Source organism: Metapseudomonas otitidis (genome assembly GCF_900111835.1).
GTDB classification, from domain to species: domain Bacteria; phylum Pseudomonadota; class Gammaproteobacteria; order Pseudomonadales; family Pseudomonadaceae; genus Metapseudomonas; species Metapseudomonas otitidis.
This window is the reverse complement of the sequence record NZ_FOJP01000021.1, coordinates 1-53888: the sequence shown is the minus strand read 5'-3', so window position 1 is coordinate 53888 and position 53888 is coordinate 1. Positions and strand designations below refer to the sequence as shown.

Below are 53888 nucleotides of genomic sequence, written 5' to 3'. Positions count from 1 at the left end.
ATGCCGGACAAACGCAGCTAGGCGGCGAGGTATTCAGGGCAGGGGGGCGAAGGGCGATCCGCCGTCGGCGGTCTGCAGTTCGATGAGGTAGTTGCGGAAGATCTGCCCCAGCACCTGGGTGGCGATCTCCAGCTCGTCGGCGCGCATCTGCCCGGCCACCACGTCCGCCGAGTCCATCGCCTCGTCCGAGCCGTTCACCGCCGCCATCTTCAGCACGATGTAGGCCTGTACGTTGCTGGCCGGCACGCCTTCACCCCGGAAGAACATGTTGCCCAGGCGGAATTGCGCCTGGGCGTTGCCTTTCAGCGAGGCCTGCTCGAACCAGTTGAGGGCTTGCTGCAGGTCGCGCGGGGCGCGCTTGCCGTCGTAGTAGAACTCGCCCAGCTCGTATTGCGCACCGGTGTCGCCGGCCTTGGCAGCCTGCTGGCAGTTGGAGAGGGCTTCCTGGAGGTCTTCGGGGCGTGTGTTGAGGTTGCAGCGGCCGGACGCCGGGATCAGCAGCGAGTTGCCGCCGGCTTCGGCCAGCAGGGGAGAAAGGAGCAACAGGCTGCCCAATGTCAGGATGCGGCCGGTGCGGTTCATCAGATCACAGCGCCTCGGAAAGCAGAGCGGGCTCCCGCCCGGTCGGCGAAACGCGCCGACCGTCACATTATGAAATAAGCAGGGCGCTACTTACAAAGTCTTTGCACGCTTTTCCCGCACCCGGGCGGCAAGGCCGGTGGCCTGCACGCCCGGGTGTAGGGATGGCGTAACGGATCAGCCCTTTTTCAGCTCGGCGAAGGCGCGTTCGGCGGCGTCCAGGGTGATGGCCAGTTCCTTGTCGCCGTGGGCGATGGAGGTGAAGCCGGCCTCGAAGGCGCTGGGGGCGAGGTAGACGCCGCCGTCCAGCATCAGGTGGAAGAAGCGCTTGAAGCGCTCGACGTCGCTGGCCATCACATCGTCGAAGGTGACGATGTCGTCGGCGCCGCTGAAGTACAGGCCGAACATGCCGCCCGCCTGGGTGGTCACGAAGGGAATGCCGGCGGCGTCGGCGCGCTGCTGCAGGCCATCGAGCATGCGGGTGGTGTAGTCGGTCAGCTCGGCGTGGAAGCCCGGGCGGCTGATCAGCTTCAGGGTGGTCAGGCCGGCGGCCATGGCCAGCGGGTTACCGGACAGGGTGCCGGCCTGGTAGACCGGGCCCAGCGGGGCGATGCAGGACATGATCTCGCGCTTGCCGCCGAAGCAGCCCACCGGCATGCCGCCGCCGACGATCTTGCCGAAGGTGGAGAGGTCCGGGGTCACGCCGTAGTGGGCCTGTGCGCCACCCAGGGCGACGCGGAAGCCGGTCATCACTTCGTCGAAGATCAGCACCACGCCGTGCTGGTCGCACAGGCGGCGCAGGCCTTCGAGGAAGCCGGGCGCCGGCGGTACGCAGTTCATGTTGCCGGCGACCGGCTCGACGATGATGCAGGCCACGCTCTGGCCGACTTCACCGAGGGTCTTCTCCACCGCGCCGATGTCGTTGAAGGGCAGGGTCAGGGTGTGCTTGGCGAAGTCCGCCGGCACGCCGGCCGAGCTGGGCACGCCCTGGGTCAGCAGGCCTGAGCCGGCCTTGACCAACAGGCTGTCGGAGTGACCGTGGTAGCAGCCTTCGAACTTGATGATCGCGTCGCGACCGGTGAAGCCGCGGGCCAGGCGGATGGCGCTCATGGTCGCCTCGGTGCCGGAACTGACCATGCGCACCATCTCCATGGACGGCACCAGGGAGCAGACCAGGTCGGCCATCTCGGTTTCCATGGCGGTGGGTGCGCCGTAGGAGAGGCCGTGCTGCAGCTGGTTGCGCACCGCGTCGAGCACGTCCGGGTGGCCGTGGCCGAGGATCATAGGGCCCCAGGAGCCGACGTAGTCCACGTAGCGCTTGTCGTCCTCGTCCGTCACGTAGGCGCCTTCCGCGTGCTTGAAGAACAGCGGCGTGCCGCCGACGCTCCGGAAGGCGCGGACCGGCGAGTTGACGCCGCCGGGGATGTGTTTCTGGGCGTTGGCGAACAGGGTTTCGGAACGGGACATGTCGAACTCTCTATGCAAGCGGTTGAAAGGGCTCAGGCCGGCGCGAACAGCGCACTGAAGGCGCGGGCGCGGCGTTCCACCTCGGCGGGGCCGTCGGCGGCGAACAGGGCGTGGATCACCGCCACCATGCTCGCGCCACGGGCGATCAGCGCCGGGGCGGTGTCCAGGGTGACGCCGCCGATGGCGACGATGGGCTGCTGGAAGCGCTGACGCGCCTCGTCCAGCAGCTCCACCGTGGCGGCCGGCGCACCGGGTTTGGTCTGGGAGTTGAAGAAGCGACCGAAGGCCACGTAGCTGGCGCCTTCTGCCAGGGCCGACTCGGCCAGGTCCAGGCGCGCATGGCAGGTGGCACCGATGACCGCGTGACGGCCCAGCAGGGCGCGCGCTGCCGCGATTGAGCCATCGGTCTGGCCCAGGTGCACGCCCACGCCCAGGCGGGCGGCCAGCTCGGCGTCGTCGTTGATCAGCAACTGCGCGCCGTAGCGGGTGCACAGCTCGCGCAACGCCTCGGCCTCACGCAGGCGGCGGGCCTCGTCGGAGGACTTGTCGCGGTACTGCAGCAAACGGGCGCCGCCCTTCAGGGCCGCCTCCACGTAGGGCAGCAGCCGGCCATCGGCGAGCAACTGGCTGTCGGTGATGGCGTAGAGGCCGCGCAGCTTCATGAGCAGAAGTCCAGCGGCAGGCGGCGGGGCACGAACTGGCCGTGGCCCGGTTGCTCGGCGTCACGCAGGGTGCGCCAGGTGTAGTCCAGTGCCGAGCGCACCGCGCTGGGCAGGGCCTCGCCCAGGGCCAGGCGACCGGCCAGGGTGCTGGCCAGGGTGCAGCCGGAGCCGTGGTAGCTGCCGGGCAGGCGCTGGCAGGTGAAGGTGTGGCGTTCGCCATCCTCGGTGTAGAGGCGGTTGTGGACCTCGGCCTCGTCGCCGTGGCCACCGGTGATCAGCAGGTTGCGGCAGAAGGGCAGCAGCTTCTCGGCGCATTCGTCGGCCGTGCCTTCGGGGAGTTCGGCGAGGATGCGCGCTTCCGGCAGGTTCGGCGTGGCGATGAGCGCCACCGGCAGCAGGCGCTCGCGCATCGCGTAGCCCACTTCGTCCTTGCCCAGTGCACCGCCGCCGCCGGCACGCAGCACCGGGTCGCAGACCAGCGGCACCCCCGGCAGGCCCTGCATGATCTCCAGCACGGTCTCCACCATCTCCACCGAGCCGAGCATGCCCAGCTTGACGGCGGAGACCGGCAGGTCGGCGATCACCGCACGGGCCTGGGCCAGCACCCATTCGCGGTCGAGCACGCGGAAGTCGGAAACGTTGACGGTGTCCTGGACGGTCAGGGCGGTCACGGCGGGAGCCGCGTGGCAGCCTTGGGCGATCAGGGCTTCGATGTCCGCCTGCAGACCGGCGCCGCCGCTGGGGTCGTGGCCGGAAAGACAGAGGACGATAGGGCGAGAGGGGGTCGTTTTCATGGTGCGCGAGCTTACCACCTTTCCGCCGTCGGGTCGGCCCGCCGGGCAGGGTGCCCGCCATCCGTCGAAAAGCGCCGAACAGCCTGGCGGGACAGGCCTGTAACGCCCATTCCAGAGCGGTTTTCGCGAGATGGCAGAGTGCCTCCTATGGCGCCCCGATGCTGTGCTAGAGTGTGCGCATTCGAACAACCAGGCCCTGCGTGACGCTTCGGCTCCGGGAAGGAAAGGGACTTCCCGAGGCGTGCGACGGCCTTTGCGGGGCTTCATGCGTCACGTTCTCCTTTTCCTGTCCCTTTTTCTCTCCACCGCCGTGTTCGGCGTGGAGTTCGACGAGCACACCCGCCAGCTGCCCCTCGGGCTGCACATGGACGTCTTCGAAGACGTCCGTGGCGATGCCACCCTCGCCGACATCACCTCCCCCGCGCTGGATCGCAGCTTCCGCCGCAGCGACAAGCCCGTGCTCAACGCCGGCTATTCGCGCTCGGTGTTCTGGATCCGGCTCGACCTCAGCTACCGCCCCCGCGACCTCGGCGGCCAGCAGCCCTGGCTGCTGGAGCTGGCCTACCCGCCGCTGGACCACATCGAGCTCTACCTGCCCGACAGCGAGGGCGGCTACCGGCTCGCCCAGCGCACCGGCGATGCCTTGCCCTTCGCCAGCCGCGAGATCAGGCAGAACAACTACCTGTTCAACCTCAACCTGCAGCCCAACCAGCCCCAGCGGCTGTACCTGCGGGTCAACAGCCAGGGCTCGATCCAGGTGCCGCTCACCCTCTGGTCGCCCCAGGCCTACATGGAGGAGCAGCCCGGGCGCGTGTACGTGCTCGGCATCATCTACGGCGTGCTGCTGGTGATGCTCATCTACAACCTCTTCATCTACCTCAGCGTCCGCGACACCAGCTACCTCTATTACATCCTCTATATCGCCTCGTTCGGCCTGTACCAGATCTCCGTCAACGGCGCCGGCATCCAGTACTTCTGGCCCGACAACCCCTGGTGGGCCAACGCCTCCACCCCGTTCCTGATCGGCTCGGCCGGGTTGTTCGGCTGCCAGTTCGCCCGCAGCTTCCTGCACACCGCCGACCACAGCCCCTGGATCGACCGCAGCCTGCTGGTGCTGATGGCCGTCGGCGTGCTGGTCATGGTCCTGTCCCTGGTCGCCAGCTACGCCGTCGCCCTGCGCCTGGCCACCATCCTGGCCCTGGTCTTCACCGTGGTCATCTTCGCCGCCGGCATCCTCGCCTGGCTGCGCGGCATGCGCGTGGCCCGCTACTTCATCTTCGCCTGGAGCGCCTTCCTCGCCGGCGGGGTGATCAACACCCTCATGGTGCTCGGCTACCTGCCCAACCTCTTCATCACCATGTACGCCAGCCAGATCGGCTCCGCGCTGGAAGTGGGCCTGCTGTCCCTCGCCCTGGCCGACCGCATCAACGCCATGAAGGAGGAGCGCACCCGCATCCTCCAGGAGTCCGGGCGCAAGCTGGAGGCCCTGAACCGCGAGCTGGCCGACAGCAACCGCCTCAAGGACGAATTCCTCGCCACCGTCACCCACGAGCTGCGCACCCCCATGAACGGCGTGATCGGCTCCCTCGAACTGATGCAGACCCTCCCGCTCGACGTCGAGCTGGAGCAGTACCAGAAGACCGCCGCCAGCTCCGCCAGGGACATGATGCGGCTGGTCAACGACATCCTCGCCATGACCGAACTGCAGGCCGGCAAGCTCTACCCGCGCCGCGAGACCTTCAGCCTGCGCGGCCTGTTCGACAGCCTGCGCGCCCAGTACGCCCCGCGCGCCGAGGAAAAGGGCCTGGCCTTCGCCCTGGAACTGGACGAAAGCCTGCCTGACACCCTCGAAGGCGACGCCGGCAAGCTCGGGCAGATCCTCGGCCACCTGCTGGACAACGCCGTCAAGTTCACCGCCCGGGGCGGCGTCGTGCTGCGGGTCGCCGGCCACGGCCAGGAGCCCGGCGGCCCTCTGCGCCTGCTGGTGGCCGTGGAAGACACCGGCATCGGCTTCTCCACCCCGCCCGATGGCAGCCTCTACAGCGGTTTCCGCCAGCTCGACGGCTCCATGACCCGCGCCTACGGCGGCCTCGGTATCGGCCTGGCCCTGGCGCGGCAACTGGTCGAGCTGCTCGGCGGTCAGCTCACCCACAGCTCCGAGCCCGGTCAGGGCAGTCGCTTCCAGCTGGCCCTCACCCTGACCCGCCCCGCCCAGCGCGAGGCCGCCCCGGTGCGTCGCGCCGTCGCCCAGGCCCAGCGCCGTCCCGAGCAATGCACCGTGCTGGTGGTGGAGGACAACACCATCAACCAGCTGGTGACCCGCGGCATGCTGCTCAAGCTGGGCTACCGCGTACGCACCGCCGACAACGGCGCCGAAGCCCTCGAGCTGCTGCGCCGCGAGCACATCGACGGCGTCCTGCTCGACTGCCAGATGCCGGTCATGGACGGCTTCGCCACCTGCCGCGCCCTGCGCAGCCTGCCCGAATGCGCCGAACTGCCGGTGCTCGCCGTCACCGCCCACAGCCACAGCGGCGACCGCGAACGCTGCCTGGCAGCGGGCATGAGCGACTACCTCTCCAAACCGGTGAAATTCGAAGAGCTGCGCACCCTGCTGCACGACTGGGTGCTCTGCCGCGCCGGCGAACACCCAGTCTGATCGGTCACCCACCGGCCGGAATGCCGCCTTCATCGTCGGGTTCCCCGCTTTCATCCAAAGTCTGAATCCTGATTCACTCGCTGCCAGTGAATCAGGATTCAGACCATGTCCTACCGCGTCACCGCCCAACGAATCGACCGCGACCAGGCCCTGCGCCAGCGCATCCTCGACTGCGCCCTGGCGCGGGTCGCCGAAGGCGGCTTCGCCGTTCTCACCATGCAGGCCCTGGCCGACGACGTCGGCATCGCCACCGGCAGCCTCTACCGCCACTTCCGCAACAAGGGCGAGCTGGCCGCCGAAGTCTTCGCCCGCGCCAGCCAGGTCGAAGTGGACGTGCTCAGCGAGCACCTGCGCGGCCCCGGCAGTGCTACCGAGCGCCTTGCCAGCGGCCTGCAACGCTTCGCCGAACGCGCCTGGCACAGCCGCCAGCTGGCCTTCGCCCTGATCGCCGAGCCGGTGGAGCCGGAAGTGGACGAGCAACGCCTGCGCTTTCGCGAGGCCTACGCCGAGCGCTTCATCGAACTGCTCGAAGCCGGCATCGCCAGCGGCGAATTCCAGGTCGAAGCCCCCGCCCTGGTCGCCGCCTGCCTGGTGGGCGCCATCTCCGAATCCCTGGTCGGGCCGCTCTCGCCGGCCGCCCGTGCCGCCCGCGATGCCGACCAGTCGCGCAGCGAACTCGAAGCGGTCTGCCGGCACCTCGTCATCTTCTGCCTGCGTGCCGTTGGTGCGCACCCGCCTGCTAGGAGGATTTCATGAGCCAGTCCCATTACGCCGAAACCCACGACGTGTTCAACCAGGTGCCCACCCTCGACGGCGCCAACCTCTACCGCCTCGACCTGCCCCTGCAGGAATGGACCCGCCGCTACGGCGCCGGCTGGGCCGAATCACGCTTCGACGTCTACGGTGCCCTGGCCGGTGGCCCGCTGATGCAGGCGGGCTTCCTCGCCAACGAACACAAGCCGGTGTTCAAGAGCCATGACCGCTACGGCCATCGCGTCGACCTGGTGGAATTCCACCCGGCCTACCACGAACTGATGCGCACCGCCGTCGAACACGGCCTCACCTCGCTGCCCTGGCAGGACCCGCGCGCCGGCGCCCATGTCGCCCGCGCCGGCCTCACCTACCTGCACAGCCAGGCCGAAGCCGCCAGCGGCTGCCCGCTGACCATGACCTTCGCCGCCGTGCCCGCCATCCGTCTGCAGCCCAACCTCGCCGAGCGCTGGCTGCCGAAGATCCTCGCCACCGAATACGACCCGCGCAACGTGCCCATGGAGCAGAAGCCCGGCGTCACCATCGGCATGGCCATGACCGAGAAGCAGGGCGGCACCGACGTCCGCGCCAACACCACCCGCGCCCACCCCATCGGCCTCGGCGGCCCGGGGGAGGCCTACGAACTGGTGGGTCACAAGTGGTTCTGCTCCGCGCCCATGTGCGACGCCTTCCTCACCCTCGCCTACACCGACAAGGGCCTCTCCTGCTTCCTCCTGCCGCGCCACCGCCCGGACGGCAGCCGCAACGCCTTCTACGTCCAGCGTCTGAAGAACAAGCTGGGCAACTGGGCCAACGCCTCCAGCGAAGTGGAATACCGCGGCGCCCTGGCCTGGATGGTCGGCGAGGAAGGGCGCGGCGTGCCCACCATCATCGAAATGGTCGCCATGACCCGCTTCGACTGCATGGTCGGTTCCAGTTCCCTCATGCGCCAGGCGCTCACCCAGGCCGCCCACCACTGCGCCCACCGCAAGGTCGGCGGCAAGGTCCTGGCCGACCAGCCGCTGATGCAGAACGTCCTCGCCGACCTCGCCCTGGAGAGCGAAGCCGCCCTGGCCCTCAGCCTGCGCATGGGCCGCGCCCTCGACAACCTGCACGACGAGCAGGAAGACCGCTTCGCCCGCCTGGTCACCGCTGTCGGCAAGTACTGGATCTGCAAGCGCGCCCCCGAAATGGTCTACGAGGCCAGCGAATGCATGGGCGGCGCCGGCTACGTCGAAGAGACCATCCTCCCGCGCCTGTACCGCGAAGCCCCGGTCAACTCCATCTGGGAAGGCTCCGGCAACGTCCAGTGCCTGGACGTCCTCCGCGCTCTGTCCAAGGAGCCCGGCGTGCTCGACGCCCTGTTCAGCGAACTGGGCGACGGCCACGGCGACGCCCGCCTCGCCGCGCAGATCAACAACCTCAAGGCCGCCTTCCACGACACCGCCGACATCCAGTACCGCGCCCGCCAGCTCACCGAAGACGTCGCCGTCGCCCTCCAGGCCAAGCTCCTGCTGGAGGCCGGCAACGCCACCGTCTCCGACGCCTTCATCGCCAGCCGCCTGGGCGGCAGCGGCCGGGTCTACGGCACCCTCCCGCGCGGCATCGACGTCGAAGCCCTGGTCGCCCGCAGCACCCCGCACCTGGCCTGACGCCACCCTGGCAACAAGGGAAAACAGCCGGTAGATTTTCCGCTGCCGGCTTTTCCCTCTGGGATCAGCGGGTTACGGGAAGAGTGTTCCCCACGGGTGTGGGGATGAACCGATGCTCTGCAGCACGGCTTTCAGCAGGGTCTCGTGTTCCCCACGGGTGTGGGGATGAACCGCCGTGGATACCGGACGCGAGTTTGAAGAAGCTGTGTTCCCCACGGGTGTGGGGATGAACCGGCGGCTATCGCCCGCCGTGGCATCGAGCTCCAGTGTTCCCCACGGGTGTGGGGATGAACCGTTCCCGGCCAAGCTGGAGCGTGACAGGCAGCGGTGTTCCCCACGGGTGAGGGGATGAACCGCGCCAGGGCCTCGATTGCGGCGCGCAGGGTGAGTGTTCCCCACGTGCGTGGGGACGAACCCACCCCAAACCGGAATGGCCAGCCCCCACTGCGGGGCCTGCGTAGGATGGGGTGAGCTTGGCGAACCCCATCACCCGGCCGCGCCCCGGCCCTAGGCCGCCCGCTCCGCCAGCCGGCGCTGGCCGGTCAGCGCCGTGGCCACGAACAGCGCCGCCGCCAGGCTCAGCGCCAGGGGCAGGCCGTGGGGGCCGGTGCCCATCAGCGCACCGCTCAGCAGCGGCCCCACCAGGCTGCCGATGCCCCACAACATGCCCACGCAAGCGTTGGCGGTGACCAGATCCTGCCCGCTGAAGCGCTCGCCGATGCGCACCAGCGCCAGGGTGTAGACGCCCCCCGCCACCGCCCCCAGCAACACCAGCGCCGGCCACAGCAGCGTGGGCCGGGTGATCAGCCAGGGCAGCGCCATGCCGATGCCCAGCGCCGCCACCCCGCAGACCAGGTGCAGGCGGCCGCGCTCGGTGCGGTCCGACAGCCAGCCCAGCGGCACCTGGCAGACCATGTCGCCGGCCAGGATCACCGTCACCATCAGCGCCGCGATGCCCACCGCATAGCCATGGGCACTGGCGTAGACCGGGAACAGCGACAGCACCACCGCATCGAAGAAGGCGAAGAACAGCACCCCCGTGCACAGCGCCGGCGCCACCCGCAGGAAGCCTGCCAGCGAGAAGGTGCGCACCTCATCCTCGGCGGCCTGGCCCCAGCCGCCCGGCAGCCCCCGGGCCACCGCCGCCAGGGCCAGCAGGTTGGCCAGCACCACCAGCGCCACCAGCCAGGGGCTCTGTGCCCCGAGCAGACCGATCAGCGCCGGTCCGCCCAACTGGCAGCCGGTGAAGCAGGCGGCGTAGAAGGCCACCACCTGGCCCCGCCTGGCCTCGTCGCACAGCACGTTGACCCAGGATTCCCCGAGGATCACCACCACCCCCATCGCCACCCCCAGCAGCAGCCGCGCCGCCACCAGCAGGGGCGTGGAGGCCGGCAGCTCCAGCGCCGCCACCGCCAGGGCGCAGAGCACGAAGCAACCGAGGTACAACCCACGCCCCGACAGGCGCCGGCACAGCGGTGCCACCAGAAAGGCGGCCAGGATCATCCCCGCCGCCGGCATCGCACTCAGCACCCCGATCTCCAGGCTCGACGCACCGGCCTCCATCAGCCGCAGCGACACCAGGGGCAGCGTCGCCCCCATGCTCAGCCCGACCACCGACACGGCGAAGATCAGCACCAGCAGCAACACACGATGGTTCATTTCGACTCCCGCCCGCAGGTAACCGGCCCGGGCCTGGCCATGGATCAATGGCAGAACGACACGCGCACGGACGCATGCCAGGAATGAACGAAGGGAACGCCGCGCGACAGCGCAGGGCTCAGGCGGGAAGGGTGGGAGGCGAGAAGGTGAAGGCGAACAGCACGCTGCGGCGACGCTTCAGCAGGGCATCACGCGGCCAGGCATTGGCCGCCAGCGCCGGGTCGGGCTGGGCAACAAGGGCCGGGTGCAGGGGCGTGAACATCGCAGCGGTCTTCGGTGGATAACGCGGGGCGCGCAGTCTATGCGGGGGCGGGGAGGGGGTCAATGCGTCGCAGCCGGGTGGAAACTCCTTGGAAGCGGCGGCGGTGCTGCAGTAACGTCGCCGGGTCGCCAAGCAAGGAGGCTGGATGGACACCGAACACCCCGTCGCATTTTCCGCCCTGTCGGCAGCGGCCCGTGGCCTCTGGGCCAAGAGTGGCGAGTCGACCGGCCATGGCCTGCTGGCGCACCTGCTGGATGTGGCCGCCGTGGTCGAGCGCCTGCTGGCCATCGAGCCCCCGTCCACCCGCCAATGGGCCGCCACGGCCTTCGGTCTCGACCCCGCCGCCTGCCCCCGCTGGATCGCCGCCCTGGCCGGGTTGCACGACTTCGGCAAGGGCATTCCCGGCTTCCAGGCCAAGTGGGCGGAAGGCATGCAGGCTGACCAGGCCCACGGCCTCGCCTTCACCACCCTGGCCCAGCGGGTGGATCGCCACGATCTCGCCACCGCCGCCCTGCTGGGCCCCGTCCTGCATCGCCTCGCCGTGGCCTCGCCCGGCTGGTTGAGGCAGGTTGTGCGGGCCGTCAGCGCCCACCATGGCTACCACTTCCAGCCCACCGAGGTGCAGAACGGCACCCCGCCGGCCGAAGCGCCCGCCTGGGCCGCCGCTCGGGGTGAAGTGTTCGGCGCCTTCTGGCACCTGCTCGCCCCCCAGGGGCAGCCCAGCGCCGAGCGCCTGCCCCTGGCTGCCATCAACTGGCTGGCCGGGCTCACCAGCGCCGCCGACTGGATTGCCTCCAACCCCGAGTGGTTCAGCCTGGGCCAGCGCGGCTTCGATGACCTCGACGCCTACTACGCCGATGCCGGTGAGCGCGCCCGTACCGCCCTTGCACGGATCGGCTGGCAGCCGTACCGCTGCCTTGTCTCCGAAGAGCTGGATACCGATGCCGCCCTGCGCCGCATCGTCGGCCGCGATGATCTCGACGCGCGCCCCCTGCAGCGGGCCGGTGACCGCTTGCTGCACGGGGTGAACGAGCCCGCCCTGCTGCTGGTGGAGGCGCCCATGGGCGAGGGCAAGACCGAGCTCGCCTTCCTTGCCCACCTGCGCCTGCAGACCGCCAACCAGCACCGTGGGCTCTACGTCGCCCTGCCCACCCAGGCCACCGGCAATGCCCTGTTCCAGCGCGCCGAGACCTTTCTCGAGGCCTTCCGCCAGGGCCCGCTGGACCTGCAACTGGTGCATGGCGGCGCCGCCCTGAACGACGACATCCAGCGCCTGCGCGGCATCGCCGAAGACCCGCAGGAAAGCCTCGCCGCCTCCGCCTGGTTCGCCCAGCGCCGACGCCCGCTGCTCTCGCCCTACGGCGTCGGCACCGTCGACCAGGCGCTGTTCGGCGTGCTCAACGTCAAGCACCACTTCGTCCGTCTCTGGGGCCTGGCCAACCGGGTGGTGGTGCTGGACGAGGTGCACGCCTACGACGCCTACACCAACGGTCTGATCGTCGTCCTGCTGCGCTGGCTCAAGGCCATGGGCTGCTCGGTGGTGCTGATGAGTGCCACCCTGCCCGCCGCCCGGCGCAGAGAGCTGTTGCGGGCCTGGGCGGTGGACGCCGCGAGCATTCCCGAGCAGGCCTACCCGCGCCTGCTGCTGGCGACAGGCGGCCAGGTGCAGGGCGCATCCTTCGAGGCCCGCGACCAGGCCCCCATCCAGCTCGCCGCTCTGGGGGAAAGCCTGGAGGCCCTGGCCGAAGCCACTCTCGACCTGCTGGCGGGCGGCGGCTGTGGCGCGCTGATCGTCAACACCGTGGAGCGGGCGCAGCAGCTCTACCGCCACCTGCGCGAGCAACTGGGGGAATCGGCCACCCTGCTGCTGTTCCACGCGCGCTTCCCTGCCGACCAGCGCACCCAGCGCGAGCGCGAGGTGCTGGCGGCCTTCGGCACCACGGGCGAGCGACCGGCGCGGGCGCTGCTGGTGGCCACCCAGGTGGCCGAACAATCCCTCGACATTGATTTCGACTTCATGCTCAGCGACCTGGCCCCGGTGGACCTGCTGCTGCAACGCGCCGGCCGCCTGCACCGGCACGTCCGAAGCGCTCGCCCCGAGCGCCACCAGCAGGCCCGGCTGCACGTCGCCGGGCTGGGGCGCGAGGCCCCGCCGGACCTCAAGGACACCGCCTGGGGCTACGTCTACGACCCCTACATCCTCCTGCGCACCTGGGCCTTGCTGCGGGATGAGGCGCAACTCCAGCTCCCCGGTGATATCGACCGCCTGGTGCAGGCCGTCTACGGTGACGAGCCCCTGCCCGACGATCTTGAAGAGGCGATCCAGGCGCAGATCGAGATCGAGCGCTACGGCGAATACCTGGCCCGGCTGAAGAAGGAGCGCCAGGAGGCGCAGAACATCGCCATCGACCCGCGCGACCCTTTGGATGAGGCTTACGCCAACAAGCCCAGGGGGCATGAAGAAGGCGAGGGCACCGGCTGGGAGAACAAGACCCGCCTGGGGCGCGAATCCATCACCCTGATCCCGCTGGAAGTGACCGCCGAAGGCTGGCGCCCGAGCCTGGGCGAACCCGCCTTCGACCCCGCCGGCCTGGTGCCGGATGCCTTGGCCCGACGCTTGTGCGCGCGCCAGCTCAAGGTGTCCCGTACTGCCCTGGTCAAGCGCCTCAAGGTCGAACACCCCCCCGCCTTCCAGCACCCGCTGTTGCGCAACGCCTACCCGCTGCCCCTGCAGGCCGGGCGTTATGCCGAGGCGGGGCTGCACCTGCGGCTGGATGACGAACTCGGGCTGGTCTACGAGCCCACCGAAGCCCCCAACAAGGAGCACCCATGAGCAAGGACTACTGCCTGCTGGACGAACCCTGGCTACCCGTGCGCCTGGCCGATGGCCGGGTGCTGGCGCTGGGGTTGCTGGAGGTCTTCGCCCGCAGTGGCGAGATCGTCGCCCTGGCCGACACCGCGCCGCCCAACCTGGTGGCGCAGTACCGCCTGCTGCTGGCCATCACCCACCGCGCGCTGGCGGCCCAAGGGGCCTGGAGCACCGGCGAGCGGGCCCTCTGGTACCGCGAGGGCCTGCCCCTGGAGTCGATCCGCGCCTACCTGGAGCAGTGGCGCGAGCGGTTCTGGCTGTTCCACCCGCAGTACCCCTTCATGCAGGTGGCGGCCCTGGCCCAGGCCGAGGAAACCCGTGACAAGCGCAAGCCCTGGACGCAGATCGCCCTGGCCAGCAGCAGCGGCAACACCCCGGTGGTGTTCGACCACGCCCTGGACAGCGCCCCACAGGCGATCAGCCCGGCCCAGGCCCTGTCGACCCTGCTCGGATTCCTGCAATTCACCCCGGGCGGGCTGGTGAAGTTGCTGCGCGATGCCGACAAGGCCGGCGCCCTGGTCAACACCGCTGCGCTGATTCCCGTCGGGCCGACTCTGGCCCAGAGCCTCTGCCTGGCCCTGCACCCTGCCTCCAGGGAAGGGGACGAGCCCGACCTGCCGAGCTGGGAGCGCGAACCGCCGAGCATCGCCGCATTGCGCGGCGAGCCGGTGCTGGCCAGCGGGCCCAACGACCGCTACACCCGCCTGAGCCGGGCCGTGCTGCTGTGCCGCGAGGCCGAGGGCGGCATCCGCTGGTTGCATTTCGCCGCCGGGCTGGCCCTGGGCGAAGACCCCAACGCCCCCGACCCCATGGCCAGCTTCCGCGAGGGCAGCGCGGGCCCGGTGCGCCTCACCTTCGGTGACGGGCGCGCCCTCTGGCGCGATCTGCCGGCCCTGCTGCCAGAGGCGGGGGGTACCAGCCGCGCCGCCGCCGTCATGCAGTACGCCGTCAGCCTGCACGCCGAAATGAACCCGTTCGATCCGCCCCACCAGCCCTTGCTGGTGGCCGGCCTCGCCAGTGACCAGGCCAAGCTGCTGCGTTGGCGCATGGAGCAACTGGTGCTGCCCGGTCGCCTGCTGCTGGAGCCGCAGAAGACGCAGGTGCTGCGGGACGCCGTGGCTGCTGCCGAAACCCTGTTCTTCGACCTCAAGCGCCTGGCCACCGGCCTGCTGGCCGACACCCTGCCGGACCCCGCCAGCAAGGACACCCGCGCCCGCGCCAGAAGCCTGGTGGAAAGCGGCCCGCTGGCCACCAGCTACTTCGCCACCGCCGAGCGCGGCCTGGCGCCGCTGCTGGCCGGGCTGGATGCGGGGCGCCTGGAGCAGGCCCACGCCGAATGGATGAGCACCTGCCGCCGGGCCGCCGAGTGCGCCTGGGACCACCAGTTGGCCGGCCTTGGCCGGTCCCCCCGCGCGGTGCGGGCCGATGCCCGCTACTGGCCACGCTTTCGCGCCCTGTTGAACACCCAGGCGCCCCGCCCCGAACCCGTTGCAACCGACAAGGAGGCCGTACATGAGTGATCGAGCGGACCAATACATCACGTACTTGAAAACACTTGCCGAACCTAACCGGCGTGGTGCCTTAGCCGTATTGCGTCACAGCCTGGCTTTTGCGCCGGGCTGTTACCCACGTGCTTACCCCTACGTCGAGCCTTTTGCGGGTAATACCCACGAGCGCAGTGCCTGGCGCTTGGCGCTTTATGTCGTGGCAGGGCTCTTTGCTCGCCACCCCAAACAGTCCTCAACGAGCTTTGCGAGTGCATTCGGCGAGGTGTATCGGCTCCGGAGCGTGCTGAGTGAGCCAAAAGGCATTGAAAGTCGGTTTATTGCTCTTCTGGAGGCTGATTCCGAAAACATTTCCGACTACCTAAGGCAAGCCGTCAGCTTGATCTCTACCCATGACATCGGGCTGGACTTCGGCCAACTGCTGAGAGACCTGACGACCTGGATTGGCGAGAACGTCGAGCGCCGAGAAAAGATCCGCCAGGACTGGGCCCGCGACTTCTACCGGGCTGCCCAGCCCACCCCCGACGCCCCCCTTGAAACCGCGTAAAGGATGACCCGTTCATGAGCCTGTTCCTCGAATTCCACCTGATCCAGAACTTCGCCCCCTCCAACCTCAACCGTGACGACACCGGCGCCCCCAAGGACGCGATCTTCGGCGGCCAGCGCCGCGCGCGGGTCAGCAGCCAGTGCTTCAAGCGCGCCATCCGCCTGGCCGCCAGCCAGCACGAGCTGCTGCCCGAGGCCCATCGCGGCATCCGCACCCAGAAGCTCAAGGCCCTGCTGCTGGAGCGCCTGGCCGGGCGTGACGCCGAACAGGCCGAGGGCAAGGTCGAGGCCGCCCTGGGTGCCGCCGGCCTCAAGCTCAAGGACAACGGCAAGACCGAGTACCTGCTGTTTCTCGGCGAGGGCGAAGTGGCCGCCTTCGCCCAGCTCATCGAACAGCATTGGGACGAACTGCCGGTCGGCGGCGACAAGAAGAGCAAGAAGGACGCCAAGGCCAGCCTGCCCGCCGAGCTGGTGAAGCAGGCCAAGGCCCTGCTCGACGGTGGCAAGGCCGTGGACGTGGCGCTGTTCGGGCGCATGCTCGCCGACCTGCCGGCGGCCAACCAGTACGCCGCCTGCCAGGTCGCACACGCCATCAGCACCCACCGCGTCGAGCGCGAGTTCGACTACTTCACCGCCGTGGACGACAAGGGCGACGAGGACGAGACCGGCGCTGGCATGATCGGCCAGGTGGAGTTCAACTCCGCCACCCTCTACCGCTACGCCGTGCTCGACCTGCACAAGCTGCTGGACAACCTGCAGGGCGACCGCGAGCTGACCCTGGCCGCCGTCGAAGCCTTCGTCCGCGCCCTGGCGCTGGCCATCCCCAGCGGCAAGCAGAACAGCTTCGCCGCCCACAACGCTCCGGATTTCATCGGCGTCAGCCTGCGCCACGCCACCCCGCTGAGCCTCGCCAACGCCTTCGAGAAGCCCGTGGCACCGCGCCAGGACCAGGCCCTCACCGAGCAGTCCGTCGAGCGCCTGGCCACCTACGAGGCCAAGCTCGCCGCCGTCTACGCCAGCCCCGAGGACCAGTGGCTGAGCCTCGACCTCACCGGCCGCTGGCCCGCCGACAAGGGCACCCCGGCCAGCAGCCTCGCCGGCCTGGCCCAGGCCGTGCGCGAGCGGGCCGCTGCCGCACTGGAGGGCTGACCATGGCCACGTTGCTGCTGTGCCTCAAGGGGCCGTTGCAGTCCTGGGGCACCACCAGCCGCTTCGACGAGCGTGACACCCAGCTGGAACCCTCCAAGTCCGGCGTGCTCGGGCTGGCCTGCGCCGCCCTGGGGCGTGACCGTCGCGAGCCGGTTGACGACCTTGCCGCCCTGCGCATGGGCGTGCGGGTGGAGCAGGAGGGCGTGCCGATGCGTGACTACCAGACCGCCACCGGCGTGGTCATCGCTGCCAGCGGCAAGGCGGACCTGGGGCGCACCGTGGTGAGCCCGCGCTTCTTCCTCGCCGATGCCACCTTCCTCGTCGGCCTGGAGGGCGACCGGGCGTTGCTGGCGCGCATCCACGCGGCCCTGGCCCGCCCGGTGTGGCCGCTGGCCCTGGGGCGCAAGAGCTTCGTCCCGTCGCTGCCGGTGCACCTGCCCGATGGCCTGCGGGACGAGCCCCTGGAGCAGGTGCTGGCCACCTGGCCCTGCCTGCTCACCGGCCAGGTGCCGGAGACGCCCCGGCGGGTGCTGCTGGAGCACCCCAGCGAGGGCAGCGTGCGCCTCGACCAGCCCGTGGCGCCTTTCGCCGAGCGGCGCTTCGGCCCGCGTTTCGTCAAACCCGACCTGTACTTCACCGGAGTCGCCCATGTACCTGACCCGTCTGCGGCTTGACCCGCGCAGCGCCCTGGCGCGGCGTGACCTGGCCGACCCCTACGAGATGCACCGCAGCCTGGTGCGGGCCTTCGTCCGTGATGCGCAGCAGACGCCGCCGCGTTTCCTCTGGCGCGTCGAGCCGACCGCTGCCTGGGGCAGCCCGGAGCTGCTGGTGCAGTCTGCCGAAGCGGGGGACTGGTCCTTTCTGGCCGGGCAACCGAACTACCTCAAGGGCGAGGTGGAAACCCGCGAGTGGGCCCCCGAAACCTGGGTGCGCGAGCAGGCATGCTTCCGCTTCCGCCTGTTCGCCAACCCCACCGTCACCCGTGACGGCAAGCGTCTCGGCCTGGTGGGGGAGGAGGCCCAGCTGGCCTGGCTGGCCCGCCAGGGTGAGCGCCTGGGCTTCAGCGTCGAAGCAGCGCTGGTGACTGGCAGCGAACTGCTCAGGAGCCGCAAGGGCGACAGCCGCATCAGCCTGCTGCGGGCCTGCTTCGAAGGACGCCTGCGGGTGCGTGATGCCGGCGCCCTGGCCACGGCCCTGTGCGCCGGCATCGGGCCGGGCAAGGCTTTTGGCTGCGGGTTGCTGAGCCTGGGGAGGAGTTGATGCTGCCGCCACTAAAGCCGCTCCCGATGAAAGATCGCGTGTCCATGGTGTTCATTCGCTACGGGCAGATCGACGTGCTCGACGGCGCCTTCGTGGTCATCGACAAGAACGGCGTGCGCAAGCACATCCCGGTGGGCTCGGTGGCCTGCATCATGCTGGAGCCCGGCACACGCATCTCCCACGCGGCGGTCAACCTGGCCGCCACCGTGGGGACGCTGCTGGTGTGGGTGGGGGAATCCGGGGTGCGCCTCTACTCCAGCGGCCAGCCCGGCGGGGCGCGGGCCGACCGCCTGCTCTACCAGGCGCGCCTGGCCCTGGACGACGAACTGCGGCTGAAGGTGGTGCGCAAGATGTACGAGGTGCGCTTCGGCGAGCCCGCGCCGGCCCGGCGCAGCGTCGAGCAGTTGCGCGGTATCGAGGGCGCCCGGGTGCGCGGCACCTACAAGCTGCTGGCGCAGGAACACAAGGTGAACTGGCAGTCGCGCAACTACGACCGCCAGCAGTGGGAGGCGGCGGACATCCCCAACCGCTGCCTCTCCGCCGCCACCGCCTGCCTCTACGGCATCACCGAGGCGGCGGTGCTGGCTGCGGGATACGCCCCGGCGGTGGGCTTCATCCACACCGGCAAGCCGCTGTCCTTCGTCTACGACATTGCCGACCTCTACAAATTCGAGACGGTGGTGCCGCTGGCGTTCCGTATTGCCGCCAAAGCCCCGGCCGAGCCGGAGCGCGAGGTGCGCCTGGCCTGCCGCGACCTGTTCCGCTCGGACAAGCTGCTGGGTCGCATCATCCCGCTGATCGAAGAGGTGCTCGCCGCCGGCGGTATCCACCCGCCCGAGGCGCCGCCGGAGTCCGTACCGCCGGCCATCCCCAACCCCGACAGCCCCGGCGATGCCGGGCACCGGAGCCGCTGATGGCCTTTCTCACCGTGGTCACCGAGAACGTCCCGCCACGCCTGCGCGGGCGCCTGGCCATCTGGCTGCTGGAGGTGCGCGCGGGGGTGTACATCGGCGACGTCTCGCGGCGCACCCGGGAAATGATCTGGCAGCAGCTCGAAGCCGGGTACGAGGACGGCAGTGTGGTCATGGCCTGGGCCAGCCAGAACGAGTCCGGCTACGACTTCCAGACCCTCGGCAGCAACCGCCGCGAACCGGTGGACCATGACGGCCTGCGGCTGGTGGCCTTCCTGCCGCCGACCACCGCGGATTCCATGCCCTAATAATCGGTAGATTTTCAGGAGGTGATTTTTATCTTTGAGAACAAGGGGTTGCAGTTGGAGTGTTCCCCACGGGTGTGGGGATGAACCGGCCCCGCAGAGGTCGCAGAAACAGCGGTCGTGGTGTTCCCCACGGGTGTGGGGATGAACCGTTACCCGAATTCGATTTTTGGTCACGTGACGCGTGTTCCCCACGGGTGTGGGGATGAACCGTACGTCAATGAAGACGGTTCGCAGATGAACGAGTGTTCCCCACGGGTGTGGGGATGAACCGAACGGCAAGAGCATCATCGCCGGCGGTACCGGGTGTTCCCCACGGGTGTGGGGATGAACCGCGCTCTTCGATCACCGTCCAGCCCCAGCCGATGTGTTCCCCACGGGTGTGGGGATGAACCGTCCGCTGTTCGGAGCGAGTCCGAAGGTGGCGAGTGTTCCCCACGGGTGTGGGGATGAACCGGCTGAGGTCCTGCTGATGAACCTGTGCCAGCGGTGTTCCCCACGGGTGTGGGGATGAACCGTACCGGCCGTTCGAATAGAGGTTCTCCGGCAGGTGTTCCCCACGGGTGTGGGGATGAACCGGTGATCCACCAGCTGGAGGCGGCGCACAAGATGTGTTCCCCACGGGTGTGGGGATGAACCGCTCGCTGGCCTCTGAATTCTCCGGCCCCGAGTGTGTTCCCCACGGGTGTGGGGATGAACCGCGCTTTGCCGAGCAGCTGGAGCGCATGCCGATGTGTTCCCCACGGGCGTGGGGATGAACCGATTCAGCACAAGCGCCGCAACGTGATGATGTGGTGTTCCCCACGGGCGTGGGGATGAACCGGACGCTGGCCAGCAGGCCATGCGCAACGTCCAGGTGTTCCCCACGGGCGTGGGGATGAACCGTTCTACCGGGTCATGCTGCCGCAGCGTAACGAGTGTTCCCCACGGGTGTGGGGATGAACCGCACCCTGCAGGCGTCGAGCAGTCGGCGACCCTGTGTTCCCCACGGGTGTGGGGATGAACCGGCCCGCAGGCGCGGGCAAGGGCGCCGATCTGAGTGTTCCCCACGGGTGTGGGGATGAACCGAAATTGAGGGAGGCGCGAAAGCTTACCCAGCGGTGTTCCCCACGGGTGTGGGGGATGAACCGCACTACGGCACGCAGGATGGCCAGGTGGTGGAAGTGTTCCCCACGGGTGTGGGGATGATCCAGAAGAGCCAACCAGACTGCCGAAGGTCGAAGCCTGTTCCCCACAGACGTGGGGATGAGCGTCGCGACCCTACCGCCGCTGCCAGATCTTCCGGCCGCCCTGGTCTTCGGTCACCAGGTAGGGGTCGCTGAAGCGGTAGCGGGTGGCGGGCTGGTAGTCGGTGCCGCCGTCGGGGCGGACCAGGAGGATGCCGTCGGCGGTCTGCCATTGGCCGGCGTACTGGAGGGTGCCGTCGCTGTCGTAGCTCCAGTCGGAGCCGCCGCCGACGGAGCGGCTCCATTGCTCGACGCGGCCGTCGGGGGCGAGGTGCAGGGTGAGCACGGTGTTGAAGGAGGCGAAGCTGGCGCCACCGCTGTTGATGATGTCTTCGTGGACCCAGGTGCCGACCAGTGCCGGGTCCAGGGTGCCGGCGCTGGTGCGGGTGGCGCCCGTGGCAGTTGAGGGGCTGCGCTGGAACAGCGCCTGGCGCTCCAGTACCTGGCCGCTGACGGGGTCGCGGGCGGCGAGGCGGGCGTTGAGCTGGTCGTTGCCGTAGGTGGCGGCGAGGGTGGCGATCACCTGGTTGGTTTGCGGCAGGACGATCTCGGCGTTGAGCACCTGGCCGTCGTACTGGCCGCGCAGGTCCAGTTGCAGGGTGCCGTTCTCGGAATAGCGGCCAGTGACGACCTGGCCCTGCTGCTGCAGGTCGAGCACCGTGTTGGCGCCTGCCAGGTCGGCCTGGAAGCGGCCATCCAGCTCGCCGGCGAACAGTGGGGTGCTGGTGGCGACGGCGAACAGCAGGCTGGTCAGACGGTGCATGGCGGCGGGCCTCGCGGGGGGCGGTCGGGCAAGCATAGACGCAGCGGCACGCGCTGCTCGGCTTGGCCGCCGGAGGGCGATGGGCGCAAGATAGCCCCCTGTACGCCCAGACAGGATGCACACCTCGTGACCCAGGATTCCGTCGAGTTTCTCGTTGTCCACACCGCCGAAGAGGCGGTCGACCGTCTGACCGCCCTGCATCAGCGGGCCACCACGGCCCTCAGCCAGGCCCTCAAGCTCTTTCTCAAGTCCCGCACCGAGCCGAGCGCCGAGCAGCGTGCGCTGTTCCGCTACCCCGAGTTGCGGGTCACCTACCGCTGCCAGGGCGAGGTGCCGTCCACGGTGCGCGCCTACGCGAAGATCCAGGTGCCGGGCACCTACAGTGTCACCGTCACCCACCCCGATGCCTTCCGCAAATACCTGCTGGAGCAGCTGCGCCCGCTGATGAGCGACTTCACCGTGCAGGTGGAGGTGGGCATGAGCCAGCGGAACATCCCCTATCCCTATGTGGTGGAGAGCGGTGACGAACTGGCCGGCACCGATGTGACCGCTGCGGCGCTGGCGCGGGTGTTCCCCAGCACGGACCTGTCCGCCGCCACCGATGGCGTGGCCGACGGGCTGTACGACTGGGAGAGCGCCGAGGAGCTGCCCCTGGCGCTGTTCGATGCGGCGCGGGTGGACTTTTCCCTGCGCCGGCTGGTGCATTACACCGGCAGCGACTGGCGCCATGTGCAGCCATGGATCCTGCTGACCAACTACCACCGCTACGTCGACCAGTTCATCCAGCACGGGGTGACCCAGCTGCGCGAGGACCCGCGCTTCGTCAGCATGGTGCTGCCCGGCAACGTGCGGGTGGACCGGGACATGGACGAGGCGACCGTACAGGCGGTGATCGACAGCGTGGTGTGGCACCGCTATCAGATGCCGGCCTACCACCTGATCGCCAACGACGGCCATGGGGTGACGCTGGTGAACATCGGCGTCGGTCCGTCCAACGCGAAGAACATCACCGACCACCTGGCGGTGCTGCGCCCGCACTGCTGGCTGATGATCGGCCACTGCGGCGGGCTGCGGCAGTCGCAGACCATCGGCGACTACGTGCTGGCCCACGCCTACATGCGCCGCGACGGCATCCTCGACCGGGTGCTGCCGCCGCACATCCCGCTGCCGGCCCTGGCCGAGGTGCAGCAGGCCCTGCAGGACGCGGCGGCGCTGGTCACCGGCGAGCGCGGCGAGGACCTCAAGCGGCGCCTGCGCACCGGCACGGTGCTGACCTACGACGACCGCAACTGGGAGCTGCGCTGGGCCCAGGAGCGCCCGCTGATCAACCTGTCGCGAGCGGTGGCGGTGGACATGGAGAGCGGCACCATCGCCGCCCAGGGCTATCGCCTGCGGGTGCCCTACGGGACGTTGCTGTGCGTGTCCGACAAGCCGCTGCACAGCGAGATCAAGCTGCCCGGCTCGGCCAGTGCCTTCTACCAGCGCGCGGTCAGCCAGCACCTGCGCATCGGCATCGCCGCGCTGGACCTGCTGCGCAACCAGCTCACCTCGCTGCACTCGCGCAAGCTGCGCAGCTTCGACGAGCCGCCGTTCCGCTGAGCCGCTCCTGATGACACAGGGCCGCATGATGCGGCCCTTTTTCTGCCTGGACTGAAAAGTCGGACGCTCTTCAGTGAACGGCTCGCCAGTCGCGTGCTCGGGTTTCGATTTAAGCTGCGGCCCCCAAGGACGGACGAGGTGACACCGATGGAACAGGCCCAACACTTGCTCGCAGCATTCTGGGAGCCCTTCAGTTTCCTCAGCCTGTTCGCCTGGATCAGCGGTGCGCTGTTGCTGGGCACGATCGCCGGCCTGGTGCTGGCCATCCTGCTGCATCGCGGCGGTTGGCTGGCCCGTAGCAAGCGCTGGCACCACTGGACGCTCAAACTGTACTTCCTGCTGCTTCCGCTGGTCGGGGGCGTGCTGGGCTTCCAGGGCGGGCTGCTGTACAGCGGGCAGCAGCAGATCAACCGGCACCTGGACAGCTACACGCCGGCGCTGCAGCGGCTGGCCGATGACACCTGGCAGGACTTCCAGGCCTACGTGGCAGCCCAGGACGAGCGCCAGTTGCAGGCCCTGCGCGGGTCCAGTGTGCAAGCCGCGCTCAATCAACTGGCGCTGGAGTACCTGCGCAGCGAGCAGCAGGAGGAAGCCGATGCCCGTGCCGAGGCGTCGCTGGCCGAGCGCCTGGCCCTGGACCTGCTCGATCGCCTGCGGGCGAGCCTGATCGGCAAGGCCGTGGGCCAGATGGCGGTGAGCGAGGCGGCGAGCTACAGCGGGCTCGACAAGCGGGTGCTGGCCGGGGTGCTCGATGCGCGCGTGGAGCAACTGTTCCAGGCCGAGTTCCTGCTGGACCTGCTGAAGCGCCAGGTCGGCCATGTATTCAAGCCGTTCTACATCGCGCTGCTGTTGCAGCTCGGCCTGCTCCTGGCCTTCATCGCGGGGGAGTGGGCGGTTTCACGCTGGCTTCGCCAGATTCCGTCCGCCACCCGGGCGGAGCCGGCTGCCTTGGCCTGAGGCTGGGCGTGTTGCAAGCAAAAGGGCCGCATGATGCGGCCCTTTTTCATGGTGCAGGGGTGTGGCTCAGAGGCCGCTGGCCTGGACCAGGTCAGCCGCGCCGAGGCGGTCCAGGGTGGGCACCTGCCACTGGTAGCCGGGGCTGGGGACGCGGAAGCGATCCGGGTCGACCTGCCAGTAGTCGAGGGCCTTGGCCAGCTCGCGGGGCGGGTCGAACTGCCCTTCGTCGGTGAGCTGGAAGGTGCCGAAGTGGATGGCCAGGCTGTGCTGGGAATCCAGCTGCTTGTGGGCCTGCACGGCGTCGTCCGGGTTCATGTGGTTGTCGCGCATGAACCAGCGTGGTGCGTAGGCACCGATGGGCAGGGCGGCGAAACGCAGCGGCCCGAAGCGTTGGTGGATGAGGCGGAATTCCGGCCCCAGCCCGGTGTCGCCGGGGAACAGCAGCGGGCCGTCCGGGGACTCCAGCACGAAGCCCAGCCACAGGGTGCGGTTGGTGTCGCTGCGGGTGCGCGCCGACCAGTGCTGCACCGGCACGCCGTTGAGGGTCAGCCCGTCGCCCAGGGGCAGGGCTTGCCACCAGTCGATCTCGTCGACGCGGGCGAAGCCGGTCTCGCGGATCAGCGGGCCGTTGCCCAGGCCCGTGACCACTCGGGCCAGGGGGAAGCGCTCGGCGAGGCTGCGCAGGGTGTCCAGGTCGAGGTGGTCGTAGTGGTTATGGCTGACCAGGATCAGGTCGATGGGTGGCAGCTGGTCCATGGACAGGCCGGGCGCCTGGTGCCGGCGCGGGCCGATGAAGCTGAGGGGGCTGACCCGCTCGGACCACACCGGGTCGGTGAGGATGTTCAGCCCGCGATGCTGGATCAGCAGCGTGGCGTGGTTGATGTAGGTGACGCGCAGTTCGTCGCCTTCGACGCGGGTGGGAACCTCGGGGGTGAAGGCCGGGGTGGGCTGCTCGACCCAGTCGGGGCTCTTCTCGCGGTTGAGTTGCCAGCGCATGAAGGACCAGAAGTCCTTGTGCGGCTTGGGCTCGATGTTCTGGAAACGCTGGCCGTCGAAATGATCGCTGACGGGGCCCTGGTAGGGCGTGCCGGCACAACCGGCGAGGGTCATGAGGCTGATCAGCCAGGTGGGGCGCAACGCGCGGGGCATGGTGTCCTTACTCTTGCGGCGGGGAGGGGCACAACCTAGCATGCGCCTCCGCTCCCCTGTCCATATCCGCTGGTAACCAGGCATGTCGCGCCCGCCCCGTCCTTCCCGCCCTGCTTCCCGTCGCCCCCAGGCCGCTCCGCGCCGGGTGGCTAAGGCGCCGCCGGTGGAGCCGCGCCTGGTGCTGCTGAACAAGCCGTTCGACGTGCTCACCCAGTTCAGCGACGACCAGGGACGGGCGACCCTGAAGGACTTCATCGACCAGCCCGGCATCTACCCTGCCGGGCGCCTGGACCGTGACAGCGAGGGGCTGCTGCTGCTGACCAACGATGGCCGCCTGCAGGCGCGCATCGCCGACCCGAAGCACAAGCTGGCCAAGACCTACTGGGTGCAGGTGGAGGGCACGCCCGATGCGGCGCAGCTGGAACGCCTGCGCAACGGGGTGGAGCTGAACGATGGGCCGACGCTGCCGGCCGAGGCCCGGCTGATCGAGGAGCCGGCGCTGTGGCCGCGCAACCCGCCGGTGCGCTTTCGCAAGAGCGTGCCGACGGCCTGGCTGGAGCTGGTGATCCGCGAGGGGCGCAACCGCCAGGTGCGGCGGATGACGGCGGCGGTGGGCCTGCCGACCCTGCGCCTGGTGCGGGTGCGCATCGGCCCCTTCGGCCTCGATGGCCTGGAGCCGGGGCAGTGGCGCGAGGTGCCGGCGCGGCTGGACTGACACCCGCCGCAGCGCGGCGGGCCGTCCGTGGATCAGTAGTGGGACTTGATGACGTTGATGCCCTTGGTGAGCACTTCGCGCCAGGCGGCGCGCACGCCGTCATCGGCCTGCTTGTCGTGCTCGCTGATGGTGCTCAGCAGGGCGTCGACCCAGAGGTCGTAGTACTCGGGGCGGATGTCGAAGCCTTCCCGGGAGTGGCTGGCACCCAGGGCGCGCAGCTTGGTGTCCGGCATGCCGCGGGCATACATCACCAGGTTGAGGATGCCGTGGCGCAGCAGGTGCTTCTGCGCGGCCATGTCGGTGTTGGCAAACTTCGCGCGGATCATCGGCGAGCTGGCGAGGAACAGCTTGTAGAAGGTGTCGAAAAAACCGGAACTGGCACAGCAGCGTCCATAGCTCTGCATGACGCGATCGGTAGCGTTCATGTGTTCTCCTGGGCAACGGTGAGCGAAACCGCCCGAGCCCCCGCCATCAGGCGGTCCGGACGGATCGGGTGAGGTTGGCTACATGCCTTCGAGGCCGCCGATCACCAGCGACTTGATCACGAAGCCGAGCACGCCGAGGCCGAGGGCGAGGAACAGGATGAAGGTGCCGAAGCGGCCGGCCTTGGACTTCTTGGCCAGGTCCCAGACGATGAACGCCATGAACAGCACCAGGCCGGCGATCATCGCCGTCATCATCCATTCTTCAAATTTTTCGGGGCTCATTGGTCAACCTCGTACAGCGAAACGATTCAGGCCCGGCCGCGAACGACCAGGCTCGGATGCCGTGGAGGGCGAGGGATGCGGTTAGTAGTTATGCGAGCCGGCAGGCTCTTATGGGCGAAACCACGCGGGGCACAGCAAAGGCGGGGCGCATTATACGCGATGCCCGCCCCTGCGCGCTGCCACTCATTGGTTCAATTGCGCAGATGCCCCAGGGGCAGCTCGGTGCTGCTCAGCACCTGGTTGAGCACGAAGCTGGAGCGCACGCTGGTGACGCCCTCGATGCGGGTGAGCTGGCCCAGCAGGAACTGCTGGTAGTGGTCCATGTCCGGCACCACCACCTTGAGCTGGTAGTCCGCCTCCATGCCGGTCACCAGGCAGCACTCCAGCACCTCGGGGCACTGGCGGATCACCGACTGGAAGTGCTCGAAGCGCTCCGGGGTGTGGCGGTCCATGCCGATCAGCACGTAGGCGGTCAGGCTCAGGCCGAGCTTCCTGCGGTCCAGCAGGGCGACCTGGCGGATGATGTAGCCGTCGTCCTCCAGCTGCTTCACCCGGCGCGAGCAGGGCGAGGGTGACAGGCCGATGCGCTCGGCCAGCTCCTGGTTGGAGATGCGGGCGTCGCGCTGCAATTCGGCGAGGATCTTCAGGTCGTAGCGATCGAGTTTTTCCATTTCAGGCGCCGTTTTATTTTTGATTGCTGATTGTCTGCTGATTTTGGTGAATCGTTGCGCATATGATAGTTCAGTCAGCAATCTTCGCAATCCTCTGTCGCGCTGCCCGACGTAAGATTCTCTCCAGTTTCACGGCCCGGACACATGTCCAACCGACCCGCCCAATCAGGCGCGTCGGCGCCGCCGAACCCACCGGTTCGAGCAGGCCCCCGGGTCCGCACTGCCCAACCAGGCAGGCGACGAAAGCAGCGACACAATCGCCAGCACAGGACGAATTACCCCGAGAGGAGGCCCATGGAACGGGCCTCCTTTTTTTATGCCTGCAGTTTGGGGATGGAGATGGGCCGCTGGTGCAGCGAGGCCGTCTAGTGGCCCTTGACCACCTCGATGGGGTCGGCATGGACCAGCACGTCGGCGCGCGGGTAGGCGTCGCGGATGGCGTCCTCCACCTGCACGCACAGCGCGTGGGCTTCGGACAGCGGCATCTCGCCGGGCAGCTCCAGGTGCAGCTGCACGTACCAGTGGTGGCCGGAGACACGGGTGCGCAGGTCATGGGCGCCGAGCACGCCGGGCACGCCACAGGCCAGCTGGTGCATGTGCTCGCCCACGTCGGGGTCGATCTCCTGGTCCATCAGCACGCCGATGGATTCCCGGGCGATGCCGATGGCGCTCCACAGGATGTAGGCGGCGATGCCCAGGCCGAACAACCCGTCCACCTGGTCCCAGCCCAGGCTGGTGAGCACCAGCGCCAGCAGGATGCTGCTGTTGAGCAGCAGGTCCGAGCGGTAGTGCAGGGAATCGGCGCGCACGGCGGTGGAGTGGGTGATGCGGATAACGTGCCGCTGGAAGGCCAGCAGCGCAATGGTCAGCACCAGCGACAGCAGCATCACCGCGATGCCCAGCGCCTGGGCGCCGAGGGGCTGCGGGTCGCGGATCTGCTCCACCGCCTGCAGGCCCACCAGCACGGCGCTGGCGGCGATGAACAGCGCCTGGGCCAGGCCCGCCAGGGATTCCGCCTTGCCGTGGCCGTAGTGGTGGTCGTCGTCCGCCGGCTTCAGGGCGAAACGCACCGCCAAAAGGTTGAGGAAGGAGGCGGCGCTGTCCAGCAGCGAGTCGGTCAGGCCGGCCAGCAGGCTGACCGAGCCGCTCAGCCACCAGGCCACGGCCTTGGCCAGCACCAGGGTGAGGGCGACCGAGAGGGAGGCGGCGGTGACCTGGCGCAGCAGGCGGGCGTGGTGTTCCGGTGTGGTCATGGCTGCTTCGGCGTGTAGTAGAGGAGGTCCAGGACCGGGGTGTCCAGGCCGAGGGCGCTCATGGCGGCGGTGACCTGGCCCCGATGGTGGGTCCCGTGGTTGACCAGGTGGGCGAGGATCTCGGTGTGGCTGCGCTGGAAGCGCTCGCCGGCCTGGTTGCGGTACTCCAGGGGCGCCAGCAGGCCGTTGTCGTCCTGCCCCGCCAGCCAGGCCCGCCACAGGCCCACGCCTTCGGCCAGCACGGCGGCCAGCCCGGCGCGGTCCGGCGCGGCCTCGGCATCCAGGCGCTCGAAGGGGCGTGGCAGGTGCAGCACCCGGGCGAACCAGATGCGGTCGGCCACGGCGATGTGGTTCAGGGTGGTGTGGATGGAGCCGAAGAACAGCCCGCAATCCGCGCGGTAGCGGGCCTCGTCGAGGCCCTCCAGGCTCGCCAGCAGACGCCGGTTGGCCCACCCGTGGTAGGCCAGGAGCCGGTCGTGGTGGCTGGCGAGGGCGCGCATGTCAGGCCGCCGGGGCCAGGCCGTAGGCGGCCAGCTGTTCCAGGCTGCCGGCGTGGCGGATCAGGCGCGGGTCGTCCAGCGGCAGGTTGCGGCCGGTGTCCTGCTCGATGATCGCCTTCAGGCGGGCGTTGTCGACCTGGCCGTCGCTGCCGATGGCCTCGCCCAGGCGCTCGGGGGCGACGTGGGCGGTCTCGTTGCCCGGCAGGTAGATGGCGCCGGTGGCGAAGTCCACGCCGAAGGCGATCAGGCCAGGGATCACGTAGAACAGCACGCCGATGGCGTTCAGCGCGGCCACCACCGGGTCGATCTTGCCTTCGATCTGGCCACGGCGATCCGGGAAGAACAGCGTGCCGCAGGCGGTCAACTGGGTCAGCAGCGCGGCGGCGACGGCGCCGCCGATCAGGCGGGTTTTCAGGCGCATATACGGCTCCATGCAGAAAAATGGCGTCACTATACCAAGGCGTTCGGGGCAAAACCTGAAGCACACCTGAGACCACACGAAAGGGCTGGCGGTTCGCCGCTATAATCGCCGCCCTGCGTTGGAGCCCCCATGAATCCACTTCCCATCGATGCCGTACTGCCCGCCCTGCGCGAGGCATTGGCCTGTCGCCACGAGGCGGTGCTCGAAGCCCCGCCCGGCGCGGGCAAGACCACCCGCGTCCCCCTTGCCCTGCTGGACGAGCCCTGGCTCGCCGGGCAAACCATCCTCATGCTGGAGCCGCGCCGGCTGGCCGCCCGCGCCGCCGCCGAGCGCCTGGCCGCCGAGCTGGGCGAGGGCGTCGGTGAGCGGGTGGGCTACCGCATCCGCCTGGAGTCGAAGGTCGGCCCGCGCACCCGCATCGAGGTGGTGACCGAAGGCATCCTCGCCCGGCGCCTGCAGGACGACCCGGCGCTGGAGGGCGTCGGCCTGGTGATCTTCGACGAATTCCACGAGCGCAGCCTGGATGCCGACCTGGCCCTGGCGCTGACCCTCAACGGCCGCGCGCTGCTGCGCGATGAGCCGCTGAAGGTGCTGCTGATGTCCGCCACCCTGGAGGGCGAGCGCCTGTCGCGGCTGCTCGACGACGCCCCGGTGGTGCGCAGCGAAGGCCGCATGCACCCGGTGGAGGTGCGCTGGGGGCGCGCCAGCCAGCCGGGTGAGCACCTGGAGCCCCGGGTGGTGCAGACCGTGTTGCAGGCCCTGGCCGACGAGCCCGGCAGCCTGCTGGTGTTCCTCCCCGGGCAGGGCGAGATCCGCCGGGTGGCCGAGCAGCTCGGCGAGGCCCTGGCCGGGCGTGATGACATCCTCCTCTGCCCGCTGCACGGCGAGCTGGACCTGGCCGCCCAGCGCGCCGCCATCGAGCCGGCGCCGGCCGGCACGCGCAAGGTGGTGCTGGCCACCAACATCGCCGAGACCAGCCTGACCATCGACGGCGTGCGCGTGGTGGTGGACGCCGGCCTGGAACGGGTACCGCGTTTCGACCCGGCCAGCGGCATGACCCGTCTCGACACCCAGCGCATCGCTCGCGCCTCCGCCATTCAGCGCGCCGGTCGTGCCGGCCGCCTGGAGCCCGGCGTGTGCTACCGGCTGTGGTCGGAGACCCAGCACGACCAGCTGCCGGCCTACGGCACGGCGGAAATCCTCCAGGCCGACCTCACCGGCCTGGCCCTGCAACTGGCGCGCTGGGGCGTGGAGCCCGGCGAGCTGGCCTGGCTCGACCTGCCGCCGGCGGCGGCCTTCGCCCAGGGCCGCGACCTGTTGCAGCGGCTGGGCGCGCTGGACGGGCAGGGCAGCCTGACCCGCCACGGCCAGGCCATGGCCGAGCTGCCGGCCCACCCGCGCATCGCCCACCTGCTGCTGCGCGGCCAGGCCCTCGGCCTGGGTGCGCTGGCGTGCGACGTGGCGGCGTTGCTGGGGGAGCGCGACATCCTCCGTGGCGGCGGTGCCGACCTGCACAGCCGCCTGGCCCTGCTGGCCGGTGAAAGCCCGGCCGCACGTGGCGCCCGGGGCGGCGTGCAACGTGCCCGGCAGCTGGCCCGGCAGTTCCGCAGCTACCTGCGCGGGCAGCCCGGCGAGGCCGTGGCCGACCCGGAGCATCCACGCTGGCTGGGCTGCCTGCTGGCCTTCGCCTACCCCGACCGCGTGGCCCAGCAGCGGCGCGCGGGCGGCGGTGAGTACCGCCTGGCCAATGGCCGCGCGGCGCTGTTCACCGAACCCGATGCGCTGATGAAGTGCCCCTGGCTGGTGATCGCCGACCTCGGCAGCCGCCAGGGTCAGCGGGAGGAGCGCATCTACCTGGCCGCCGAGCTGGACCCGGCGCTGTTCGAGGGGCCGCTGGCCGAACAGGTCGGCACCCTGGACGTGCTGGACTGGGACGAGCGCGAGGGCGTGATGCGCGCCGAACGCCAGCGTCGGGTCGGCGAACTGGTGCTGGCCCGCGAGCCCCTGGCCGGGCTGGACGAAGCCGCCCGCACCCGCGCCCTGGTGGCCCTGGTGCGGCGCAAGGGCTTGGAACTGCTGCCCTGGACCCCTGAGCTGCGCCAATGGCAGGCGCGCATCGCCCTGTTGCGCCGGCTGGACCTGGCCGAGCGCGGCAGCAGCGACTGGCCGGATGTCAGCGATGCCGCCTTGCTGGCGAGCCTGGACGACTGGCTCGGCCCCTGGCTGGGCAAGGTCAACCGCCTGGCCCACTTCGCCAACCTGGACCTGGCCGGCATCCTCACCGGCCTGCTGCCCTGGCCCTTGCCCCAGCGCCTGGACGAACTGGCCCCGCGCACCCTGGCAGTGCCCTCGGGCTCGTCGATCCGCCTGGACTACAACGAGGAGCCGCCGGTGCTTGCCGTGCGCCTGCAGGAGCTGTTCGGCCTGGCCGACACCCCGCGCATTGCCGGTGGCCGCCAGGTGGTGAAGCTGCACCTGCTGTCCCCGGCGCACCGCCCGGTGCAGGTCACCCAGGACCTGGCGAGCTTCTGGCGCACCACCTACGCGGATGTGAAGAAGGACCTCAAGGGGCGCTACCCCAAGCACTACTGGCCTGACGACCCGCTGGTGGCCGAGCCGACCGCGCGCGCCAAGCCCCGGCGCTGATCAGGGCGCGGCGGGTGGCAGCAGCACCCGCAGCACCAGCGGCAGGTGATCGGCGATGCGCCGGGTGTCCGCGTTGCGCACCCGCGCATCCAGCAATGCCAGGCGTGGGCTGTGCAGCAGGTAGTCGAGGGTTTCGCCGCTGCCGCTGTCCGGCTGCGGGAAGCGGGTGGCCCACTGCCCGTCGCTGTCGGCCTGGCTGGCCTGGCGCGACGGCACCAGCGGGTAGCGGTTCCACAGCGGCTCCAGTGCATCGCGTTCGCCCTGTCGACGTACCGCCAGCGGTGGCGCCTGGTTCAGGTCGCCGCCCAGTACCCAGGGCTGCTGCCGGTTCTCCAGCTCATCCAGCACGCTGCGAACCATGGCCACCTGCCGCTCCGGCAGCGCGGCGTCGCCCTGGCCGTCGTCCAGGTGGGTGGTGAGCAATGCCAGGCGGCCGCCGCCCTGGACCGCCAAATGGCCCAGCAGCAGCGCCGCCTTGGGCCCGAACAGGCCGCCGGCCTCGGGCAGTTGCAGCCGCTCGGCGGCGTCCAGGCGAACCCGGCTGAGCATGACCAGCTGGGTGCCGACGCTGCCCAGCACGGCGGGGTCGGGCACGAAGGCGGCCTTCCAGTAGAAGGTCCGTGTGCTGCAGGGGTAGAGGTCGGCGAGGCGCTCGGCGAGCAGGGCGGCCTGGTCCTGGAAGGCGCTGGCGCGGGCGCCGTCCTGCAGCTCTTGCAGCAGCACCACGTCGGCCTGCTCATCGCGGATCACCCGCACCGCCTCGTCCAGGCTGTAGGCCAGGTCGGCGGGGGTCAGGTGGTGGGTGGCGTCGTCGCGGTCGGTGAGGTCGTGGGCGAAAGTGAGGCGGGTGCCGGCCAGAGCCTGGAGGTTCCAGGTCATCACCTTCACGGCCTGGCCCTGTCGCAGCGGCGGGGTGTCGGCGCTGCAGGCCACCGGCAACGCCTCGCGCGGGGCGGGGTGCCAGGTCAGTACATAGGCCAGCGCCGCCAGGCCGACGCCGACGACCAGCAGGCAGAGCAGGAGACGGCGCAGGAAGGTGGGCATCGGTCCGGGCTGGCTGGGCATGAGCGGGGCAGCATACCCGAGGCCCATCCGGCGGCCCAGCGAAGCGAAGGCCAGCGGCTATGCTTCAGGGTGCCCAGGCCGCTGTGCAGCGGCCGATCGGGCCGGCCGGAGGTTATCCTCCAGCATTCGAGGCCGAGCCGAACGGCAAGGGAATTGCAGGCTTTGCCGCTGCGTTCGTTCCCGGGAGCCGGCATGCGCAAGTTCGTTTCACCCTTCCTCGCCATGAGCCTGGCCCTGTTGCTGGCCGGCCCGCTGCTGGCCGACGAGCCGCCGCCGTTGCGGGTGATGACCGATTACTGGCCGCCTTTTCGCATCGAAGGGGAGAACGGGCGCATCACCGGCCTGGACATGGACCTGCTGGCAGAGCTCGAGCGGCGCACCGGGCTGCACTTCGAGGTGCAGCGCGCGCCCTGGGCCCGGGGCCTGGCGGCGCTGCAGGGTGGCACCGCCGACCTGATGACCGGGCTGGCGCGCACCCCGGAACGCGAGCGCTACATCGACTACCTGGCCCAGCCTTACTACGCCTGCGCGCCGCGCCTGTATGCCTCGCCGGAGGTGGCGCCGCGCATCCGCCACTACGCGGACCTCAAGGGGCCCACCATCGGTTTCGTGCTGGAGTCCGCCTACTTCGAGCCCTTCGACTCGGACCGGAACCTGGCCAAGTTCGGCGTGAACAACGAGGCGCAGCTGCTGCAGATGCTCGCCCTCGGGCGCTTGCAGGTGGTGATCGGCACGGATTGCCAGGTGGACTACGAACTGCGTGACCCGCACCTGGCCGGGCGCATCCTGCGCACCGCCTACCAGCCCGAGGCACGCACCGACCTCTACATCGGCTTTTCCCGCCAGCGGCCATTGACGGCGGAGCGCCAGCGCATTGCCAAGGCACTGGAGCAGATGCAGGCGGAGGGCTGGATACAGCGGGCGGCGGCGCGCTACCAGCCGCCTCGGGAGTGAAGGCTCAGTCCACCACCAGTTCGAAGTCCTGGCTGAGGTCCCAGAACGTCGCTTCCACCTTGTGCCCGTCCAGGTCGCGGACGAAGCAGCCGTAGTAGGGCGCGCCGTATTCCTCGCGCGGGCCCGGCGCGCCGTCGGGGCGGGCACCGGCGGCGATGGCGGCCTGGTAGAAGGCGTCCACCGATTCACGGTCCGGGGCGAAGAAGCCGATGTGGGTGCCGTTGCCGACGCTGGCCGGGGCGCCGTTGTAGGGGCGTTGTATCCAGAACTCCGGGTACTCGCGGCCGTAGGCCACCGCCCCGGGGTGCTCGACGACACGGCGGCAGCCGAGAGTGGCCAGCACCCGGTCGTAGAAGGCGACGGCACGGTCGAAATCGTTGCTGCCCAGGGATACGTGGGAAAGGATGCTCGGGTTGCTTTCCATGGCGGGTTCTCCTTCAGGGGGACCCACCGAGCCTAGCAGGCAGTTGAAAAACCAGCGGCGTCGAAACGCACTCTTCGGTCGTTCCCGCTTTGCACCGGTGCGCTTTTCAACGGCCTGCGAACGGGGTTCAGCGTTCCGCTGCCGGCTCTGCCAGGAGGCTGAACAGCCGGTACATCAGCACGCTGGCGAACAGCTGCAGGCCCGCGTCGAGGCAGTCGGCCATCAGGCTGCCGAGGGGATCGGGGTGTTCGCCGAGCTGTGCGCCGACCCACCACTCGAAGCCCCACATCGGCCCCACTGCCAGCAGCAGGCAGCAGAAGACGGTGACGAAGTGGCCGCCGGTCATGCGGTAGCTCTCCTTCATGGCCTCCATGGGGGCGAGGCCGTTGATCACCAGCAGCAGTTCGGCAAAGGCCAGGCGGCTCATGATCCACAGCCCCGGCAGGATCATCAGCGACAACCCGAGCATCACCAGTAACGTGGTGAAGGCCGCCAGCACCGCGTAGCCCGGCCAGCGCCACAGGGCCATGGCCCAGAGCTGCTGGCGGCGCAGGCGCAGGCCGCTGCTGCGGCTGTCGACGAAGAGGATCAGCGCACCGGTGTACATCGGGTAGAAGAACAGCCGGATCAGCAGCTGCGCCGCCGCCGGTGTCGGGCCTTCGAACCACAGCGCGGCCAGTTGCTGGACCAGCGCCTCAAGCAGGATGAACGGCAGGCAGAGCAGGGCGATCTGGCTGGCATGCCGGCTGAAGAAGTAGCAGGAGTCGCGCAGCAGGAGGAGGGGATTCATCGACGGGCGCCAAAATTCAGGGCTGTAAACGAACTCTAGACGATGCCCGGCAACGTCTCAAAAACGCGCTGGCACGCTGCTTTGGCGCGTTGGCCTCCGGCAACCGATGTTGGCAGGTGGGCGACGATCATGCGCCCAGCTCCGCCAGCAGGGTGGCGAAGTCCAGCACCCGGCCGTACTCCCTGGCGAGGTTGGCCATGGCCATGTCGTGCACCTCCTCGGCGGTGCGCAGCCGGCCGGACCAATCGGGCTTGGCGAAGGTGTAGCAGGCGTCGCTGACCACCGTGGTGGCGAAGCCCAGGCAACTGGCGCTGCGGGCCGTGGCTTCCACCGAGTTCTCGCTGGCGACGCCGACCACCACCACCGCGCGCAGCCCGCGCACGTGCAGCCAGCGTTCCAGCTGGCTGTGGATAAACGCATCGGTGACGTTCTTTTCCAGCACGGCTTCGTCCGCGCGGGGCTCGAAGGCGTCCTGGAAGCGCGCGCCGTCCTGGCCGGGAGCGAACACCGAGCCCGGGTCGCGGGAGATGTGGCGGATGTGCACCAGCGGCCAGCCGCGTTGGCGCCACAGGGCCAGGAGTTCGGCCATGCGGGCTTCGGCCTCGGGGTGGTTGCGGGGTGTGGCGACCCGCTGGATACCGCGTTGCTGGTCGATGATGAGCAGGGCTGCCGGGGTGTGCATGGGTGTGCCGTCCGTTGCGTGGCGAGAGGGGCGATTCTGCCCGCGCCTATGGGTGCCGTCAGCCCCCGGTGCACAGGCTGGTGGCAACTCGGCAGGCGCGAGGGCGCCGGGGGCTGGCATACTGCCGCCCTTGCCGCTGTTCACCGAGGTTCCCCGTGAAGAAGATCGCCCTGTTCGCCGATGTGCAGAACCTCTACTACACGGTGCGCCACGTCTACGGCTGCCACTTCAACTACGGCGCCCTGTGGCGCAGCCTGTCGGAGCAGGGCTGCCTGGTGGAGGCCACCGCCTACGCCATCGACCGTGGCGACCCGCGCCAGCGGCAGTTCCAGCAGATCCTCCGCAACCTGGGCTTCCAGGTCCGCCTCAAGCCCTTCATCCAGCGCGCCGACGGCTCGGCCAAGGGCGACTGGGACGTGGGCATCACCATCGACGTGCTGGACGCCTGCGACAGGGCGGACTGCATCGTGCTCGCCTCCGGTGATGGCGACTTCGACCTGTTGCTGGAGCGCGTCCGCAGCCGTGGCCTGGAGGCCGTCGCCTATGGCGTGCCCGGCCTCACCGCGCAGTCACTGGTGCGCGCCGCCAGCCACTACGTGCCGATCGACGGCGACTTGCTGCTGCGCTGAGCCTCCGCCGCCTTGCGCCGGGTCGGTTCGGCACGGGGTGCCTGCACCTGCAGGGGCGCGGGGATGCGCTGCTCGAACGGGGTGGAGAGGATCAGCGAGGTCTTGCTGGCGCCGTACTGGCTGAGGTGGTCGAGCAGATCCTGCAGCTCCGGCATCGAGGCCACGGCAGCCTTCATCAGCACGCAGGCATCCCCGGTGATGCGGTGGCACAGGGCGATCTGCGGGATGCGCGCCAGGGCTTCGAGGGTGCGCTTGGATTCGTGGTCGGTCAGGCGCAGTTCGATGACGCACTCGATGGGCAGGCCGACCTTCGCCAGGTCCACCGAGGCGTGGTAGCCGGTGATCACCCCGGCGCTTTCCAGCTTGGCCACCCGGTCCGCGACGGCGGGGGCGGAGAGGTTCACCCGCCGGCCCAGCTCGGCGAAGGTGGCGCGGCCGTTCTCCATCAGGGCGGCGAGCAGCAGGCGGTCGTATTTGTCCATGGGGGCTCCGGGTGCTTCTGTGGAAAACAAGGCCGATAGACGCAATTGCCTTTTTTTCAAAGGTTCATGCCCCATACAAGAAGGTTTGTCTTCTTATTGGGGCGCTAGAGCCTTGCATAGAATAGGTGGCCCTGTCATCGGAACGACGAGTACTGCCATGTCTTCGCGCGCATCGCCGCTGTTGCTGATCGCCTCCTTCTTCGCCCTCTACGTCATCTGGGGCTCCACCTACCTGGCCATCCGCATTGGCGTGGAGTCCTGGCCGCCGCTGCTGATGGCCGGCGTACGCTTCGTCATCGCCGGTGGGCTGCTGTTCGCCTGGCTGCGCTGGCGCGGTGCGCCGATGCCGAGCCGGCGCGAGTGGAAGGCCGGCGCGGTGATCGGTGTGCTGCTGCTGAGCTGCGGCAACGGTGGCGTGACCCTGGCCGAGCACCTGGGCGTGGCCTCCGGTGTGGCGGCGCTGGCGGTGGCGACGGTGCCGCTGTTCGCCCTGGTGTTCGGGCTGATCTGGGGCCAGCGCACCAGCGGCCTGGAATGGGCCGGTATCGCCCTGGGCCTGGCGGGCATTGCCCTGCTCAACCTGGGCTCCAACCTGCAGGCGAGCCCCCTGGGGGCGGCGCTGATCCTCTTTGCGGCCGCCAGCTGGTCCTTCGGCTCGATGTGGAGCAAGCAACTGCCGCTGCCCGCCGGCCCCATGGCCAGCGCGGTGGAGATGCTCGCCGGTGGCGTCGCCCTGTTGCTGGGCAGCGCGCTGAGCGGCGAGCGCATGACCAGCCTGCCCACGCCGGCCGGCTGGGGAGCACTGGCCTACCTGGTGGTGTTTGGCTCGATCATCGCCTTCAGCGCCTACCTCTACCTGCTCAAGCACGTGCGCCCGGCAGCGGCCACCAGCTACGCCTACGTCAACCCGATGGTGGCGGTGCTGCTGGGGGTGAGCTTCGCCGGCGAGCACATCGGCGCCGAGGAGGGGTTGGCGATGCTGGTGATCATCAGCGCGGTGGTGCTCATCGGCCTGCCCCAGTGGCGTCCGTCCCGCGCCAGCGCGCGGGCCTGAGTGCTGTGGCACGCCGGGCGCCAGCCCAGCGTGCCGGCGAGGCCGCAAGGCCCTAGAATGTCGGCTTTCCATCCTGCCGGCTGTTTTCCATGACCTTTGCATCCCTTGGCCTGATCGAACCCCTGCTGCGCGCCCTCGACGGGCTCGGCTACCAGACCCCTTCACCGGTCCAGGCCGAGGCGATACCCGCCGTGCTCAAGGGGCGCGACCTGATGGCCGCGGCCCAGACCGGCACCGGCAAGACCGCCGGCTTCGCCCTGCCGCTGCTGCAGAAGCTCACCCAGGAAGGCCCCCAGGTGGCGGCCAACTCGGTGCGCGCCCTAGTGCTGGTGCCCACCCGCGAGCTGGCCGAGCAGGTCCACCAGAGCCTCCAGGCCTACGGCCAGCACCTGCCCCTGCGCACCTACGCGGTGTACGGCGGGGTCAGCATCAACCCGCAGATGATGAAGCTGCGCAAGGGCATCGACCTGCTGGTGGCCACCCCGGGCCGCCTGCTCGACCTGTACCGGCAGAACGCGGTGAAGTTCAGCCAGCTGCAGGCGCTGGTGCTGGACGAGGCCGACCGCATGCTCGACCTGGGCTTCGCCCGTGAGCTGGATGAGCTGTTCGTCGCCCTGCCGCGCCGCCGGCAGACCCTGCTGTTCTCCGCCACCTTCTCCGACGCCATCCGCCAGATGGCCCGCCACCTGCTGCGTGACCCGCTGAGCATCGAGGTCAGCCCGCGCAACGCGGCGGCCCGCAGCGTGCGCCAGTGGCTGGTGCCGGTGGACAAGAAGCGCAAGACCGAACTCTTCCTGCACCTGCTGGAGCAGCACCGCTGGCGCCAGGTGCTGGTGTTCGCCAAGACCCGCAAGGGCGTCGACCAGTTGGTGGAGGTGCTGCACGCGCGCGGCATCGCCGCCGATTCGATCCACGGCGACAAGCCCCAGCCCTCGCGCCTGCGGGCCCTGGAGCGGTTCAAGGCCGGGGAGGTGGACGTGCTGGTGGCCACCGACGTGGCGGCCCGTGGCCTGGATATCCACGACCTGCCCCAGGTGGTGAACCTGGACCTGCCCATCGTCGCCGAGGACTACGTCCACCGCATCGGCCGCACCGGGCGTGCCGGGGCCACCGGTGAGGCGGTGTCGCTGGTGTGCGCCGACGAGGTGGAGCTGCTCTCGGCCATCGAGGTGCTGATCCGCCAGACCCTGGAGCGCCGCGAGGAGCCAGGGTTCGAGCCGGACCACCGGGTGCCGGTCACCGACGCCAGCGGCGCCATCCTGAAGAAGCCGAAGAAACCCAAGAAGCCGAAGGAGCCGGCGGCCGGTGGCAAGCCCGCGCGCCTGGGCAACTGGATCGACAGCGAGAAGCCCAAGGTCAAGGCGGTGCGCAAGAGCCCCGGCTTCTCCCGTGGCAAGAAGGGCTGACCCGCTTCGGCGTAGTACCCCGGTTCGCCGGAGTATTGCGTTATCGCCAATTGGAATTTGAGCGCGCTGCTCAATAACCGATCAACCCGCTCCAGCCCCCGCCGTGCCTGGCTCCGCCTGGCCTTTCCACGAGTTATCCACAATCCGTTCCACAGGAAATGGGGGCAGAAAACGCCCCCTGCGGCATCCCGCCGCTCTAGTTCGCGGCGTTGAAACGCGACGGCGGGTATTGCCTTTTCCCGCGTCTGATGGCAGGCGCCGGTTCGTCGACAATCCCCAGGGAAATTTCCCTTTTCCGTGTGCTGTACGAATTCTGCTCGCTGGCTGGGGCGCCAGTATTCATGGGGCTTTCATGCAGTTCTGTACGAGTTGTCCACAGGCTCCTCCACAGTTTTTGTGGGCAGCTGCAGGCTTGCCTGGAGCCGGTTGATCTGTTAGCCGGCAGGCGATTCCGTGGTTTCGGATTTGTACGAAAAATGATCAGTTCGGGCGGGGGCCGGCCCCTGCTGGGGCCGGGCTCGGCATCCACTCGCTGTCCACAAGGTTATCCACAGGTTCTGTGAATAGTCGGGCTCAGGGCTCGCCGCCCTTGCCGGCACGCAGGGCAGCCGCCTGCAGCTTGTAGCGGGCCACTTCGGTGACGTCGTAGATGACGATGCACAGGTGGTCCACCTGGCCGTTGGCGCCCCCCAGGGGGAGCAGGGTGACGTTCTGGTACATGAAGGCCTCCTCGCCGGTGATCGGCTGGTAGTTGTCGAAGCGCATCAGGTACGGGCGTTGTTCCCACAGGCTGAAGGCCCGGGTGCCCAGTTGCACCACGCTGTCCACCTTGCGCCGCAGCCAGGTCTCGTCGATCTCGGCGAACAGCTCGAACAGCGGCTTGCCGTGGACCTCGTCGGGGCCGAGGCCGGAGTGGTTCTCCATGAAGCTGTTCCACACCTCGACGCGGTACTGGCGGTCCACCACCACCACGCCGACGTCGATGCATTGGACGATGTCCAGCAGCCAGTGGATTTCCTTGATATCGATCTGTGCCGGCATGGGTTAGTCCATCAGGTAGCGGATCTTGTGGGTGAGGCGCGGGATGGCCTCTTCGGTGAACAGCACCAGCAGGTCGAAGTGGATGTCGTGGCCCTCCAGGCTGTAGCTGATCTCCACCGCCAGGGTCTTCTTCCAGCGGCTGCGGTTGAGCTGGATCAGCCGCTCGATGGAGGCGTGCTGGCCCAGCAGTTGCGGGTGGCCCTGGGAGAAGCGCACGTCGATCTGCTCGGCGATGCCCGCCAGGCAGGCGCCGATGAGGATGCTGGCGAGGTCCAGCAGCATCTCCGAGGTCTCGTTGTCGTCCGCCGGCTGCCAGCGCAGCAGGCGCGCCATGTCGGCGATCTCCGAGTCGTGGAACAGCAGCAGCGCCTCGCCGGCGATGGCGTCGCCGATGAAGCCCTGGCACACCGCACTCAGCCGCTCGCCGCGCTGGGCGTCGGCCAGGGTCATGTGCAGTTCACTGACTTCGAAGATGTTCACGTTGGGCACCGGCAACTGCACGAACACCCCGAGCACCTTGGCCAGCAGCGCGGCGGCGCGGCCCATGGCGACGTTGGTCACCTCGCGCAGGGCGTCGCGGAAGTTGACCTTCAGCGACAGCTCTTCGCGGGGCGGCAGGTCCACCGGCGGGGCGTCGTCGGCCGGGGGGCGCATCAGCCCCAGGCGCAACAGGGTGGCGCGCAGTTCGTCGGGGTCAGCGGGCTTCTTGATGAAGGCCAGCGCGCCGAGTTCCATCACCCGGCGCTGGGCTTCGTCCTGGATGTCGCCGGACACCACCACCACGCGGGCCTTGAGGCCCTCGGCGCGGAGCTGGGCGAGTACCTGGTAGCCGTCCATCACCGGCATCGTCAGGTCGAGCAGCACCACCAGGCCGAGGCCCTGGCGGATCGCGGCCATGGCTTCTTCCCCGTGGTTGGCCTGGGTGATGGACACCGGCCATTCCGGGGGCAGCGCGCGGATCAATTGCTTGCGCGCCATCATCGAGTCGTCGCAGACGAGAAGGGGGATCACTGAGCGGTTCCGCCGTGGACTGCTGGGAGGTGAAAGCAAGCATAGACGCTGTGAGGAGCGCCCCGGAAGCCGTCTTGCACCTTCTCTGTGGGGTGTTCTTCAGCGCGCGTCGAGGGGGCGTACCATGAAGCGGTGGGCAGCGATGCCGGGCACGCCGGACGGGCGCTCCAGCATCACCCGAAAGCCCAGGCGTTCGTACAGCGCCTGAGCGCGGGGATTGGCGGCGGAAACATCCAGCGCCGCGCGGTGGTGGCCCTCCAGGCGGCCCAGGTGCAGCAGGTGGTCGATCAACTGGCGGCCGATGCCCTGGCCGGTGAGGTCGTCGGCCACGCCCAGGTGGGCGAGGTAGCAGGCGTCGCGCGGTGGCGGCTGGATCACCTGCTCCAGCTGCAGGCCCCGGCGGATCACCGCCGGGGCGCCGAGGTGGTAGAAGCCGAGGATCTGGCCCAGCGCCGCCAGGCTGTTGGCGAGGTTGCGGGCGCCGCTGAAGGCCGCGCCGGTGGCGACGATGCGCCCGTCCAGCTCGCCGACCCAGTGCAGGTCATGGCCGAACTCTCCGGCCGGGCGGGCCAGCGTCCAGCGCAGGAAGTCGAGCGCGTGGCGCTTGCCGTGGCTGAAGGCGTAGTCGAAGGCGGCCGGGCCCGAGCGGTAGACCAGCGGGGCAATGGCGGGGGCATCAGCGGCGACGGCGGGGCGGAAGATCAACGGCATGGTGACTTCGACTGCGCGGGGGAGAGGCGAAATCTAGCACGATGGTTCCGTTTTCCAAGTGGCCGTCACGGTGCGTCGATCCCCAGCCAGTCCAGCATGCCGAGGCCAGCACGCCGGCCGCTGGCGAAGCAGGCGGTGAGCAGGTAGCCGCCGGTGGGGGCCTCCCAGTCGAGCATCTCCCCGGCGCAGAAGACCCCGGGCAGGTCCTTCAGCATCAGGCCCTCGGTCAGCGCCTCGAACGGCACGCCGCCGGCGGAGCTGATGGCCTCGTCCAGCGGGCGCGGGCGCACCAGGGTGAGGGGCAGGCGCTTGATCACGGCGGCCAGGCGCGCCGGGTCCTGGAAATCCGCTTGGCCGGACAGCTCCCGCAGCAGGCCGGAACGGGCGCCGTCCAGGCCCAGCTGGCTGTGCAGGTGCTTGGCCATGGAGCGCGAACCCCGGGGGCGGGCGAGGGCGGCACGGACTTTTTCCACAGGCAGGTTGGGCAGCAGGTCGAGGTACACCGTGGCCTGGCCATCCCGGTTGATGCGCTCGCGGATCGCGGCAGACAGGGCATAGACCAGGCTGCCCTCGACGCCCTGCTCGGTGAGCACGAATTCGCCCTGGCGCGGCGGCGTGTCGTCCAGGGCCATGGCCACCGGCTTGATCGGCGCGCCGGCGAACTTCTCCTTCAGCAGCGCGCTCCAGCCCGCCACCTCGAAACCACAATTGCTCGGCTGCAGGCGCCGCACCGGCACGCCACGGGCCTCCAGCAACGGCACCCAGGCCCCGTCCGAACCCAGCCGTGCCCAGCTGCCGCCCCCCAGGGCCAGCAGGCAGGCGCTGGCCTCGACGCGGACTTCCCCGTCCGGCGTGGCTAGGCGCAGCGCACCGCCCTCGGCCCAGCCGAGCCAGCGGTGCCGGGTGTGGACCTGTACCCCCAGCTCGCGCAGGCGCTTGAGCCAGGCCCGCAGCAGCGGCGCGGCCTTCATGTCCGTGGGGAACACCCGCCCGGACGTCCCGACGAAGGTGTCGATCCCCAGGCCATGGATCCACCCCCGCAACGCCTCGGCATCGAACCCTTCCAGCAGGGCGGCCACTTCGTCCCGTCGCTCGCCATAACGCCCCAGGAAGGGGGCCAGCGGCTCGGAGTGGGTGATGTTCATCCCGCCAACACCGGCCAACAGGAACTTGCGCCCCACCGAGGGCATGGCGTCGTAGAGATCGACACGTACACCGGCACGGGCCAGGACTTCAGCGGCCATCAGGCCGGCAGGGCCGCCGCCGACAACGGCGACGCAGGGGAGGGGCTGGGTCATGAAAGGCAGGGGCTGGTTGGAGTGGCGCGCATTCTAGCAGGGGTGGAGTAAGTGGTTGCCGCTCGTCACTGGCTGCAATGCCGCACACGGCGTGTCCCTCCTATGAAGGCTGGAATGCGGAGCTGTCAGCCAGCGCGTTGTCGGCCCCACGCTGTGGGTGGCGCCTGGTGGCTTAGCGCTGCTGCAACTGAGGTTCGGCCTGGGGTTGGGCGTGTTGCTGTTCGAGGCGTGCGGCCTGGGCGCCTTGGCCCGCTGGACGTACTGCTGGTAGGCCGGGATGGCGATGGCGGCGAGGATGCCGACCAGGAAGATCATCACGAAGCCTCCATGGCCACCCGGACGGGTGCCCAGGACCCTATGCGAGGCCCTCGCTCCGCCACACCCGCGCGGCGCTGTGGTGCAGGATGCCGTGGCGGCGGGCGAGGGCGGCGCGGTCCTTGTCGTAGCCGCCGCCGATCACACCCACCACCGGGATGTCGCGGCCCAGGCAGTGGCGCATCACCGCTTCGTCGCGCCGGGCCAGGCCCGCGTCGGTGAGCTGCAGGTAGCCCAGGGCGTCGTCCTTGTGCACGTCGACACCGGCGTCGTAGATCACCAGGTCCGGCTGGTAGAGCGGCAGCAGGTAGTTCAGCGCGTCGTCCACCACCTGCAGGTAGCCGTCGTCGGCCAGGCCCATGGGCAGGGGGATGTCCCAGTCGCTCTCGGCCTTGCGTGCGGGGAAGTTCTTTTCGCAGTGCAGCGAGACGGTGATGGCCTCCGGGGTGTCGGCCAGGATGCGGGCGGTGCCGTCGCCCTGGTGCACGTCGCAGTCGAAGATCAGCACCCGGCCGACCCGCCCGGCCTCCAGCAGGTAGCGGCTGATCACCGCCAGGTCGTTGAAGATGCAGAAGCCCGAGGGGAAGTCGTAGTGGGCGTGGTGGGTGCCGCCGGCCAGGTGGCAGGCCAGGCCATGTTCCAGGGCCAGCTCCGCCGCCAGCAGCGAGCCGCCCACCGCGCGCACGGTGCGCCGGGCCAGGGCTTCGCTCCAGGGCAGGCCGAGGCGGCGCTGGTCCTCCCGGGCCAGCTCGCCCTGCAGGTAGCGGGCGATGTAGTCCGGGCAATGGGCCAGGGCCAGCACCTCCGGCGGGCACAGGGCCGGGCGGTGCAGGGTGGCGTCGGTGGCGATGCCGCTGGCCACCAGGTGCTGGTACAGCAGGCGGAACTTCTCCATGGGGAAGCGGTGTTCCGGCGGGAGGGGCGGGCTGTAGTCGTCGTGGTAGACCAGCGGCAGGTCCATCGGCGGGTTCTCGTGGCGGGGCGCGGCCGTATGATAGGCGCCTTTGCCCCGGCCCGAGAAAGCCCATGCCCGCCCCCGAGTTGCTGACACCCCGGCTGCGCCTGCGCCCCTGGCGCGACGATGACGCCCCGGCCTTTGCCGCACTGAACGCCGACCCGGCAGTGATGCACCATTTCCCCGCCTGCCTGGACCGCACGGAAAGCGACGCCCTGGCCGCGCGCCTGGGCGAGCACGTCGAGGCCCATGGCTTCGGCCACTGGGTGGTGGAGCAGCGCAGCGATGGCGCCTTCGTCGGCATGCTGGCGTTGCTGCACGTGGGCTTCGAGGCACCCTTCACCCCGGCGGTGGAGATCGGCTGGCGCCTGCTGCCGCGCTTCTGGGGCCAGGGGCTGGCCGGCGAGGCGGCAGGCGCGGTGCTGGACTTCGCCTTCGCCACCCTGGGGCTGGAGGAGGTGGTGGCCTTCACCGTGCCGGCCAACCAGCCGTCCTGGACGCTCATGCAGCGGCTGGGCATGCGCCGCGACGAGGCGGGGGACTTCGAGCACCCGCGCCTGCCGGAGGGTCACCCCCTGAGGCGCCACGTGCTGTACCGCATCAGTCAGGCGGACTGGGCGGCGCGACGCTGAGGGCGGGCGTGCCGCCGGTCGCCTCTATGGAGCTTGCACGGGGCACCCGCTGAAATGGCGTGAACATCCCCGATGTTTTCCCTCAACCCGGAGCGGCCGAACCTTTATCATTTGCCCCCGGCCGCGCTGCTCGGCCCACCCCGAACGATGAAGACCGCCGCACGGCCGATGCGGCGGCGTGCCTTGCTGAGGAGAACCCCATGACCCAGGTGCTCGACGAACTGGTCGCCCTGCTGAGCCTCGAATCCATCGAGGAGAACCTGTTCCGTGGCGTCAGCCAGGACCTCGGCTTCCGCCAGCTGTTCGGCGGCCAGGTGCTGGGCCAGTCGCTGTCGGCGGCGAGCCAGACGGTGGAGCCGGAGCGCCATGTGCACTCGCTGCATGGCTACTTCCTGCGCCCCGGCGACGCCAGCCTGCCGGTGGTCTACTCGGTGGAGCGGGTGCGCGACGGCGGCAGCTTCAGCACCCGCCGGGTCACGGCGATCCAGAAGGGCCAGCAGATCTTCACCTGCAGCGCGTCCTTCCAGCAGGACGAGGGCGGCTTCGAGCACCAGATCACCATGCCCGACGTACCGGGCCCGGAGAACCTGCCGAGCGAGCTGGAGCTGACCAAGCGCAATGCGCACCTGCTGTCCGAGCGGGTGCGTGACAAGTTCCTCTGCGCCAAGCCCATCGAGATCCGCCCGGTCAGCGCCAACAACCCCTACGACCCCAAGCCCGGCGAGCCGGTCAAGCACGTCTGGTTCCGCGCCGATGGCTCGCTGCCGGACATCGCCGCGTTGCACAAGTACATCCTCGCCTACGCCTCGGACTTCGGCCTGCTGACCACCGCCATGCTGCCCCACGGGGTTTCGGTGTGGCAGAAGTTCATGCAGGTGGCCAGCCTCGACCACGCGCTGTGGTTCCACCGCGACCTGCGCGCCGACGACTGGCTGCTCTACGCCATGGACAGCCCCTGGTCCGGCAATTCCCGCGGGTTCTCCCGTGGCAGCATCTTCAACCGCGCCGGGCAGCTGGTGGCCTCGGTGGCCCAGGAAGGCCTGACCCGCCTGCGCGAGGACTGGAAGTGAACGCCCGCCAGGCGCGGCCGCTGGCCAGCTACCGGCACTGGGTGTTCGACATGGACGGCACCCTGACGGTGGCCGTGCATGACTTCGCCGCCATCCGCCGGGCGCTGGACATCCCCCCGGAGGACGACATCCTCCATCACCTGGCCGCCCTGCCGGAGGCCGAGTCCCGCGCCAAGCACGCCTGGCTGCTGGAGCACGAGCGCGAACTGGCCCTGGCCTCGCGCCCGGCCACCGGCGCGGTCCCGCTGGTGCGGGCCCTGCACGAGCAGGGCGTGCGCCTGGGCATTCTCACCCGCAATGCCCGCGAGCTGGCGCTGCTGACCCTGCAGGCCATCGGCCTGGATGACTGCTTCGCCCACGCCGACATCCTCGGCCGCGACGAGGCGCCGCCCAAGCCCCACCCGGGCGGGCTGCTGCACCTGGCCGAGCAGTGGACGGTGGCACCGGAGGAGCTGGTGATGGTGGGGGACTACCGCTTCGACCTGGACTGCGGCCGTGCGGCCGGTGCCGCTACGGTGCTGGTCAACCTGCCGGAGAACCCCTGGCCGGAACTGGCCGATTGGCACCTGCCCGATTGCGTGGCGATGCTCGACCTGTTGCGGGCCGAGACGCTTCCCGCGCGCTGATCAGGCCCTAGAGGCGCTGTGCCGCGAAGGTGTCGCAGCGCTTCACCTGGCCGCTCTCGAAACCGGCCGTGAACCAGCGCATCCGCTGCTCCGAGGTGCCGTGGGTGAAGGCATCGGGGCGGACCTGGCCCCGCGCCTGGCGTTGCAGGCGGTCGTCGCCGATGGCGCTGGCGGCGTTGAGGGCTTCCTCGACATCACCCGGCTCCAGCCATTGCAGGCGCTTCTGCGCGTGGTGCGCCCAGACCCCGGCCAGGCAGTCGGCTTGCAGTTCCTGGCGTACCAGCAAGCCGTTCGCGCCCTCCAGCCGTGCGCCCCGGCGGCGCGCCTCGTCGAGGCGGGCGGTCAGGCCCAGCACGGTCTGCACGTGGTGGCCCACCTCGTGGGCGATGACGTAGGCCTGGGCGAAGTCGCCGGCGGCGGAGAAGCGCTGGCTCATCTCGCGGAAGAAATCCAGGTCCAGGTACACCTGGCGATCACCGGGGCAATAGAACGGACCCACTGCCGAACTGGCGTGGCCGCAGGCGGACTCCACCGCGCCGCTGAACAGCACCAGACGCGGCTCCGGGTAGCTGCGTCCGGCCTGCTGGAACAGCGCCTGCCAGGTGTCCTCGGTGTCGCCGAGCACTGCGCGGACGAACTCCACCTCCTGGTCGTCGCCCACCGGTGCACCGCTGTGGGGCGGCGCGGTGGCCACCGAGGCCTGGCGCGCCACCTGGTCGAGGATGGTCAGCGGGTCTTCCCCCAGCAGCAGGCCGACCACCACCACCAGGGCCAGCCCGCCGAGGCCCAGGCCCTTGCCGGGCAGGCCGCTGCGGCGGGCGTCCACCAGGTTGTCGCTGCGTCTTGCGCGCTGCCAACGCATCGTTGCCTCCGCTGCCGTCAAACGCCCAAGTCTTGTCGCCCGGCGCCGTGAACGCCAGGTCGGTCGTCAGGCCAGCGTTTCGGGAGCCGGCAGCAGGGTGGCGCGGGCCAGCAGGTGCACGCCGCCGCCGACATGCACGTGGCCGTCGGCCTCGACGCGAACTTCCAGGCGGCTGGGGCGCTGCAGGAAGCGCCCCTGGGCGAGGGCGAAGGGCTGGCCCCGAGGCGCCAGGCCGCGCTCCACCAGCCAGGCGGCGACCGGGCCGGCGGCGCTGCCGGTGGCGATGTCTTCCACCAGGCCGGCCGGGTCCCAGGTGCGGCCTTCGCGGGCGTCCACGTCGATGAGGAACACGAAGGCCGCGCCGATGGCCACCAGGTCGTCGTCCAGCAGGCGCTGCTGGCGGGCGTTGGCGAGGCCGTCGGCGGTCACCGGCAGCAGCAGGTAGGGCAGGCCGGTGCTGACCACCCGGGGCGGATAACGGCGATCCCACTGGCTGCTGAAGGCAGCGGCGAAGGCGTCGGCGGCCGTGGCGTCCAGTTCCTGGCCGAACCGGGCCGGGCCCTGGTCCATCTCCGCGTGGTAGCCGCCGCCGGCCTGGCGGCGGGTCGTCAGCGGCACGTCGCGTTCGCCCAGGCGCAGGCGCCAGGTGGCGCTGTCGGTGCGGGCATGCAGGTGGTGGAGCAGGGCGGCGGCGCCGAGGAGCGGGTGGCCGGCGAAGGGCAGCTCTTCTTCCAGGGTGAAGATGCGCGCGGAGAACAGGTCGGCCTCGGCACCGGGCGCGAGGAAGATCGACTCGAACTGCCGCAGCTCCCGGGTGAGTGCCTGCATCGCCTCGCCGGAAAGCCCCCGCGCATCGGCGAACACCGCCAGCCCGTTGCCGGCCAGCACCCGTTCGGCGAATACATCGACCTGCCAGTACTCCATTTTTCCTGCTCCTTAAATGCAGACGGCCGCCCCAAGTACACCTCTAGGAGCGGCCGCCATTTTGGATAAGTGGCGATCAGTGTGCCGGATATTCCGCCAGCACGCTCTCGCGCCCCTGGCTGTCGAGGCCGACCACCTGGTAGGCGTCCTGGCGGTCGCCCATCTCCATGCCCGGGGAGCCGATGGGCATGCCGGGCACGGCGGCGCCGATCAGGTCGGCGCGCTCGCGCAGGCGCAGCACGTCGCGGGCGGGCACGTGGCCCTCGACGAACTTGCCGTCGATCACGCCGGTGTGGCACGAGCCCAGGCGGTGGGGCACGCCGAGGCGCTCCTTGACCGCGGCCATGTCGTTTTCCACGTGGTCGTTGACCTGCAGGCCGTTGTCACGCAGGTGGCTGATCCAGGCCTTGCAGCAGCCGCAGTTGGGGTCGCGGTAGACGTCCAGGGTGACCGGATCGGCGGCCTGGGCGAACAGCGGGGCAACGAGCAGGGGGAGCAGGTAGAGGCGCATGGGAGTTCTCCTGGCGGAAATCGGCGGAGCTTAGCGCCATGCGGGCCGTGGCGCGCGCCAAGGCTGTTACCGGATGTGCCGTTCAGCCCACGCGCCGGAGGGGGAAGTCCTGCAGCAGCAGGGCGATGGCCTGGTCCAGCTCGGTCTGCGCCAGGTTGTCCAGGGGCTGGCCGGCGCGGGCCTCGTAGAGCAGCCGCTCGTCGAAGCCGTCGAACACCCGCAGACTGAAGCCGTCACCCTCCTGCGGCCCCGGCAGGCCGTAGCACAGCGCCAGGTCGCCTTCCTGCTCGCGGTAGCGGTAGCCCTTGGCATCCATGGCCTTGTGCACGGCGTTGTCCAGGCGCTGGCCGAAGGCGGCCTGGTCCGGGGCCAGGCTGCCGCGCACGCTGAAGGTTGCCGGAGCTGCCGCCGGGGGCGTGTCGCCACCGCCTTCTGCCGTGGGGGCGAGGCTGGCCCCGAGCAGCATGGCGAGCAACGGCAGGCTCTGGCGCGGGGGCAGCATGGGTGTCTCCTCGGGTGGCTGGACTGTCCGCAGCCTAGTCCCGGCCCGTCTGGCCCGGCACCGTCCGATGGGTTGGCCGAACGATTCGGCGGGGGCCGGGTCTGTTGCTCATTCCGTTACCGCAAGAGGACAAGGCGATGCGGCTGGCCCGCGTGATCCTGGTGATCCAGGTGCTGGTATTCGCCGGCTTCGGGCTGGCGTACTGGTTCCGTCCCTACGAGATGGCCAACCTCAACGGCATGCTGCTGATGGAGACGGCCTCGGTGAGCAACGTGCGCGTCTACTACGGCGGCCTGCAGATCGGCCTGGCGCTGTTCCTGCTGTGGGCATTGCGTGAACGCGAGCGGGTGCGCGCCGCATTGGTGCTGCTGATGCTGATGCAGGGCTGCCTGGCCCTGGCGCGCCTGGGGGCGTTGTGGCTGGACGATGCGGCGCTGCCTGCGTTCGATTTCAACGGCCTGGCCTACAAGCTCGCCAGCGCCCTGCTGGCGGCGTTCGCCCTGTCGCGCCTCGCCCGGCCACCGCTGCCGGACTTGCCGACGAACGGCGATCTGGATGATGATCCGGTGCCGCCGCCGCGCCGGGGCGAAGGCCGCGACACACCGGCGCAGGGGCTCCCGGAAATAGCGCCCGGCGCGCCTGGAGAGCGCTGAACAGAGCCTCCGAGGCGGCTTTTCCGGTTCGCCGGGCAGGTCACGGAAAAGTGCCTATCCTTTGGCTTACACGCCGATGAGTGAGGTGCTCCCATGGATATAGAAACGCTGTTCGCCCAGCTCCACACCCTGCCCAGCATCCCCAAGGTGGCGCAGGACCTGATCCAGCAATTCGACAACCCCACGTCCAGCCTCGACGCCGTGGCGCGCAACATCCAGCTGGACCCGGTGATCGCCGCCAAGGTGCTGCGCCTGGCCAACTCCGCCCGGTTTCGCGGCGCCCGCGAGTCCACCAGCGTCGAGGACGCGGCCATGCGCCTGGGCTTCAACACCCTGCGCACCCTGGTCATGGCCTCGGCTGTCACCGGCGCATTCAAGGCACCCACCAGCTTCGACCTCAAGGGCTTCTGGCTGCACAGCTTCCAGGTGGCCAGCATCAGCCGCCTGCTGGCCAAGCAGCGCGGGCTCGACCCGGACACCGCCTTCACCTGCGGGATGATGCATGACATCGGCGAACTGCTGATCCAGACCGGTGCGCCGGAATTCGCCGAGCGCTTCAACAGCGGCAAGGGCGGCGCTACCGGGCGGGCCGCCAACGAGACGCTGCAACTGGGCTTCGGCTACCCCGAGGTCGGCGCCGAGCTGGCGCGCCGCTGGCAACTGCCGGTGGTGATCCAGCAGGCCATCGCCTACCAGGCCCGCCCCATGCAGGCCCCGGCGGAGGCCCAGCTGTCGCGCGTGCTGGCCCAGGCGGTGCTGGTCAGCGAAGCCCTGCAGGCCCATGGCGGCGCTACTGACGAAGCGCGCGCATCGCTGGACGGACCGTTGATGGAGGGGGTGGACTTGGTGGCGCTGTTCAATGCGCTGCCGGCCGTGCTGGAGGCGGACAAGGCGTTCGCCGAACTGCTGGGGTGAACACACGCATGCCGGTGCTTGACGCCGTGGGGGCGGCTGGAATAGTTTCCGACCCCATGAACCCGAACACCTCGATGCCGCGCCAGCAGATTATTACCGCCATTCCGATCATGGCGGGTTAGCGATCATCGACCGGAAACCCGCCCTAGAGGCGGGTTTCTTCTTTCTGTCTCCAGGGTCCCAGCCAAGCCAGGAGACAGCATGAACCCTTCCCCCCTCGTCGAGGCCGTGCAACGGGCCGACCACCTGATCAACAGCGGGCGCTTCGATGCGCTGATGGACTTCTACACCGACGACGCCGTGCTGGTGGTGCGGCCGGGGCTGGAGGTCCAGGGGCGCGAGCGCATCCGCCAGGCCTTCGACGGCATCGCCGCGCACTTCCAGCACAGCCTCTGGGTGACCCAGCGCGACCTGCAGGTGATGGAAACCACGGACACGGCGCTGGTGCTGGGCCGCGCGCGCATCCAGTGGCGGGCCACCGATGGCTTCCTCTCCTTCGTCGAGCGCAAGGCCACCTACGTGTTCCGCAAGGAGCCGGACGGTGCCTGGCGCTGCGCGGTGGATAACTCCTACGGCACCGCCCTGCTGGACGGCACCGCCCCGGAGGTGACCCCATGAGCGAGGCCCTGCTCAAGCACTACGTGCAGAAGATCCTCCGCGCGCCGGTCTACGACGTCGCCATCGAGACGCCCCTGCAACCGGCCCCGCGCCTTGCCGAGCGGCTCGGCAACCGGGTGCTGCTCAAGCGCGAGGACCTGCAGCCGGTCTACTCCTTCAAGATCCGTGGCGCCTACAACCGCCTCGTCCAGCTGGAGCCGGAGGCCCGGGCGCGCGGGGTGATCGCCGCCTCCGCCGGCAACCACGCCCAGGGCCTGGCCCTGGCGGCCCGCGAGCTGGGCATCGAGGCCACCATCGTCATGCCGCGCACCACGCCGGAGCTGAAGGTCCAGGGCGTGCTGGCCCGGGGCGGCAAGGTGGTGCTGCACGGCGATGCCTTCCCCGAGGCCCTGGCCCATGCCTGGGCGCGCGTGCAGGCCGAGGGGCTGACTTTCATCCCGCCCTACGATGACCCCGAGGTGATCGCCGGGCAGGGCACCGTGGCCATGGAGATCCTGCGCCAGCAGCCCGGCCAGCTCGACGCCATCTTCGTGCCGGTGGGCGGTGGAGGGCTGATCGCCGGCATCGCCGCCTACGTGAAGTACCTGCGGCCCGAGGTGAAGGTGATCGGCGTCGAACCGGACGATTCCAACTGCCTGCAGGCCGCCCTGGTAGCGGGCGAGCGGGTGGTGCTGGAGCAGGTGGGGCTGTTCGCCGACGGCGTGGCGGTGGCGCAGATCGGCGCGCACAACTTCGAGGTGTGCCGCGAGTACGTGGACGAAGTGATCACCGTCAGCACCGACGAGATCTGCGCGGCGATCAAGGACATCTACGACGACACCCGTTCCATCACCGAGCCCTCCGGCGCCCTGGCCGTGGCCGGGATCAAGCGCTACGTCGAGCGCGAGGGCGTGACGGGGCAGGTGCTGGTGGCCATCGACTCCGGCGCCAACGTCAACTTCGACCGCCTGCGCCACGTGGCCGAGCGTGCGGAGCTGGGCGAGCAGCGCGAGGCGATCATCGCCGTCACCATCCCCGAGCGGCCGGGCAGCTTCCGCACCTTCTGCGAAGCGCTGGGCAAACGGCAGATCACCGAATTCAGCTATCGCTACGACGACGGCGACCAGGCCCGGTTGTTCGTCGGCGTGCAGACCCACCCGCTCAACGACCCGCGCCAGGCACTGGTGGAAGGGCTGCGGCAGCAGGGCTTCCCGGTGCTGGACCTGACCGACAACGAACTGGCCAAGCTGCACATCCGCCACATGGTCGGCGGCCGCGCCGTGGGCGCGCAGGACGAGCGCCTGCTGCGCTTCGAATTCCCCGAGCGGCCCGGTGCGTTGTTCAACTTCCTCGACAAGCTGGGCGGGCGCTGGAACATCAGCCTGTTCCACTACCGCAACCACGGCGCCGCCGACGGCCGCGTGCTGGCGGGGTTGCAGGTGCCGGAGGAACAGATGCACCAACTGCCCGCCGCCCTGGACGCCATCGGCTACCCCTGGTGGGACGAAAGCGACAACCCCGCCTACCGCCTGTTCGCCCGCTGACGCTCGACCCGCAGCGCGGGGTGGGCCGGGCGGCGTTCCGCTTCAGCCCACCGCCCGGAGCGGCAGCGGGCTCGATTCCGGACGGGGGGACGTCGCTTTTTACGTTGCACGGCAAGGTCCAAGGTGCTGGCCGTGGAGCTTTTCGCGAATGAATTCGCTCCCACCAGGTCTGTTCCGCCGGCGTATTGCACGGTGCGTGGGAGCGGTTTCAACCGCGATGGCGCTTGCAGCCGTAGCCCGGACTTCAGTCCGGGTTTGCCGGGGGGTACGGTCCCGGGCTGAAGCCCGGGCTACGGTGCTGCGTGCGTAGATACCGTCTTGATTTCTAGTGAGCAAGGGCCAGTTTTGCGTCAAACGGCTGACCCGATTTCAGCACGCCATAGGCGATGTTCAGCAGCTTGCGCATCGCTGCGCAGACGATCTGCTTGCCGGTCTTGCCCCGCTCCCTTAGCCGTTCGCCCATGGCTCTGATCGCTTCGTTGTAGGTCAGGGCGCTGATCGCGGGCATGTACAGGCCGGCTCTCAGGCGCGATGAGCCCATCTTGGAGATGCGTGTCTGCCCCCGGTAGCTCCCGGATTCCTGCAGCCGTGGATTGAGCCCG

At 69.6% G+C, this 53888-nt stretch carries 56 protein-coding genes and 2 CRISPR repeat arrays (1 of these 58 running past the window's edge); of the genes, 27 read left to right on the top strand and 29 right to left on the bottom strand.

Annotated features, from left to right (window positions below; genetic code table 11):
- A protein-coding gene (locus BM198_RS24580) for a DUF1820 family protein (protein WP_044410713.1) crosses the window boundary here: on the top strand, positions 1-21 show its 3' portion. It extends 312 nt beyond the left edge of the window; 21 of the gene's 333 nt are visible here — the last part of the coding sequence; its start codon lies off the left edge, out of view; it ends in the stop codon at positions 19-21.
- A gap of 12 nt (positions 22-33) precedes the next feature.
- Here BM198_RS24580 and BM198_RS24575 read toward each other — a convergent pair whose 3' ends face one another.
- From BM198_RS24575 to BM198_RS24560, 4 genes are all read right to left on the bottom strand, one after another.
- Positions 34-582 carry a tetratricopeptide repeat protein gene (locus BM198_RS24575; protein ID WP_044410710.1) on the bottom strand — a complete coding sequence of 183 codons (549 nt, stop codon included), beginning with the start codon at positions 580-582 and terminating at the stop codon, positions 34-36.
- 174 nt (positions 583-756) lie between these two features.
- Complete coding sequence (hemL, locus tag BM198_RS24570; protein WP_044410707.1) at positions 757-2046, bottom strand: glutamate-1-semialdehyde 2,1-aminomutase; 1290 nt, start codon at positions 2044-2046, stop codon at positions 757-759.
- Between the two features lie 32 nt (positions 2047-2078).
- Positions 2079-2708, bottom strand: a complete 630-nt coding sequence (thiE, locus tag BM198_RS24565) for a thiamine phosphate synthase (protein ID WP_074973157.1) — start codon at positions 2706-2708, stop codon at positions 2079-2081.
- Positions 2705-3502, bottom strand: coding sequence for a hydroxymethylpyrimidine/phosphomethylpyrimidine kinase (locus BM198_RS24560; protein ID WP_044410701.1), 798 nt, complete (start codon positions 3500-3502; stop codon positions 2705-2707). Before BM198_RS24560 ends, thiE begins: the two co-directional genes overlap by 4 nt.
- A gap of 265 nt (positions 3503-3767) precedes the next feature.
- Here BM198_RS24560 and BM198_RS24555 point away from each other — a divergent pair, with 265 nt between their 5' ends.
- The 3 genes from BM198_RS24555 (at position 3768) to BM198_RS24545 (ending at position 8560) form a co-directional block, all read left to right on the top strand.
- Positions 3768-6158, top strand: a complete 2391-nt coding sequence (locus tag BM198_RS24555) for a hybrid sensor histidine kinase/response regulator (protein ID WP_074973228.1) — start codon at positions 3768-3770, stop codon at positions 6156-6158.
- Between the two features lie 105 nt (positions 6159-6263).
- Positions 6264-6914 carry a TetR/AcrR family transcriptional regulator gene (locus BM198_RS24550; protein WP_074973155.1) on the top strand — a complete coding sequence of 217 codons (651 nt, stop codon included), beginning with the start codon at positions 6264-6266 and terminating at the stop codon, positions 6912-6914.
- Positions 6911-8560, top strand: a complete 1650-nt coding sequence (locus tag BM198_RS24545) for an acyl-CoA dehydrogenase family protein (protein WP_074973153.1) — start codon at positions 6911-6913, stop codon at positions 8558-8560. The genes BM198_RS24550 and BM198_RS24545 overlap by 4 nt, the downstream gene beginning before the upstream one ends.
- 83 nt (positions 8561-8643) lie before the next feature.
- Positions 8644-8977: direct repeats of the CRISPR family, unit length 29 nt; unit sequence GTGTTCCCCACGGGTGTGGGGATGAACCG.
- A gap of 90 nt (positions 8978-9067) precedes the next feature.
- Here BM198_RS24545 and BM198_RS24540 read toward each other — a convergent pair.
- Together BM198_RS24540 and BM198_RS30250 are read right to left on the bottom strand one after the other, a co-directional pair.
- Positions 9068-10219 carry an MFS transporter gene (locus BM198_RS24540; RefSeq protein ID WP_074973151.1) on the bottom strand — a complete coding sequence of 384 codons (1152 nt, stop codon included), beginning with the start codon at positions 10217-10219 and terminating at the stop codon, positions 9068-9070.
- A gap of 118 nt (positions 10220-10337) precedes the next feature.
- Positions 10338-10481, bottom strand: coding sequence for a hypothetical protein (locus BM198_RS30250; RefSeq protein ID WP_167368492.1), 144 nt, complete (start codon positions 10479-10481; stop codon positions 10338-10340).
- Between the two features lie 145 nt (positions 10482-10626).
- Here BM198_RS30250 and BM198_RS24535 point away from each other — a divergent pair, with 145 nt between their 5' ends.
- The 8 genes from BM198_RS24535 to cas2e are packed head-to-tail and all read left to right on the top strand — an operon-like array spanning position 10627 to position 19029.
- The gene (locus BM198_RS24535; protein WP_074973148.1) at positions 10627-13314 is read left to right on the top strand and encodes a CRISPR-associated helicase/endonuclease Cas3; all 2688 of its coding nucleotides are present in this window, start codon (positions 10627-10629) and stop codon (positions 13312-13314) included.
- Entirely contained in the window at positions 13311-14870 is a 1560-nt protein-coding gene (casA, locus tag BM198_RS24530) for a type I-E CRISPR-associated protein Cse1/CasA (protein WP_074973146.1), read from the top strand. Before BM198_RS24535 ends, casA begins: the two co-directional genes overlap by 4 nt.
- Positions 14863-15402 (top strand): type I-E CRISPR-associated protein Cse2/CasB, encoded by a 540-nt coding sequence (gene casB / locus BM198_RS24525; RefSeq protein ID WP_074973144.1) that lies wholly within the window; start codon positions 14863-14865, stop codon positions 15400-15402. Before casA ends, casB begins: the two co-directional genes overlap by 8 nt.
- A gap of 14 nt (positions 15403-15416) precedes the next feature.
- Complete coding sequence (cas7e, locus tag BM198_RS24520; protein WP_074973142.1) at positions 15417-16550, top strand: type I-E CRISPR-associated protein Cas7/Cse4/CasC; 1134 nt, start codon at positions 15417-15419, stop codon at positions 16548-16550.
- Between the two features lie 2 nt (positions 16551-16552).
- Entirely contained in the window at positions 16553-17224 is a 672-nt protein-coding gene (gene cas5e, locus BM198_RS24515) for a type I-E CRISPR-associated protein Cas5/CasD (protein WP_074973140.1), read from the top strand.
- A complete protein-coding gene (gene cas6e / locus BM198_RS24510; protein WP_074973138.1) occupies positions 17199-17810 on the top strand; it encodes a type I-E CRISPR-associated protein Cas6/Cse3/CasE in 612 nt (203 codons plus the stop codon). The genes cas5e and cas6e overlap by 26 nt, the downstream gene beginning before the upstream one ends.
- A complete protein-coding gene (cas1e, locus tag BM198_RS24505) occupies positions 17810-18724 on the top strand; it encodes a type I-E CRISPR-associated endonuclease Cas1e (RefSeq protein WP_208610382.1) in 915 nt (304 codons plus the stop codon). The genes cas6e and cas1e overlap by 1 nt, the downstream gene beginning before the upstream one ends.
- Positions 18724-19029 carry a type I-E CRISPR-associated endoribonuclease Cas2e gene (gene cas2e / locus BM198_RS24500; protein WP_074973134.1) on the top strand — a complete coding sequence of 102 codons (306 nt, stop codon included), beginning with the start codon at positions 18724-18726 and terminating at the stop codon, positions 19027-19029. Before cas1e ends, cas2e begins: the two co-directional genes overlap by 1 nt.
- Positions 19030-19088: 59 nt before the next feature.
- A CRISPR array of direct repeats spans positions 19089-20094; the repeat unit is 29 nt; unit sequence GTGTTCCCCACGGGTGTGGGGATGAACCG.
- A gap of 192 nt (positions 20095-20286) precedes the next feature.
- Here cas2e and BM198_RS24495 read toward each other — a convergent pair.
- Positions 20287-21015 (bottom strand): hypothetical protein, encoded by a 729-nt coding sequence (locus BM198_RS24495; RefSeq protein WP_074973132.1) that lies wholly within the window; start codon positions 21013-21015, stop codon positions 20287-20289.
- A gap of 126 nt (positions 21016-21141) precedes the next feature.
- On the opposite strand from BM198_RS24495, the gene amn reads away from it, so the two are divergent.
- Together amn and BM198_RS24485 are read left to right on the top strand one after the other, a co-directional pair.
- Positions 21142-22614, top strand: coding sequence for an AMP nucleosidase (amn, locus tag BM198_RS24490; RefSeq protein ID WP_044410687.1), 1473 nt, complete (start codon positions 21142-21144; stop codon positions 22612-22614).
- A gap of 147 nt (positions 22615-22761) precedes the next feature.
- Positions 22762-23571, top strand: coding sequence for a hypothetical protein (locus BM198_RS24485; protein ID WP_074973130.1), 810 nt, complete (start codon positions 22762-22764; stop codon positions 23569-23571).
- Positions 23572-23637: 66 nt separating this feature from the next.
- Here BM198_RS24485 and BM198_RS24480 read toward each other — a convergent pair whose 3' ends face one another.
- On the bottom strand, positions 23638-24720 hold the full coding sequence (locus BM198_RS24480; protein ID WP_044410682.1) for an MBL fold metallo-hydrolase: 1083 nt from the start codon (positions 24718-24720) through the stop codon (positions 23638-23640).
- Positions 24721-24802: 82 nt separating this feature from the next.
- On the opposite strand from BM198_RS24480, the gene BM198_RS24475 reads away from it, so the two are divergent.
- Positions 24803-25435, top strand: a complete 633-nt coding sequence (locus BM198_RS24475) for a pseudouridine synthase (protein ID WP_074973128.1) — start codon at positions 24803-24805, stop codon at positions 25433-25435.
- 32 nt (positions 25436-25467) lie between these two features.
- On the opposite strand, the gene BM198_RS24470 is transcribed toward BM198_RS24475, so the two are convergent.
- The 6 genes from BM198_RS24470 to BM198_RS24445 form a co-directional block, all read right to left on the bottom strand.
- The gene (locus tag BM198_RS24470) at positions 25468-25860 is read right to left on the bottom strand and encodes a globin (RefSeq protein ID WP_044410677.1); all 393 of its coding nucleotides are present in this window, start codon (positions 25858-25860) and stop codon (positions 25468-25470) included.
- Between the two features lie 78 nt (positions 25861-25938).
- Complete coding sequence (locus tag BM198_RS24465; RefSeq protein WP_021221994.1) at positions 25939-26142, bottom strand: DUF2788 domain-containing protein; 204 nt, start codon at positions 26140-26142, stop codon at positions 25939-25941.
- A gap of 191 nt (positions 26143-26333) precedes the next feature.
- Complete coding sequence (locus BM198_RS24460; protein WP_074973126.1) at positions 26334-26813, bottom strand: Lrp/AsnC family transcriptional regulator; 480 nt, start codon at positions 26811-26813, stop codon at positions 26334-26336.
- 365 nt (positions 26814-27178) lie between these two features.
- Complete coding sequence (locus BM198_RS24455; protein WP_074973125.1) at positions 27179-28066, bottom strand: cation diffusion facilitator family transporter; 888 nt, start codon at positions 28064-28066, stop codon at positions 27179-27181.
- On the bottom strand, positions 28063-28566 hold the full coding sequence (locus BM198_RS24450; protein WP_074973124.1) for a DinB family protein: 504 nt from the start codon (positions 28564-28566) through the stop codon (positions 28063-28065). Before BM198_RS24450 ends, BM198_RS24455 begins: the two co-directional genes overlap by 4 nt.
- Before the next feature lies 1 nt (position 28567).
- Positions 28568-28987: a polyribonucleotide nucleotidyltransferase gene (locus BM198_RS24445; RefSeq protein ID WP_074973123.1), complete on the bottom strand. Its 420-nt coding sequence runs from the start codon at positions 28985-28987 to the stop codon at positions 28568-28570.
- Positions 28988-29116: 129 nt separating this feature from the next.
- On the opposite strand from BM198_RS24445, the gene hrpB reads away from it, so the two are divergent.
- On the top strand, positions 29117-31633 hold the full coding sequence (hrpB, locus tag BM198_RS24440; RefSeq protein ID WP_074973122.1) for an ATP-dependent helicase HrpB: 2517 nt from the start codon (positions 29117-29119) through the stop codon (positions 31631-31633).
- Here hrpB and BM198_RS24435 read toward each other — a convergent pair whose 3' ends face one another.
- On the bottom strand, positions 31634-32677 hold the full coding sequence (locus BM198_RS24435) for an endonuclease/exonuclease/phosphatase family protein (RefSeq protein WP_074973121.1): 1044 nt from the start codon (positions 32675-32677) through the stop codon (positions 31634-31636).
- A gap of 213 nt (positions 32678-32890) precedes the next feature.
- Here BM198_RS24435 and BM198_RS24430 point away from each other — a divergent pair, with 213 nt between their 5' ends.
- Positions 32891-33652 carry a substrate-binding periplasmic protein gene (locus BM198_RS24430; protein WP_373870854.1) on the top strand — a complete coding sequence of 254 codons (762 nt, stop codon included), beginning with the start codon at positions 32891-32893 and terminating at the stop codon, positions 33650-33652.
- 4 nt (positions 33653-33656) lie between these two features.
- Here BM198_RS24430 and BM198_RS24425 read toward each other — a convergent pair whose 3' ends face one another.
- From BM198_RS24425 to BM198_RS24415, 3 genes are all read right to left on the bottom strand, one after another.
- Positions 33657-34076: a VOC family protein gene (locus BM198_RS24425; protein WP_074973120.1), complete on the bottom strand. Its 420-nt coding sequence runs from the start codon at positions 34074-34076 to the stop codon at positions 33657-33659.
- 127 nt (positions 34077-34203) lie between these two features.
- Positions 34204-34866, bottom strand: coding sequence for a hypothetical protein (locus tag BM198_RS24420; protein WP_074973119.1), 663 nt, complete (start codon positions 34864-34866; stop codon positions 34204-34206).
- A 127-nt stretch (positions 34867-34993) separates the two neighbouring features.
- A complete protein-coding gene (locus tag BM198_RS24415) occupies positions 34994-35548 on the bottom strand; it encodes a cysteine hydrolase family protein (RefSeq protein WP_074973117.1) in 555 nt (184 codons plus the stop codon).
- Positions 35549-35703: 155 nt separating this feature from the next.
- Here BM198_RS24415 and BM198_RS24410 point away from each other — a divergent pair, with 155 nt between their 5' ends.
- The gene (locus BM198_RS24410; RefSeq protein WP_044410639.1) at positions 35704-36177 is read left to right on the top strand and encodes an NYN domain-containing protein; all 474 of its coding nucleotides are present in this window, start codon (positions 35704-35706) and stop codon (positions 36175-36177) included.
- Here the strand turns inward: BM198_RS24410 and BM198_RS24405 are convergent.
- Positions 36141-36659 carry an Lrp/AsnC family transcriptional regulator gene (locus tag BM198_RS24405; protein ID WP_044410636.1) on the bottom strand — a complete coding sequence of 173 codons (519 nt, stop codon included), beginning with the start codon at positions 36657-36659 and terminating at the stop codon, positions 36141-36143. The genes BM198_RS24410 and BM198_RS24405 overlap by 37 nt on opposite strands.
- A gap of 157 nt (positions 36660-36816) precedes the next feature.
- On the opposite strand from BM198_RS24405, the gene yedA reads away from it, so the two are divergent.
- The gene (gene yedA, locus BM198_RS24400) at positions 36817-37713 is read left to right on the top strand and encodes a drug/metabolite exporter YedA (protein ID WP_074973116.1); all 897 of its coding nucleotides are present in this window, start codon (positions 36817-36819) and stop codon (positions 37711-37713) included.
- Positions 37714-37802: 89 nt separating this feature from the next.
- Complete coding sequence (locus BM198_RS24395) at positions 37803-39119, top strand: RNA helicase RhlE1 (protein ID WP_069560754.1); 1317 nt, start codon at positions 37803-37805, stop codon at positions 39117-39119.
- Positions 39120-39692: 573 nt separating this feature from the next.
- Here BM198_RS24395 and BM198_RS24390 read toward each other — a convergent pair.
- From BM198_RS24390 to BM198_RS24365, 5 genes are all read right to left on the bottom strand, one after another.
- Positions 39693-40160, bottom strand: coding sequence for a PAS domain-containing protein (locus BM198_RS24390; RefSeq protein ID WP_044410628.1), 468 nt, complete (start codon positions 40158-40160; stop codon positions 39693-39695).
- Between the two features lie 3 nt (positions 40161-40163).
- Complete coding sequence (locus BM198_RS24385) at positions 40164-41171, bottom strand: response regulator (protein WP_044410626.1); 1008 nt, start codon at positions 41169-41171, stop codon at positions 40164-40166.
- 99 nt (positions 41172-41270) lie between these two features.
- On the bottom strand, positions 41271-41882 hold the full coding sequence (locus BM198_RS24380; RefSeq protein WP_074973112.1) for a GNAT family N-acetyltransferase: 612 nt from the start codon (positions 41880-41882) through the stop codon (positions 41271-41273).
- A 65-nt stretch (positions 41883-41947) separates the two neighbouring features.
- Positions 41948-43180: a TIGR03862 family flavoprotein gene (locus BM198_RS24375; RefSeq protein WP_074973111.1), complete on the bottom strand. Its 1233-nt coding sequence runs from the start codon at positions 43178-43180 to the stop codon at positions 41948-41950.
- Between the two features lie 355 nt (positions 43181-43535).
- Positions 43536-44456 carry a histone deacetylase family protein gene (locus BM198_RS24365; protein ID WP_074973107.1) on the bottom strand — a complete coding sequence of 307 codons (921 nt, stop codon included), beginning with the start codon at positions 44454-44456 and terminating at the stop codon, positions 43536-43538.
- 65 nt (positions 44457-44521) lie between these two features.
- On the opposite strand from BM198_RS24365, the gene BM198_RS24360 reads away from it, so the two are divergent.
- From BM198_RS24360 to BM198_RS24350, 3 genes are all read left to right on the top strand, one after another.
- Positions 44522-45082, top strand: a complete 561-nt coding sequence (locus tag BM198_RS24360) for a GNAT family N-acetyltransferase (protein ID WP_074973106.1) — start codon at positions 44522-44524, stop codon at positions 45080-45082.
- 200 nt (positions 45083-45282) lie between these two features.
- Entirely contained in the window at positions 45283-46152 is an 870-nt protein-coding gene (gene tesB, locus BM198_RS24355) for an acyl-CoA thioesterase II (protein WP_074973104.1), read from the top strand.
- The gene (locus BM198_RS24350; RefSeq protein WP_165670048.1) at positions 46149-46778 is read left to right on the top strand and encodes an HAD family hydrolase; all 630 of its coding nucleotides are present in this window, start codon (positions 46149-46151) and stop codon (positions 46776-46778) included. Before tesB ends, BM198_RS24350 begins: the two co-directional genes overlap by 4 nt.
- A 7-nt stretch (positions 46779-46785) precedes the next feature.
- Here the strand turns inward: BM198_RS24350 and ypfJ are convergent, their stop codons facing one another.
- From ypfJ to BM198_RS24330, 4 genes are all read right to left on the bottom strand, one after another.
- Positions 46786-47640: a KPN_02809 family neutral zinc metallopeptidase gene (ypfJ, locus tag BM198_RS24345; RefSeq protein WP_074973102.1), complete on the bottom strand. Its 855-nt coding sequence runs from the start codon at positions 47638-47640 to the stop codon at positions 46786-46788.
- A 66-nt stretch (positions 47641-47706) separates the two neighbouring features.
- Complete coding sequence (locus BM198_RS24340) at positions 47707-48564, bottom strand: PhzF family phenazine biosynthesis protein (protein ID WP_074973101.1); 858 nt, start codon at positions 48562-48564, stop codon at positions 47707-47709.
- A gap of 76 nt (positions 48565-48640) precedes the next feature.
- Positions 48641-49075 carry a DUF411 domain-containing protein gene (locus BM198_RS24335; protein ID WP_069563630.1) on the bottom strand — a complete coding sequence of 145 codons (435 nt, stop codon included), beginning with the start codon at positions 49073-49075 and terminating at the stop codon, positions 48641-48643.
- An 82-nt stretch (positions 49076-49157) separates the two neighbouring features.
- A complete protein-coding gene (locus BM198_RS24330) occupies positions 49158-49577 on the bottom strand; it encodes a DUF4136 domain-containing protein (RefSeq protein ID WP_074973098.1) in 420 nt (139 codons plus the stop codon).
- A 137-nt stretch (positions 49578-49714) separates the two neighbouring features.
- On the opposite strand from BM198_RS24330, the gene BM198_RS24325 reads away from it, so the two are divergent.
- The 4 genes from BM198_RS24325 to ilvA all read left to right on the top strand — a co-directional run bounded on the left by BM198_RS24325 (position 49715) and on the right by ilvA (position 53286).
- Positions 49715-50230 carry a DUF4345 domain-containing protein gene (locus tag BM198_RS24325; protein WP_074973096.1) on the top strand — a complete coding sequence of 172 codons (516 nt, stop codon included), beginning with the start codon at positions 49715-49717 and terminating at the stop codon, positions 50228-50230.
- A 93-nt stretch (positions 50231-50323) separates the two neighbouring features.
- The gene (locus tag BM198_RS24320) at positions 50324-51145 is read left to right on the top strand and encodes an HDOD domain-containing protein (RefSeq protein WP_044410589.1); all 822 of its coding nucleotides are present in this window, start codon (positions 50324-50326) and stop codon (positions 51143-51145) included.
- A 201-nt stretch (positions 51146-51346) separates the two neighbouring features.
- Positions 51347-51763, top strand: a complete 417-nt coding sequence (locus BM198_RS24315; protein ID WP_044410586.1) for a YybH family protein — start codon at positions 51347-51349, stop codon at positions 51761-51763.
- 8 nt (positions 51764-51771) lie between these two features.
- Positions 51772-53286, top strand: coding sequence for a threonine ammonia-lyase, biosynthetic (gene ilvA / locus BM198_RS24310; RefSeq protein WP_074973222.1), 1515 nt, complete (start codon positions 51772-51774; stop codon positions 53284-53286).
- Positions 53287-53611: 325 nt separating this feature from the next.
- Here ilvA and BM198_RS24305 read toward each other — a convergent pair.
- A partial coding sequence (locus tag BM198_RS24305) for a transposase (protein ID WP_139233704.1) occupies positions 53612-53888 on the bottom strand: 277 nt, incomplete at its 5' end.

What these genes read in the sequence shown, in the direction of transcription:
- BM198_RS24575 (WP_044410710.1), bottom strand. Translation starts at nt 582, where the DNA reads ATGAACCGCACCGGCCGCATCCTGACATTGGGCAGCCTGTTGCTCCTT.
- hemL (WP_044410707.1), bottom strand. Translation starts at nt 2,046, where the DNA reads ATGTCCCGTTCCGAAACCCTGTTCGCCAACGCCCAGAAACACATCCCC.
- thiE (WP_074973157.1), bottom strand. Translation starts at nt 2,708, where the DNA reads ATGAAGCTGCGCGGCCTCTACGCCATCACCGACAGCCAGTTGCTCGCC.
- BM198_RS24560 (WP_044410701.1), bottom strand. Translation starts at nt 3,502, where the DNA reads ATGAAAACGACCCCCTCTCGCCCTATCGTCCTCTGTCTTTCCGGCCAC.
- BM198_RS24555 (WP_074973228.1), top strand. Translation starts at nt 3,768, where the DNA reads ATGCGTCACGTTCTCCTTTTCCTGTCCCTTTTTCTCTCCACCGCCGTG.
- BM198_RS24550 (WP_074973155.1), top strand. Translation starts at nt 6,264, where the DNA reads ATGTCCTACCGCGTCACCGCCCAACGAATCGACCGCGACCAGGCCCTG.
- BM198_RS24545 (WP_074973153.1), top strand. Translation starts at nt 6,911, where the DNA reads ATGAGCCAGTCCCATTACGCCGAAACCCACGACGTGTTCAACCAGGTG.
- BM198_RS24540 (WP_074973151.1), bottom strand. Translation starts at nt 10,219, where the DNA reads ATGAACCATCGTGTGTTGCTGCTGGTGCTGATCTTCGCCGTGTCGGTG.
- BM198_RS30250 (WP_167368492.1), bottom strand. Translation starts at nt 10,481, where the DNA reads ATGTTCACGCCCCTGCACCCGGCCCTTGTTGCCCAGCCCGACCCGGCG.
- BM198_RS24535 (WP_074973148.1), top strand. Translation starts at nt 10,627, where the DNA reads ATGGACACCGAACACCCCGTCGCATTTTCCGCCCTGTCGGCAGCGGCC.
- casA (WP_074973146.1), top strand. Translation starts at nt 13,311, where the DNA reads ATGAGCAAGGACTACTGCCTGCTGGACGAACCCTGGCTACCCGTGCGC.
- casB (WP_074973144.1), top strand. Translation starts at nt 14,863, where the DNA reads ATGAGTGATCGAGCGGACCAATACATCACGTACTTGAAAACACTTGCC.
- cas7e (WP_074973142.1), top strand. Translation starts at nt 15,417, where the DNA reads ATGAGCCTGTTCCTCGAATTCCACCTGATCCAGAACTTCGCCCCCTCC.
- cas5e (WP_074973140.1), top strand. Translation starts at nt 16,553, where the DNA reads ATGGCCACGTTGCTGCTGTGCCTCAAGGGGCCGTTGCAGTCCTGGGGC.
- cas6e (WP_074973138.1), top strand. Translation starts at nt 17,199, where the DNA reads ATGTACCTGACCCGTCTGCGGCTTGACCCGCGCAGCGCCCTGGCGCGG.
- cas1e (WP_208610382.1), top strand. Translation starts at nt 17,810, where the DNA reads ATGCTGCCGCCACTAAAGCCGCTCCCGATGAAAGATCGCGTGTCCATG.
- cas2e (WP_074973134.1), top strand. Translation starts at nt 18,724, where the DNA reads ATGGCCTTTCTCACCGTGGTCACCGAGAACGTCCCGCCACGCCTGCGC.
- BM198_RS24495 (WP_074973132.1), bottom strand. Translation starts at nt 21,015, where the DNA reads ATGCACCGTCTGACCAGCCTGCTGTTCGCCGTCGCCACCAGCACCCCA.
- BM198_RS24485 (WP_074973130.1), top strand. Translation starts at nt 22,762, where the DNA reads ATGGAACAGGCCCAACACTTGCTCGCAGCATTCTGGGAGCCCTTCAGT.
- BM198_RS24480 (WP_044410682.1), bottom strand. Translation starts at nt 24,720, where the DNA reads ATGCCCCGCGCGTTGCGCCCCACCTGGCTGATCAGCCTCATGACCCTC.
- BM198_RS24475 (WP_074973128.1), top strand. Translation starts at nt 24,803, where the DNA reads ATGTCGCGCCCGCCCCGTCCTTCCCGCCCTGCTTCCCGTCGCCCCCAG.
- BM198_RS24470 (WP_044410677.1), bottom strand. Translation starts at nt 25,860, where the DNA reads ATGAACGCTACCGATCGCGTCATGCAGAGCTATGGACGCTGCTGTGCC.
- BM198_RS24465 (WP_021221994.1), bottom strand. Translation starts at nt 26,142, where the DNA reads ATGAGCCCCGAAAAATTTGAAGAATGGATGATGACGGCGATGATCGCC.
- BM198_RS24460 (WP_074973126.1), bottom strand. Translation starts at nt 26,813, where the DNA reads ATGGAAAAACTCGATCGCTACGACCTGAAGATCCTCGCCGAATTGCAG.
- BM198_RS24455 (WP_074973125.1), bottom strand. Translation starts at nt 28,066, where the DNA reads ATGACCACACCGGAACACCACGCCCGCCTGCTGCGCCAGGTCACCGCC.
- BM198_RS24450 (WP_074973124.1), bottom strand. Translation starts at nt 28,566, where the DNA reads ATGCGCGCCCTCGCCAGCCACCACGACCGGCTCCTGGCCTACCACGGG.
- BM198_RS24445 (WP_074973123.1), bottom strand. Translation starts at nt 28,987, where the DNA reads ATGCGCCTGAAAACCCGCCTGATCGGCGGCGCCGTCGCCGCCGCGCTG.
- hrpB (WP_074973122.1), top strand. Translation starts at nt 29,117, where the DNA reads ATGAATCCACTTCCCATCGATGCCGTACTGCCCGCCCTGCGCGAGGCA.
- BM198_RS24435 (WP_074973121.1), bottom strand. Translation starts at nt 32,677, where the DNA reads ATGCCCACCTTCCTGCGCCGTCTCCTGCTCTGCCTGCTGGTCGTCGGC.
- BM198_RS24430 (WP_373870854.1), top strand. Translation starts at nt 32,891, where the DNA reads ATGCGCAAGTTCGTTTCACCCTTCCTCGCCATGAGCCTGGCCCTGTTG.
- BM198_RS24425 (WP_074973120.1), bottom strand. Translation starts at nt 34,076, where the DNA reads ATGGAAAGCAACCCGAGCATCCTTTCCCACGTATCCCTGGGCAGCAAC.
- BM198_RS24420 (WP_074973119.1), bottom strand. Translation starts at nt 34,866, where the DNA reads ATGAATCCCCTCCTCCTGCTGCGCGACTCCTGCTACTTCTTCAGCCGG.
- BM198_RS24415 (WP_074973117.1), bottom strand. Translation starts at nt 35,548, where the DNA reads ATGCACACCCCGGCAGCCCTGCTCATCATCGACCAGCAACGCGGTATC.
- BM198_RS24405 (WP_044410636.1), bottom strand. Translation starts at nt 36,659, where the DNA reads ATGGACAAATACGACCGCCTGCTGCTCGCCGCCCTGATGGAGAACGGC.
- yedA (WP_074973116.1), top strand. Translation starts at nt 36,817, where the DNA reads ATGTCTTCGCGCGCATCGCCGCTGTTGCTGATCGCCTCCTTCTTCGCC.
- BM198_RS24395 (WP_069560754.1), top strand. Translation starts at nt 37,803, where the DNA reads ATGACCTTTGCATCCCTTGGCCTGATCGAACCCCTGCTGCGCGCCCTC.
- BM198_RS24390 (WP_044410628.1), bottom strand. Translation starts at nt 40,160, where the DNA reads ATGCCGGCACAGATCGATATCAAGGAAATCCACTGGCTGCTGGACATC.
- BM198_RS24380 (WP_074973112.1), bottom strand. Translation starts at nt 41,882, where the DNA reads ATGCCGTTGATCTTCCGCCCCGCCGTCGCCGCTGATGCCCCCGCCATT.
- BM198_RS24375 (WP_074973111.1), bottom strand. Translation starts at nt 43,180, where the DNA reads ATGACCCAGCCCCTCCCCTGCGTCGCCGTTGTCGGCGGCGGCCCTGCC.
- BM198_RS24365 (WP_074973107.1), bottom strand. Translation starts at nt 44,456, where the DNA reads ATGGACCTGCCGCTGGTCTACCACGACGACTACAGCCCGCCCCTCCCG.
- BM198_RS24360 (WP_074973106.1), top strand. Translation starts at nt 44,522, where the DNA reads ATGCCCGCCCCCGAGTTGCTGACACCCCGGCTGCGCCTGCGCCCCTGG.
- tesB (WP_074973104.1), top strand. Translation starts at nt 45,283, where the DNA reads ATGACCCAGGTGCTCGACGAACTGGTCGCCCTGCTGAGCCTCGAATCC.
- ypfJ (WP_074973102.1), bottom strand. Translation starts at nt 47,640, where the DNA reads ATGCGTTGGCAGCGCGCAAGACGCAGCGACAACCTGGTGGACGCCCGC.
- BM198_RS24340 (WP_074973101.1), bottom strand. Translation starts at nt 48,564, where the DNA reads ATGGAGTACTGGCAGGTCGATGTATTCGCCGAACGGGTGCTGGCCGGC.
- BM198_RS24335 (WP_069563630.1), bottom strand. Translation starts at nt 49,075, where the DNA reads ATGCGCCTCTACCTGCTCCCCCTGCTCGTTGCCCCGCTGTTCGCCCAG.
- BM198_RS24330 (WP_074973098.1), bottom strand. Translation starts at nt 49,577, where the DNA reads ATGCTGCCCCCGCGCCAGAGCCTGCCGTTGCTCGCCATGCTGCTCGGG.
- BM198_RS24325 (WP_074973096.1), top strand. Translation starts at nt 49,715, where the DNA reads ATGCGGCTGGCCCGCGTGATCCTGGTGATCCAGGTGCTGGTATTCGCC.
- BM198_RS24320 (WP_044410589.1), top strand. Translation starts at nt 50,324, where the DNA reads ATGGATATAGAAACGCTGTTCGCCCAGCTCCACACCCTGCCCAGCATC.
- BM198_RS24315 (WP_044410586.1), top strand. Translation starts at nt 51,347, where the DNA reads ATGAACCCTTCCCCCCTCGTCGAGGCCGTGCAACGGGCCGACCACCTG.